General features: G+C 39.1%; 55 protein-coding genes, 1 tRNA gene and 1 rRNA gene (2 of these 57 only partly in view). 56 read left to right on the top strand and 1 reads right to left on the bottom strand.

Going from position 1 to position 57,671, the window contains the following annotated elements; genetic code table 11:
- From KHA96_RS22770 to KHA96_RS22730, 9 genes are all read left to right on the top strand, one after another.
- Positions 1 to 671: the 3' portion of a PSP1 domain-containing protein gene (locus KHA96_RS22770; protein ID WP_213131632.1), read on the top strand. Its footprint begins 157 nt before the window's first position; only the last 671 of its 828 coding nucleotides appear in the window; its start codon lies beyond the left edge, outside the window; the stop codon is at positions 669 to 671.
- A 13-nt stretch (positions 672 to 684) separates the two neighbouring features.
- Positions 685 to 1,050, top strand: coding sequence for a DNA replication initiation control protein YabA (yabA, locus tag KHA96_RS22765; RefSeq protein ID WP_213131631.1), 366 nt, complete (start codon positions 685 to 687; stop codon positions 1,048 to 1,050).
- A gap of 135 nt (positions 1,051 to 1,185) precedes the next feature.
- A complete protein-coding gene (locus KHA96_RS22760) occupies positions 1,186 to 1,926 on the top strand; it encodes a tRNA1(Val) (adenine(37)-N6)-methyltransferase (RefSeq protein ID WP_213131660.1) in 741 nt (246 codons plus the stop codon).
- A complete protein-coding gene (locus KHA96_RS22755; protein ID WP_213131630.1) occupies positions 1,913 to 2,197 on the top strand; it encodes a GIY-YIG nuclease family protein in 285 nt (94 codons plus the stop codon). The genes KHA96_RS22760 and KHA96_RS22755 overlap by 14 nt, the downstream gene beginning before the upstream one ends.
- On the top strand, positions 2,175 to 3,044 hold the full coding sequence (rsmI, locus tag KHA96_RS22750; RefSeq protein WP_213131629.1) for a 16S rRNA (cytidine(1402)-2'-O)-methyltransferase: 870 nt from the start codon (positions 2,175 to 2,177) through the stop codon (positions 3,042 to 3,044). The genes KHA96_RS22755 and rsmI overlap by 23 nt, the downstream gene beginning before the upstream one ends.
- A gap of 1,053 nt (positions 3,045 to 4,097) precedes the next feature.
- The gene (locus KHA96_RS22745; RefSeq protein WP_213131628.1) at positions 4,098 to 4,745 is read left to right on the top strand and encodes a class I SAM-dependent DNA methyltransferase; all 648 of its coding nucleotides are present in this window, start codon (positions 4,098 to 4,100) and stop codon (positions 4,743 to 4,745) included.
- 2 nt (positions 4,746 to 4,747) lie between these two features.
- Positions 4,748 to 5,215, top strand: a complete 468-nt coding sequence (locus KHA96_RS22740) for an S-ribosylhomocysteine lyase (RefSeq protein ID WP_213131627.1) — start codon at positions 4,748 to 4,750, stop codon at positions 5,213 to 5,215.
- Positions 5,216 to 6,145 carry a PLP-dependent cysteine synthase family protein gene (locus tag KHA96_RS22735; RefSeq protein WP_213131626.1) on the top strand — a complete coding sequence of 310 codons (930 nt, stop codon included), beginning with the start codon at positions 5,216 to 5,218 and terminating at the stop codon, positions 6,143 to 6,145.
- Positions 6,142 to 7,272 (top strand): bifunctional cystathionine gamma-lyase/homocysteine desulfhydrase, encoded by a 1,131-nt coding sequence (locus KHA96_RS22730; RefSeq protein ID WP_213131625.1) that lies wholly within the window; start codon positions 6,142 to 6,144, stop codon positions 7,270 to 7,272. Before KHA96_RS22735 ends, KHA96_RS22730 begins: the two co-directional genes overlap by 4 nt.
- Positions 7,273 to 7,334: 62 nt before the next feature.
- On the opposite strand, the gene KHA96_RS22725 is transcribed toward KHA96_RS22730, so the two are convergent.
- Positions 7,335 to 7,613 carry an AbrB/MazE/SpoVT family DNA-binding domain-containing protein gene (locus KHA96_RS22725; RefSeq protein ID WP_213131624.1) on the bottom strand — a complete coding sequence of 93 codons (279 nt, stop codon included), beginning with the start codon at positions 7,611 to 7,613 and terminating at the stop codon, positions 7,335 to 7,337.
- 660 nt (positions 7,614 to 8,273) lie between these two features.
- On the opposite strand from KHA96_RS22725, the gene metG reads away from it, so the two are divergent.
- From metG to KHA96_RS22490, 47 genes are all read left to right on the top strand, one after another.
- Complete coding sequence (metG, locus tag KHA96_RS22720; protein ID WP_213131659.1) at positions 8,274 to 10,238, top strand: methionine--tRNA ligase; 1,965 nt, start codon at positions 8,274 to 8,276, stop codon at positions 10,236 to 10,238.
- A 177-nt stretch (positions 10,239 to 10,415) separates the two neighbouring features.
- Complete coding sequence (locus KHA96_RS22715; RefSeq protein WP_213131623.1) at positions 10,416 to 11,183, top strand: TatD family hydrolase; 768 nt, start codon at positions 10,416 to 10,418, stop codon at positions 11,181 to 11,183.
- 226 nt (positions 11,184 to 11,409) lie between these two features.
- Positions 11,410 to 12,630, top strand: a complete 1,221-nt coding sequence (locus tag KHA96_RS22710) for a G5 and 3D domain-containing protein (protein ID WP_213131622.1) — start codon at positions 11,410 to 11,412, stop codon at positions 12,628 to 12,630.
- Between the two features lie 198 nt (positions 12,631 to 12,828).
- The gene (rnmV, locus tag KHA96_RS22705; RefSeq protein WP_213131621.1) at positions 12,829 to 13,386 is read left to right on the top strand and encodes a ribonuclease M5; all 558 of its coding nucleotides are present in this window, start codon (positions 12,829 to 12,831) and stop codon (positions 13,384 to 13,386) included.
- The gene (rsmA, locus tag KHA96_RS22700; RefSeq protein WP_213131620.1) at positions 13,386 to 14,267 is read left to right on the top strand and encodes a 16S rRNA (adenine(1518)-N(6)/adenine(1519)-N(6))-dimethyltransferase RsmA; all 882 of its coding nucleotides are present in this window, start codon (positions 13,386 to 13,388) and stop codon (positions 14,265 to 14,267) included. Before rnmV ends, rsmA begins: the two co-directional genes overlap by 1 nt.
- Positions 14,268 to 14,919: 652 nt before the next feature.
- Entirely contained in the window at positions 14,920 to 15,780 is an 861-nt protein-coding gene (gene yabG / locus KHA96_RS22695) for a sporulation peptidase YabG (RefSeq protein WP_213131658.1), read from the top strand.
- Positions 15,781 to 15,995: 215 nt separating this feature from the next.
- Positions 15,996 to 16,265 (top strand): biofilm formation stimulator Veg, encoded by a 270-nt coding sequence (veg, locus tag KHA96_RS22690; protein WP_213131619.1) that lies wholly within the window; start codon positions 15,996 to 15,998, stop codon positions 16,263 to 16,265.
- Positions 16,266 to 16,375: 110 nt separating this feature from the next.
- Positions 16,376 to 16,552 carry a small, acid-soluble spore protein, alpha/beta type gene (locus tag KHA96_RS22685; RefSeq protein WP_213131618.1) on the top strand — a complete coding sequence of 59 codons (177 nt, stop codon included), beginning with the start codon at positions 16,376 to 16,378 and terminating at the stop codon, positions 16,550 to 16,552.
- 276 nt (positions 16,553 to 16,828) lie between these two features.
- Positions 16,829 to 18,373: a spore germination protein gene (locus tag KHA96_RS22680; protein ID WP_213131617.1), complete on the top strand. Its 1,545-nt coding sequence runs from the start codon at positions 16,829 to 16,831 to the stop codon at positions 18,371 to 18,373.
- Positions 18,370 to 19,461 carry a GerAB/ArcD/ProY family transporter gene (locus KHA96_RS22675; RefSeq protein ID WP_213131616.1) on the top strand — a complete coding sequence of 364 codons (1,092 nt, stop codon included), beginning with the start codon at positions 18,370 to 18,372 and terminating at the stop codon, positions 19,459 to 19,461. Before KHA96_RS22680 ends, KHA96_RS22675 begins: the two co-directional genes overlap by 4 nt.
- Positions 19,458 to 20,690: a Ger(x)C family spore germination protein gene (locus KHA96_RS22670; RefSeq protein ID WP_213131615.1), complete on the top strand. Its 1,233-nt coding sequence runs from the start codon at positions 19,458 to 19,460 to the stop codon at positions 20,688 to 20,690. Before KHA96_RS22675 ends, KHA96_RS22670 begins: the two co-directional genes overlap by 4 nt.
- Before the next feature lie 5 nt (positions 20,691 to 20,695).
- Positions 20,696 to 20,857: a hypothetical protein gene (locus tag KHA96_RS22665; RefSeq protein WP_213131614.1), complete on the top strand. Its 162-nt coding sequence runs from the start codon at positions 20,696 to 20,698 to the stop codon at positions 20,855 to 20,857.
- A 215-nt stretch (positions 20,858 to 21,072) separates the two neighbouring features.
- Entirely contained in the window at positions 21,073 to 21,927 is an 855-nt protein-coding gene (gene ispE, locus KHA96_RS22660; RefSeq protein ID WP_213131613.1) for a 4-(cytidine 5'-diphospho)-2-C-methyl-D-erythritol kinase, read from the top strand.
- A 104-nt stretch (positions 21,928 to 22,031) separates the two neighbouring features.
- Positions 22,032 to 22,865, top strand: a complete 834-nt coding sequence (gene purR / locus KHA96_RS22655) for a pur operon repressor (protein ID WP_213131612.1) — start codon at positions 22,032 to 22,034, stop codon at positions 22,863 to 22,865.
- A 31-nt stretch (positions 22,866 to 22,896) separates the two neighbouring features.
- Entirely contained in the window at positions 22,897 to 23,271 is a 375-nt protein-coding gene (gene ridA / locus KHA96_RS22650) for a 2-iminobutanoate/2-iminopropanoate deaminase (protein WP_213131611.1), read from the top strand.
- 186 nt (positions 23,272 to 23,457) lie between these two features.
- On the top strand, positions 23,458 to 23,751 hold the full coding sequence (gene spoVG / locus KHA96_RS22645; protein ID WP_213100123.1) for a septation regulator SpoVG: 294 nt from the start codon (positions 23,458 to 23,460) through the stop codon (positions 23,749 to 23,751).
- Between the two features lie 932 nt (positions 23,752 to 24,683).
- Positions 24,684 to 26,057 carry a bifunctional UDP-N-acetylglucosamine diphosphorylase/glucosamine-1-phosphate N-acetyltransferase GlmU gene (gene glmU / locus KHA96_RS22640; protein WP_213131610.1) on the top strand — a complete coding sequence of 458 codons (1,374 nt, stop codon included), beginning with the start codon at positions 24,684 to 24,686 and terminating at the stop codon, positions 26,055 to 26,057.
- Positions 26,058 to 26,071: 14 nt separating this feature from the next.
- The gene (locus KHA96_RS22635; protein ID WP_213131609.1) at positions 26,072 to 27,031 is read left to right on the top strand and encodes a ribose-phosphate diphosphokinase; all 960 of its coding nucleotides are present in this window, start codon (positions 26,072 to 26,074) and stop codon (positions 27,029 to 27,031) included.
- A 721-nt stretch (positions 27,032 to 27,752) separates the two neighbouring features.
- Positions 27,753 to 28,388, top strand: coding sequence for a 50S ribosomal protein L25/general stress protein Ctc (locus KHA96_RS22630; RefSeq protein WP_213131608.1), 636 nt, complete (start codon positions 27,753 to 27,755; stop codon positions 28,386 to 28,388).
- A 102-nt stretch (positions 28,389 to 28,490) separates the two neighbouring features.
- A complete protein-coding gene (pth, locus tag KHA96_RS22625) occupies positions 28,491 to 29,051 on the top strand; it encodes an aminoacyl-tRNA hydrolase (RefSeq protein WP_213131607.1) in 561 nt (186 codons plus the stop codon).
- A 63-nt stretch (positions 29,052 to 29,114) separates the two neighbouring features.
- On the top strand, positions 29,115 to 29,351 hold the full coding sequence (gene fin / locus KHA96_RS22620; RefSeq protein ID WP_481748264.1) for an anti-sigma-F factor Fin: 237 nt from the start codon (positions 29,115 to 29,117) through the stop codon (positions 29,349 to 29,351).
- A 136-nt stretch (positions 29,352 to 29,487) separates the two neighbouring features.
- Positions 29,488 to 33,000, top strand: coding sequence for a transcription-repair coupling factor (gene mfd / locus KHA96_RS22615; protein WP_213131606.1), 3,513 nt, complete (start codon positions 29,488 to 29,490; stop codon positions 32,998 to 33,000).
- Positions 33,001 to 33,180: 180 nt separating this feature from the next.
- Positions 33,181 to 33,717, top strand: coding sequence for a stage V sporulation protein T (spoVT, locus tag KHA96_RS22610; protein ID WP_213131605.1), 537 nt, complete (start codon positions 33,181 to 33,183; stop codon positions 33,715 to 33,717).
- Between the two features lie 323 nt (positions 33,718 to 34,040).
- Positions 34,041 to 35,627 (top strand): putative polysaccharide biosynthesis protein, encoded by a 1,587-nt coding sequence (locus KHA96_RS22605; RefSeq protein ID WP_213131604.1) that lies wholly within the window; start codon positions 34,041 to 34,043, stop codon positions 35,625 to 35,627.
- Between the two features lie 2 nt (positions 35,628 to 35,629).
- A complete protein-coding gene (gene yabN, locus KHA96_RS22600; RefSeq protein WP_213131603.1) occupies positions 35,630 to 37,096 on the top strand; it encodes a bifunctional methyltransferase/pyrophosphohydrolase YabN in 1,467 nt (488 codons plus the stop codon).
- A 22-nt stretch (positions 37,097 to 37,118) separates the two neighbouring features.
- A complete protein-coding gene (locus KHA96_RS22595) occupies positions 37,119 to 37,388 on the top strand; it encodes an RNA-binding S4 domain-containing protein (protein ID WP_213131656.1) in 270 nt (89 codons plus the stop codon).
- 246 nt (positions 37,389 to 37,634) lie between these two features.
- A complete protein-coding gene (yabP, locus tag KHA96_RS22590) occupies positions 37,635 to 37,937 on the top strand; it encodes a sporulation protein YabP (RefSeq protein ID WP_213131602.1) in 303 nt (100 codons plus the stop codon).
- The gene (gene yabQ / locus KHA96_RS22585; protein WP_213131601.1) at positions 37,934 to 38,569 is read left to right on the top strand and encodes a spore cortex biosynthesis protein YabQ; all 636 of its coding nucleotides are present in this window, start codon (positions 37,934 to 37,936) and stop codon (positions 38,567 to 38,569) included. Before yabP ends, yabQ begins: the two co-directional genes overlap by 4 nt.
- A gap of 72 nt (positions 38,570 to 38,641) precedes the next feature.
- Positions 38,642 to 39,052: an FtsB family cell division protein gene (locus tag KHA96_RS22580; RefSeq protein ID WP_213131600.1), complete on the top strand. Its 411-nt coding sequence runs from the start codon at positions 38,642 to 38,644 to the stop codon at positions 39,050 to 39,052.
- Positions 39,053 to 39,125: 73 nt separating this feature from the next.
- Entirely contained in the window at positions 39,126 to 39,542 is a 417-nt protein-coding gene (locus KHA96_RS22575; protein WP_213131599.1) for a S1 domain-containing RNA-binding protein, read from the top strand.
- Between the two features lie 192 nt (positions 39,543 to 39,734).
- Positions 39,735 to 39,808: transfer RNA gene (locus tag KHA96_RS22570), tRNA-Met, on the top strand.
- Positions 39,809 to 40,515: 707 nt separating this feature from the next.
- Positions 40,516 to 42,996, top strand: a complete 2,481-nt coding sequence (spoIIE, locus tag KHA96_RS22565; RefSeq protein WP_349305834.1) for a stage II sporulation protein E — start codon at positions 40,516 to 40,518, stop codon at positions 42,994 to 42,996.
- A 271-nt stretch (positions 42,997 to 43,267) separates the two neighbouring features.
- The gene (locus tag KHA96_RS22560) at positions 43,268 to 44,047 is read left to right on the top strand and encodes a VWA domain-containing protein (protein WP_213131598.1); all 780 of its coding nucleotides are present in this window, start codon (positions 43,268 to 43,270) and stop codon (positions 44,045 to 44,047) included.
- Positions 44,016 to 44,960: a protein kinase domain-containing protein gene (locus KHA96_RS22555; protein WP_213131597.1), complete on the top strand. Its 945-nt coding sequence runs from the start codon at positions 44,016 to 44,018 to the stop codon at positions 44,958 to 44,960. Before KHA96_RS22560 ends, KHA96_RS22555 begins: the two co-directional genes overlap by 32 nt.
- A 210-nt stretch (positions 44,961 to 45,170) precedes the next feature.
- Entirely contained in the window at positions 45,171 to 46,565 is a 1,395-nt protein-coding gene (tilS, locus tag KHA96_RS22550) for a tRNA lysidine(34) synthetase TilS (RefSeq protein WP_213131596.1), read from the top strand.
- Positions 46,566 to 46,590: 25 nt separating this feature from the next.
- Complete coding sequence (gene hpt, locus KHA96_RS22545; protein ID WP_213131595.1) at positions 46,591 to 47,136, top strand: hypoxanthine phosphoribosyltransferase; 546 nt, start codon at positions 46,591 to 46,593, stop codon at positions 47,134 to 47,136.
- Between the two features lie 171 nt (positions 47,137 to 47,307).
- Entirely contained in the window at positions 47,308 to 49,314 is a 2,007-nt protein-coding gene (ftsH, locus tag KHA96_RS22540; protein WP_213131594.1) for an ATP-dependent zinc metalloprotease FtsH, read from the top strand.
- A 489-nt stretch (positions 49,315 to 49,803) separates the two neighbouring features.
- Entirely contained in the window at positions 49,804 to 50,574 is a 771-nt protein-coding gene (locus KHA96_RS22535; RefSeq protein ID WP_481748263.1) for a type III pantothenate kinase, read from the top strand.
- Between the two features lie 14 nt (positions 50,575 to 50,588).
- Positions 50,589 to 51,470: an Hsp33 family molecular chaperone HslO gene (gene hslO / locus KHA96_RS22530; RefSeq protein ID WP_213131592.1), complete on the top strand. Its 882-nt coding sequence runs from the start codon at positions 50,589 to 50,591 to the stop codon at positions 51,468 to 51,470.
- Between the two features lie 187 nt (positions 51,471 to 51,657).
- Positions 51,658 to 52,584, top strand: a complete 927-nt coding sequence (gene cysK, locus KHA96_RS22525; RefSeq protein ID WP_213131591.1) for a cysteine synthase A — start codon at positions 51,658 to 51,660, stop codon at positions 52,582 to 52,584.
- 101 nt (positions 52,585 to 52,685) lie between these two features.
- A complete protein-coding gene (gene folP, locus KHA96_RS22520) occupies positions 52,686 to 53,504 on the top strand; it encodes a dihydropteroate synthase (protein ID WP_213131590.1) in 819 nt (272 codons plus the stop codon).
- The gene (folB, locus tag KHA96_RS22515) at positions 53,497 to 53,859 is read left to right on the top strand and encodes a dihydroneopterin aldolase (protein WP_213131589.1); all 363 of its coding nucleotides are present in this window, start codon (positions 53,497 to 53,499) and stop codon (positions 53,857 to 53,859) included. The genes folP and folB overlap by 8 nt, the downstream gene beginning before the upstream one ends.
- Positions 53,856 to 54,383, top strand: coding sequence for a 2-amino-4-hydroxy-6-hydroxymethyldihydropteridine diphosphokinase (gene folK / locus KHA96_RS22510; protein WP_213131588.1), 528 nt, complete (start codon positions 53,856 to 53,858; stop codon positions 54,381 to 54,383). The genes folB and folK overlap by 4 nt, the downstream gene beginning before the upstream one ends.
- Entirely contained in the window at positions 54,335 to 54,553 is a 219-nt protein-coding gene (locus KHA96_RS22505; protein WP_213131587.1) for a helix-turn-helix domain-containing protein, read from the top strand. The genes folK and KHA96_RS22505 overlap by 49 nt, the downstream gene beginning before the upstream one ends.
- A 32-nt stretch (positions 54,554 to 54,585) precedes the next feature.
- The gene (gene dusB, locus KHA96_RS22500; protein WP_213131586.1) at positions 54,586 to 55,578 is read left to right on the top strand and encodes a tRNA dihydrouridine synthase DusB; all 993 of its coding nucleotides are present in this window, start codon (positions 54,586 to 54,588) and stop codon (positions 55,576 to 55,578) included.
- An 84-nt stretch (positions 55,579 to 55,662) separates the two neighbouring features.
- Complete coding sequence (lysS, locus tag KHA96_RS22495; protein WP_213131654.1) at positions 55,663 to 57,150, top strand: lysine--tRNA ligase; 1,488 nt, start codon at positions 55,663 to 55,665, stop codon at positions 57,148 to 57,150.
- A gap of 293 nt (positions 57,151 to 57,443) precedes the next feature.
- Positions 57,444 to 57,671, top strand: a 16S ribosomal RNA gene (locus tag KHA96_RS22490); it runs 1,468 nt beyond the window's last position.

Below are 57,671 nucleotides of genomic sequence, written 5' to 3'. Positions count from 1 at the left end.
ATCATGATGTTGTTCTTCCATTAAAAAAAGTGGTGCGGATGGCGGATCAGAAGGATCAATTAAACGTTGAAGAAAATAAAACAGCTGCTGCAGAAGCATATCAAGTTTGTAATGAAAAAATTATTGAACATAGTCTTGATATGAAGCTTGTAGATGTTGAATATACATTTGATCGCAATAAAGTTATTTTTTATTTTACAGCTGATGGACGAATCGATTTTCGCGATCTCGTAAAGGACTTAGCGGCTATTTTTAGAACGAGAATTGAGCTAAGACAAATTGGCGTAAGAGATGAAGCGAAAATGTTGGGTGGAATTGGTCCTTGTGGCCGTATGCTTTGCTGTTCTACTTTTTTAGGTGATTTTGAGCCAGTCTCAATCAAAATGGCTAAGGATCAAAATTTGTCTTTAAATCCGACCAAAATCTCAGGACTTTGCGGAAGGCTCATGTGCTGTTTAAAATATGAAAATGATGAATATGAGGCAGCCAAGGCAGAATTGCCGGATGTTGGTGATGCCATTAAAACGCCTGATGGATCAGGGAAGGTCATTGGGTTAAATATATTAGAGCGTCTTATCCAAGTAGAATTAACGGAGCAAGAGCGCACATTGGAATATACGCTTGAGGAAATTGCCAGTGAAAGTGCAACATCTGTCCCGGCTAGGGAATAATGAGGTGTAAGTCATGGATAAAAAGGAGTTCTTCGATTCAGTCAGTAGCATGGAAATGCAAATAGGCCAGCTGTATCAACAGCTTGGAGAACTTAAACAATATCTCGCTGAATTAATTGAAGAAAACCATGTTTTAAAACTTGAAAATGACCATTTACGCAAGGTTATGGAAACAGAAACTCCAGAATCAGATGCCTCATCTGACCAAGGGAATAGTCAGGGAAAAAGTGTGTACGAAAAAATTTCTGAAATTGGCGAAGGCTACGATAATTTGGCCAGACTGTATCAAGAAGGCTTCCATATTTGCAATGTCCATTTTGGCAGCCCCCGCCGTGATGAAGACTGCTTGTTTTGCTTATCTTTTTTGAATAAAAAATAGTGCCAAGCCTTCCTCTTTTTTATGAGGAGGGTTCTTTTATTTAAAAATAGGAAATCAATTGTATTAGTTACGAAAAGCATATGTGAAGCCCTTCTCCAAGGTGTTTCTGCTTTTCTTATTGGAGAGTGCGTGATGATAAATCTTTATGAAGATGAACGTTTAGATTATTTATTGGCAGAAAATTTACGGATCATTCAAAGTCCGTCTGTTTTTTCTTTTTCGTTGGATGCTGTTTTATTGGCGCGTTTTACGTATTTGCCTATTCAAAAAGGGAATATTATTGACCTGTGCAGCGGGAATGGTGTTATTCCTCTTCTTCTTAGCCCAAGAACGAAAGCGAAGATTATTGGAGTTGAGATCCAAGAGAGGCTATATGATATGGCAAAGCGAAGCATTTCTTATAATCATTTAGAAAACAGAATTGAAATGATCCATGGCGATATAAAAGATATGCCAAAAAGATTAGGACATGATCGCTTCGATGTCGTAACTTGTAATCCCCCGTATTTTTTATCTCCATCTACTGACGTCATTAATGCAAATGAACATTTAGCGATTGCCCGCCATGAAATTCTTTGTACACTTGAGGATGCTGTGAAAACGAGCAGCCAGCTTCTTAGGCAAGGTGGAAAGGCGGCGTTTGTACATAGACCGGAGCGTTTAATGGACATTTTAACACTTATGAGAGAATACCGCTTAGAGCCGAAAAGACTTCGATTCGTCTATCCGAAGGCAGGAAAAGAAGCAAATACCATTCTAATTGAAGGAATTAAGGATGGAAGTGCAGGATTAAAGGTACTGTCACCACTTTTCGTCTATAATGAAGAAAATGAATATACGGATGAAGTGAGAGAAATCTTATATGGAAACGAATGACCATTATTTTTATGTGTTGGAATGTAAAGACGGCTCTTATTATGGCGGCTATACAATAGATCCTTCCCGAAGATTGGGCGAGCATAATAGTGGAAAAGGGGCCAAATATACGAGAGTGCGGAAGCCTGTGAAGATGATTTATGCTGAAAAATATGCAAGTAAAGGTGAAGCGCTTCGAGCAGAATATGCCTTTAAACAATTGACTCGAAGTAAAAAAGAACAATTTCTTAGTGAAGCAGGTGAGTGGGATGCAAATTCAGAAGAGTTTTAGCCAATCGGAGAAAGGAATTCTGTATTTGGTGCCGACTCCGATTGGAAATCTTGAGGATATGACATTCAGAGCGATTCGGATGATGAAAGAAGCGGATGTCATTGCGGCGGAGGATACGAGGAATACAAAAAAACTTTGCAATTATTTTGAGATTACGACTCCTTTAATCAGTTACCATGAACATAATAAAGAAAGCAGCGGAAAGGAAATCGTAAGACGATTAGAAGCAGGTGAAACGATTGCGTTAGTGAGCGACGCTGGAATGCCTTGTATTTCTGATCCAGGTTACGAACTTGCCGCTGAAGCGATTAGAGCGGGAATATCAGTTGTCCCTTTACCAGGGGCGAATGCTGCCTTGACGGCTTTAATTGCTTCTGGGATTAAGACGCAGCCTTTTTATTTTTACGGTTTTTTATCGAGGGGAAAAAAAGAGAAAAAGCAAGAGTTAGAAGAATTAAAAAAACAACAGGCAGCCCTCATTTTTTATGAAGCACCTCATCGTTTAAAGGAAACACTGAAATTAATGCGCGATATTTTAGGAAATCGAAACATTGTCCTTTGCCGAGAACTAACCAAAAAGTTCGAAGAGTTTATACGAGGCACAATGGAAGAAGCTATAACGTGGGCAGACGAAGAGGAAGTTCGCGGAGAATTTTGTTTAATCATAGAGGGAAGCACCGAAAGCGCGGAGGAAGAGTCACTCTGGTGGCTCTCCATGGATATAAAGGAGCATGTTCAGCATTATATCGACGAAAAAAACCTTTCTTCAAAAGAAGCGATTAAAGAAACGGCAAAGAATCGTAATCTGCCAAAACGGGAAGTTTATCAAGCATACCATTTGGAATAATTTTATTAATAATCCGATTATCCTATTTATCACAGTCCTTTGAAAAAAGTGAACAGGATTTGATAAGAATATTTAAGTGTAATTCTTGTATAGGAAATAGGACTTTTATTTTGTAATGCATAATTCCTACATCTTACGAAATAAAAATAACTAGGGGAAATTTGACCTAGCTATTTGAAAACTTATTAGTTTGTGGGTATATTTTTTCAATAATCTTTTGGAACCCATAGTTAAGTAACGCGTCTGTAAAGATTAACAGAAAGAAATTAATGGATTTCACCTTAATTTGAAACACATTAAGCTTTTTAAATAGAGCCTTTATCGGAAAAGCATATATTAAATCTATTACTAAATTGATTAACGAGTATAAAAGAAACCTTCCTTTCGATAAGTGAAAAACCCATATTGTCAAAACGATGTAAGGTCCAAATAACAGTAAGAAAGCAGTATGGGTCAGAGCTTTTCGTCCCCCTTTTACTTTCCATAATTTATTAGTTGTAAAATAAAATATTTCACACATTACGACCGTGGAAGAAAACAAGGTAACTGGAAGGTATTTAACAAACATATTTTTTTTATCAGGAAGAAAAAAAACAGATAGCCAAGGGATTACAAACAGGGAAATTCTAATGACAACTCTTAACACTTTATCACTCCTTGTGCTTTGCTTTTTATATAGTTTGTTAAAAAACTGGAATTTATACTCAAAAGGTCACCTACTGCATTTCTAATATAAATGTAGTAGGTTATACAAAAATTTGGCGCATTTCTGGAATAGAAATGCGCCTTATTTAATAATAAATATTAGAATCTCTACAACATAAGTACGCTTTGCGAAGGTTTTATTATTCTTAAGGATAACCCTTAATCCTTTTTATTTTACTTTCCTTTTAAACGTAAGTTTCCGAACGAAAGCAACGGGGTATTTCTCTTTCTCTTACTTCTTATATCGCCTTCGGATAAGTCTTTTTTACGATTGTCATTTTAGGCAACAAATGATACATTAAATAATATAATAATTCCGAGTAAATTTATCTGAAAAGGGGGATAAAAATGTCCACTGACTTTACTGCATTGTTTGATGAATGGTCTGATTCTTATGATGAAGCCGTTTCGGGGCATGACCCAGAATATAATGAAGTTTTTCGTAACTATCTTCATATATTAGAAGAGGTCGTGAAAAAAGCAGAAGGAAATACAATCGAATTTGGGGTTGGAACTGGTAATTTAACGGAATTGTTATTGAAAAGTGGAAAAAAGGTATGCGGTATTGAACCTTCAGCGGGCATGAGAAAAGTGGCAAAGCAAAAGTTGCCGGAAGTAAAGATTTTACAAGGTGACTTCCTAACATTTACACACCCTTTTCAATCTGTTGACACAATCGTTAGTACGTACGCTTTTCATCATTTAACGGATGATGAAAAAGAAATTGCGATACGAAAGTATAGTTCCATTCTTAAAGACGGTGGTAAAATTGTATTTGCCGATACATTGTTTGAAGATGAAAACGCTAAACATAATATGATTCAAAAAGCCGAAGATAAAGGCTTTCAGCGATTGGCTAATGATTTGCGTACAGAATACTATACAACGATGCCGATTATGAAAGGTCTTTTCGAACAACATGATTTTACGGTTATTTTTACACAAAAAAATGAATTCGTATGGTTAATCGAAGCAACGAAACAAAGGAGAGAATAAAGATGACTGTAGAAAAAAAGATGAACGTGGAAAGTTTTAATTTAGATCATACAAAGGTAAAAGCTCCTTACATCCGACTTGCTGGTGTAAAGACTGGATATAATGGTGATGAAATTCGAAAATATGATATCCGTTTTTGTCAGCCAAATAAAGAGCATATGGAAATGCCTGCTTTACATTCATTGGAACATATGATGGCGGAATTCAGCAGAAATTACTCGGATAAAATTGTTGATATTAGCCCAATGGGGTGTCAAACAGGCTATTACTTATCGGTAGTTAACCATGATGATTATGAAGATATTTTAACGATTGTTGAGAATACGCTGAAAGATGTCCTGACCGCTACAGAAGTTCCTGCTTGCAATGAAGTTCAATGCGGTTGGGCAGCAAGCCATAGCCTTGAAGGGGCTAAAGAAATCGCTGAAAAAATGCTCTCACGTCGAGACGAGTGGACGGAAGTTTTTTAAATGAATTATGCGAGGAGTATTCATGAATTAGTCGGGAATACACCGCTATTGGAAATTACTCGCTTTCCTCTCCCTGATGGAGTGAAGCTGTTTGCAAAATTAGAGTATTTCAACCCAGGGGGAAGTGTAAAGGATCGACTCGGACAATATTTGCTTGAGAAAGCCATTCAGGATGGCAGCCTTCAAACAGGCGGCTCCATTATCGAGCCGACTGCGGGGAATACTGGAATTGGACTCGCGCTAGCCGCCCTTCGATATGGTGTAAAAGCGATTTTTGTAACACCTGAAAAATTTAGCCGTGAAAAACAAATGTTAATGCGCGCACTCGGAGCGGAAGTAATCAATACCCCTACTAAACTTGGGATGGAAGGGGCGATTCAAAAAACGAAGGAACTTCTAACGGAGATTCCAGGTGCTTTTTATCCGGGGCAATTTCAAAATCCTAATAACCCAGCTGCGTATTATGAAACGATGGGCCCTGAATTGTATAAAGCATTGGAAGGAAACATTGATATTTTTGTCGCTGGTGCGGGATCTGGTGGAACCTTTATGGGGACTGCTACATATTTAAAAGAGCGGATTAGCGAAATAAAATGTGTGGTCGTTGAACCTGAAGGATCAATACTAAATGGAGGGGAGCCTGGCTCTCATCGAACAGAAGGAATCGGTTTGGAGTTTATTCCGCCTTTTATGGATACATCTTTATTTGACGAAATCTATACAATATCCGACCGTGAAGCCTTCGATGCTCTTAAAGAAGCAGCAAAACTGGAAGGGTTATTAATAGGAAGTTCATCCGGAGCGGCACTTGCTGCCTCATTGAAAGAAGCGAGAAAAGCACAACCAGGAACGAATATTGTAACGATTTTTCCAGATAGTAGTGAACGATATATAAGCAGCCATATTTATGATGGAGGAGAAGTGAGTTGAAAAAGAAAACGAAATTGATTCACGGCGGCGTTGGCAGAGACCCATATACGGGAGCTGTTTCAATTCCAATCTATCAAGCTAGTACATTCAAGCAAGATGGGGTTGGGAATTTTAAATACGAATATGCGAGGACAGGCAATCCGACAAGGGAAGCTTTGGAAAAGTTAGTGGCTGATATTGAAGGTGGAGCTAGAGGATTTGCATTTGCTTCAGGTATGGCCGCCATTACAGCAGTTGTCCAGCTTTTCTCGAAAGGCGATCATCTCATTTTAACGGATGATGTGTATGGCGGGACGTTTAGAGTGATGACAAAAGTGTTCAACCGTTTCGGAATTGACGTTTCATTTGTTGATACTACCGATATAGATAAAGTAAAAAAGGCGATTCAATCAAATACTAAAGCAATTTATATCGAAACACCGACAAACCCTTTATTAAAAATTACCGATTTACAAGAGATGAGTACAATCGCAAAAGAACGAGAACTTTTAGTCATTGTCGACAATACGTTCAGTACTCCTTATTGGCAAACGCCCATTACACTTGGTGCGGATATTGTTCTTCATAGTGCTACAAAATATCTTGGGGGACATAGTGATGTAGTAGCAGGCCTCGTGATTGCAGCCGATGAAAAATTGGGTGAAGAACTGCATTTTATTCAAAATTCGACAGGCGGTGTTCTCGGACCGCAAGATAGTTGGCTGTTAATGCGTGGAATTAAAACGCTGGGAATAAGAATGGAAGAAATCGAAGCGAATACTAGGATCATTGCAGCTTTTTTAGTAGAACATCCTTCAGTTGGAAAAGTTTATTATCCGGGATTGGACAATCATCCAGGGCATGAGGTTCACAAAAAGCAAGCGGGTGGCTTTGGCGGCATGATATCCTTCACAGTGGAAAGTGAAGCAAAAGCCTTGGATTTATTAAAAAAAGTCCAATATTTTACCCTCGCTGAAAGTTTAGGAGCAGTGGAAAGTTTAATTTCCATTCCTGCTTTGATGACGCATGCTTCTATCCCGCGAGACAGAAGGTTGGAGCTGGGGATAGAGGATGGCTTAGTGCGGATTTCTGTCGGACTAGAGGATGTGGAGGATTTATTAGAGGATCTTGGAGCAGCATTGAAGTAAGATAACATAAATTCTAGTAAAATACTAAAAAGCCAGCTCACAATTGAGCTGGCTTTGCTAATTTATTTATTAAAAGCATTTTGAATTTCATTAATAAGCTCATCGGCGCCTTCGCGGCTAAGAACTAATTTTCCACCAGCTAATACGACATTATCCTCTGATACATTACCTGTAATATGGCATGTCATGCTAGGCTTATATTTTTTTAAGATGATTTTATCATCATCAACATATATTTCTAACGCATCTTTTTCCCCTATTCCTAAAGTGCGTCGTAGTTCAATTGGAATAACTACACGACCGAGCTCATCAACTTTACGAACAATACCTGTGGACTTCATATTCTTACTTCCTCCCCATTATGTAGATGTCTATTTTTAGTTTCATCGCCATTTTTCGACAAAGTTCTCCTTTCATAAGGATAACAGTTCTTCCAATTAAAGTCAATTAGAAAAGCGGAAGCGCCTTGCTCATCGACGTACAGGCCCACAGGATGTGGGTCCGTCGACGTCGCCACAGGACGAATCGATGTTGACTTATCGTAGAGAGAAGGAAAAGAAGTTTGCTAGTAGGAGAAACATCTTGGTAGGGGATGGTATAGTGATAGACAAACAAATAAGGTGCTTTTTAAAGACTAACAATCTTACACTTAATATGCATAACCCACCAACTGGAGAAAATGATATGCTTAAGTTGCGTAAATGCTATTTTTCACGTATATTTTGATGATATAAGAGGTAATCATGCGTAGTAATAGGAAAAGCGGAAGCGCCTTGCTCATCGACGTACAGGCCCACAGGATGTGGGTCCGTCGACGTCGCCACAGGACGTGGCGATTTTAGTCGACGTTCCTTTATAGTCCTTCGACTGAGATAAAGGAAACACGACGAGGGACGAGTCGATGTTGACTTATCGTAGGGAGAAGGAAAAGAAGTGTGCTAGTCGAAAGGCGCTGGAGAGCTGGACAATCTCAAGTAAAATTATAATGGAGGGGAACTTTGGTGAAGGAAAAATTAAAAACATTTTATATAACAACCCCGATCTATTATCCAAGCGGGAATTTACATATAGGTCATGCCTATACATCGGTAGCGGGAGATGCAATGGCACGATATAAGAGAATGCGTGGATACGATGTCATGTATTTAACAGGCACAGATGAACATGGGCAAAAAATTCAACAAAAGGCGGAAGAAAGCGGCTTGACTCCTCAAGCATATGTCGATGAAATTGTCAGTGGAATTCAAGATCTATGGAAAAAACTTGATATTTCTTACGATGATTTCATCCGGACAACTGAAACGCGCCATAAACAAGTGGTTGAGAAAATTTTTAAACAGCTCTTGGACCAAGGGGACATTTATCTCGATGTATATGAAGGTTGGTATTGTACGCCGTGTGAATCATTCTTTACAGAACGCCAACTAGAAAATGGGAATTGTCCTGATTGTGGGCGTCCAGTAGAAAAGGTAAAGGAAGAATCGTATTTCTTCAAGATGAGTAAATATGTTGATCGATTGCTGCAGTATTATGAGGAAAATCCAGGTTTCATCCAGCCTGAATCTCGTAAAAATGAAATGATCAACAATTTCATTAAACCAGGACTAGAGGACCTAGCTGTATCGAGAACAACCTTTGATTGGGGAATTAAAGTACCTGGGAATCCGAAGCATGTCATTTATGTTTGGATTGACGCGTTAACAAACTATATTACAGCGCTCGGATACGGAACAGATGATGATTCTAAATACGTTAAATATTGGCCAGCGGATGTCCATCTTGTCGGAAAAGAAATAGTTCGCTTCCATACGATTTATTGGCCAATTATGTTAATGGCCCTTGATTTGCCATTGCCTAAAAAAGTATTTGCTCATGGCTGGCTGCTCATGAAAGACGGAAAAATGTCTAAATCAAAAGGAAATGTGGTCGATCCTGTCACATTAATTGATCGTTATGGACTCGACGCTCTTCGCTACTATTTACTTCGCGAGGTTCCATTTGGAGCTGACGGAGTGTTTACACCAGAAGGCTTTGTCGAAAGAATCAATTTTGACTTAGCGAATGATTTAGGAAATCTGTTAAACCGAACTGTTGCAATGATCAATAAATACTTTGATGGACATATACCTTCATTCAATGGTTCTATTACAGCCTTCGATGATGAATTACAAAAGGTAAATGAGGATACTATCAAGCAATATGAAGATGCAATGGAAAACATGGAGTATTCAGTCGCCCTCTCATCTGTTTGGCAGCTGATCAGCAGAACAAATAAATATATTGATGAAACACAGCCTTGGGTGTTGGCGAAAGAGGAAGAAAAACGTCAGGAACTAGGCAGTGTCATGTTCCACTTGGCAGAATCATTAAGAAGAGTTTCGATTTTATTGAAGCCATTTTTAACAGAAACTCCAAATAAAATTCTTAGTCAGTTAAATATTACGAATGAACAATTTTCATCTTGGGAAAGTTTAGAGAAATTTGGATCCATCCCAGAAGGTACATCTGTTGTTGAAAAAGGAGAACCTATTTTCCCACGTCTCGATATGGAAGAAGAAATAAACTACATCAAAGATCAAATGCAAGGCGGATCTGCACCTGCAGAGGAAAAGAAGGTTGAGGAAGTGGAAGAAGAACGCCTTCCAGAAATTACAATTGATGATTTTAGGAAGGTAGAATTACGGGTTGCAGAGGTTATTCATTGTGAGCCTGTTAAAAAAGCGGATAAGTTATTAAAGCTTCAGTTAGATCTTGGGTTCGAAAAACGCCAAGTTATTTCGGGGATTGCACAATTTTACAAGCCGGAAGATTTGATTGGAAAAAAGGTCATTGTCGTTGCTAATTTGAAGCCAGTGAAGCTTCGCGGAGAACTATCGCAAGGAATGATTCTTGCGGGAGAGAAAAATGGGGTTCTTTCTGTCGCTAGCGTCGATCAAACTCTGGAAAATGGTGCAATTGTAAACTAAATTTAATATTTCTGTTCATTCAGAACATTGAATGAAAGCAAATAACATAGAGAGATAACAGCAATAATGCGGTTTTTTATATGCTCTCTATGTTATTTCGTTTTGTAATACAAATGTTAGTCAGCTGTGATAAATGATAAAGAAGAAAAGAGTATAATCATTAAAGGAGTCTAAATTATGTTATTTGATACACACGTTCACCTAAATGATGATCAATATGCTGAGGACCTGGATGAAGTCATCGCCCGCGCGAAAAATGCGGGAGTTGAATATATGGTTGTAGTGGGGTTTGACCGAAAAACAATCCAAAAAGCATTAGAGATCATCGACGAGCACAAATTTTTATATGCTAGTGTTGGATGGCATCCTGTTGACGCAATTGATATGACAGAAGAAGATCTTATATGGCTTGAAGAGGTAGCAGCACATCCAAAGGTGGTAGCCTTAGGGGAAATGGGTCTTGATTATCATTGGGACAAATCGCCAAAGGAAATCCAAAAGGATGTGTTTCGTAAACAAATCAGGCTTGCTAAAAAAATAAATATGCCAATTATTATACATAATCGAGATGCTACGCAAGACATTATCGAAATTTTAAAGGAAGAACATGCAGAAGAAGTCGGGGGCATCATGCATTGTTTCAGTGGAAGTGCTGAGGTGGCGAAGCAATGCTTGGACTTAAACTTCTATATCTCCCTTGGTGGTCCTGTAACATTTAAAAATGCAAAAAAACCAAAGGAAGTTGCCATTCAAGTCCCACTGGACCGTCTATTAATTGAGACGGATTGTCCGTATTTGGCGCCGCATCCTTACAGAGGCAAGAGAAACGAGCCTAGTTATGTAAGGCTTGTAGCAGAACAAATTGCCGATTTAAAAAGCTTAAGTTTGGAAGAAGTAGCACAGATTACAACAGCAAATGCAAAAAAAGTGTTCGGCATCGATTGACAAAATCTAGTAACGGCAAATACTAGAGTACATCAAGTTTTTAATAGGGATTCCAGTAAATTCTACAAAACTTTACTTCTTCCTAGGCAGGGGTTGTCGATAACTCATCCTTTTCTTTTCAAGCTAGTCTATGCATAATAGAGCTTACCTTACGAAAAGGGATGTGAGTTGACAATTTGCAAACGTTGTTTGTATAATCTCTCGGAGAAGAAGGAGGCGTGTTTGTATGAACACAAAACCCGCAATATTTTCATATTTTTCTTCAATTACCCGAAAGAAATTAGGCCTTTTCATTGCTAGTTTTCTAGTATTTATGGCCACTTTAACAATACTTGTTTACGAAGGAACGAAACATACAGTAGCACTTTCGGTTGATGGAGAAAAAATGATTGTGAAGACCCACGCTGAAACAATAGGGGAAATGCTGAAAGATTTGAATGTGGTAGTAGAAGATGATGACTATATATCGCATTCTTTGAATACCGCTGTGCAAAACAAACTAAGCGTGGTGTGGGAGCCGGCCAAGAAAGTTGCCATACAGGACGGCGAGCATACGGAATATGTGTACACGACAGCGAAGACAGTAAAAGAATTTATGGAAAGTCAGAGATTGGACATTAACGATCACGATAAACTTAACTATTCTTTGGAAGATTCAATATATGAAAATCTGAAACTCGTAATTGATCGAGCTTTTCCACTTGTATTAAAAAATGGGAAACAAGAGGAAGAAGTATGGAGCACTTCGACTACGGTCGCTGACTTTTTATTGCAACAAGGGATCACACTAGGGAAATTTGACCGTGTGGAGCCAGACTTAAATAAAAACGTAGAACCAAACGGTAAAGTAAAAATTGTCCGCGTTGAAAAGGTCACCGATGTAGTGGAAGAACCAATTGATTATGCAGTTATTACTAAAAAAGACTCCTCTATGGCAAAAGGTACTGAAAAAGTGGTACAGAATGGCCAGGAAGGTTTATTGAAAAAAGAATATGAAGTGACCAAGGAAAACGGTAAAGAAGTTAAAAGAAAGTTAATGACGGAAAATAAAGTAAGAAATAGCGTTAACAAAATTGTTACTGTTGGAACGAAAGTAATGGTTGCTCAAGTTTCACGCGGAAAATCAACATCTGCAAATTCAAATGCTCCGAGCGGCGGAAAAGAAATGTATGTGAACGCAACGGCGTATACGGCATATTGCAATGGATGTTCAGGTGTAACAGCTACTGGCATTAATTTACGCTCCAACCCTAATGTAAAGGTGATTGCTGTTGATCCTAATGTGATTCCACTTGGATCTAAAGTGTGGGTTGAAGGGTATGGCTATGCAGTGGCAGGAGATACTGGAGGCGCAATAAAAGGCAATCGCATTGATATTTTTGTTGCCTCTAAAGAAGAGGCCTATCGATTCGGGAGAAGACAAGTAAAGATTCGAGTTTTAAATTAACGACATCATTCATGCAGGGGAAAAATCCTCTGCTTTTTTCTTTTTATAAATTAAAGTTATAATGATTTAAAAGGGTCGATCATCTCCTGAACCGTTTGTAATGATGCAAAAGATAATCGACAAAGAAGATAGGGGAAAACTATCTTACTGTATTAGACGTTCTTATTACAAAAATGTTTCAATTTTTTTGGAGGAAAAATGAAAATAAAAGAAATAATCGTTGTTGAAGGAAAAGATGATACACGAGCTATACAAAAGTCTGTAGATGCAGACACGATTGAAACGAATGGATCTGCGGTTACGATGGAAACAATTGAAAAAATAAAGCTAGCTCAACAAGTAAGAGGCGTTATTATTTTTACTGATCCTGATTACCCAGGTGAAAAAATCCGTAAAATAATTTCGGAGCATGTTCCTGGATGCAAACACGCTTTTATAGATAAAAAATTCGCTAAGCGTAAATACGGGCATGGGCTTGGAGTCGAGCATGCTTCAAGGGAAGTCATACAAGAGGCTTTAAAGGAAGCTCAAACAATGACGGAAGCAGCCGAAGAATTAATATCGAAAGACGATTTAATCGACGCAGGATTAATCGGAGGGCCAAAAGCGAAGGAGCGCAGGGAAAGGATAGGAGAACTGCTTAAAATCGGCTATACGAATGGTAAGCAGCTGCATAAGCGGTTAATGATGTTCCAAATATCGAGAGAAGACTTTATTATGGCACTAAAAAGGGTCTTACAGGAGGAAATGCAATAGTGGAAAAAGATATTGCCACACCAATACGTACGAAAGAAATTTTAAAAAAATATGGATTTTCATTTAAAAAAAGTCTCGGTCAAAACTTTTTAATTGATCCTAATATATTACGTAATATTACTAAATTTGCTGGCTTAACAAAGGAAACTGGAGCAATTGAAATTGGTCCGGGGATTGGCGCATTAACTGAGCATTTAGCAAGGGAGAGTAAAAAGGTTGTTGCATTCGAAATCGATGGTAGGTTATTTCCTATTCTAGAAGACACGCTTTCTTCATATGATAATATTGAAATTCTCCACCAAGATATTTTAGATGCAAATTTGCAAGAAATGATTGAAAAGAAGTTCTCAGATATTCAAGATGTAATGGTCGTAGCCAACCTTCCTTATTACGTTACGACACCAATTATACTAAAATTGCTGGAAAATAATCTTCCAATCCGCGGAATAGTCGTTATGCTGCAAAAAGAGGTGGCAGATCGGATTTCTGCCAAACCTGGTACAAAGAATTATGGATCATTATCGATTGCTATCCAATATTATACAACGGCTGAAACGGTTATGATCGTACCGAAAACTGTTTTTATGCCACAGCCGAACGTCGACTCGGCGGTCATTCGTCTAATCAAAAGAGAAAAGCCAGCAGTGGAGGTTTTAGATGAGCCTTTTTTCTTTAATATCATTCGTACTTCATTCGCCCAGCGTAGAAAAACCATACTGAATAACTTAACAAATGGACTTGAAAAAGGAAAAGAAAAAAAGGAAGATATTTTGAAGGCCTTAACCTCTGTAGGAATCGACCCTTCAAGAAGAGGGGAAACTCTTTCAATTCAAGAATTTGGATTGTTGAGTGACGCCTTACTACCTTTATTTCGCACATAGTACAGAAGGTAAAAGCTTTTACGGGGCTTCCTGAAATGTGGTAGTTGACTTTCGTGTAGGTATGAGCATAAATAGTCGGAGAATTTTCGGTTAATGTATATAAACCAGCTGTAGAAGCAGAAATAAGCGGAGGCATTCCGGTTAACTGCTCTACATATAACAAAATCCAAAGATTTGGACCATATAAACGGAAAATCTCCCTTTAATATTAAGGAAATATCGGTATTTCCCAAAATAAACGGAGTTTTTCCGTTTATTTTTCAATCATCTTGAAATCAACATCCAGTTAGAGTAGAGCCTTAAAAAAGAATAGGGAGTTTTTTTATTGCCAACTTTCAATAGAAAACCTAGTTGATTGGAGGGGAAGGCGACTCCTGGCCGTCCTGTCCATCGGGAGATTAGCGTGGCAGTGAGAACCCCACAGGGCGCAAAGCGAGCGAGGAGGCTCACCTCAAGCCCCTGTACAACGGAAATCACCGACAGCTAGTACTCAAATTATATTGACATGATTACCTCATTCTATAAGAAACAGGATTTTATTGATGAAAAGCAATCTAATTCACATAGTTCAAGTCGTCTGCATAGCCTAAATCCATGAGGAACATAATTTATTCGTTGTTCATTGGAGTTGACGACCGTGATTGAAATCAATATGATTGTCGGCCGCTTGTCCTATAAATGTGACATTTTATTTAGAGTCATCGATATCATGGAGATTGACGGTCAAAGGACTGCTATTTTATACGGGGAAGATTACCGGCTTGCAGCAGACTCGCCTATTGATGACTTAATCCCTATAAGTGAAGCTGAACGTTTTAAGAGGACGTCGGAAGTCCGTTCACTTGAAGAGCAATCATTTGAATTATTTAGGCAAGATATCGACCTCATTCGGCTAGAACAAGAGTATAAAGTAACTTCAGGCTATAAACGAGATTTTAATTATTTTCAAATGCCAGGGAGAGTCCTCCATCTTGACGGAGACCCTAACTATTTGCAAAAATGCTTAGATTTATATGAAAAACTTGGTGTCGCTGTAATTGGCATCCATTGTGATGAAAAAGAAATGCATCTGCGTGTCGGACAGTTGATTGAACAATATCGTCCGGATATTCTTGTAATCACTGGACATGATGCTTATTCAAAATCAAAAGGAAAAAAAGTTGATCTAAATGCATATCGACATTCCAAGTTTTTTGTAGAAACTGTAAAAGAAGCTCGAAAAAAAATACCAAACCTTGATCAACTCGTCATTTTTGCAGGTGCCTGTCAATCGCATTTCGAATCACTCATTTTCGCAGGTGCCAACTTCGCAAGTTCCCCGCAACGTGTTAATATTCATGCACTTGACCCTGTCTATATCGTTGCAAAAATCAGTTTTACCCCCTTTATGGAAAGGATTAATGTGTGGGATGTCTTGCGGAACACACTTACTGGGGAAAAAGGTCTTGGAGGAGTGGAAACAAAAGGTGTGTTGCGAACTGGCATGCCTTTTAAACCCCCGATTGACGATTAAAGCATTGGAGAACTTATCCAGTGCTTTTTCCATGAGGAAATTTCTCATCTATACATAATAATTATAGATGAGTACATAATAAAAATTGTTGGAAATGAGAAAAAATTGTAGATAAAAAAGTATTGACAATAGGCAGGAATGATTGATAAAATAAATATTTTATTTGACTATAATTGTTCGCCGTGCTATAATTAAAATCAGTGAGGTGGAGCGAAATGCCAAAAACATTAGCAAGCATTAAAAAATCCCTTGATTCAAACTTGGGTAAAAGATTAATGTTAAAAGCCAATGGAGGCCGCAGGAAAACCATTGAACGTTCTGGGGTTTTGGCAGAAACTTATCCATCGGTTTTTGTCATCGAATTAGACCAAGAGGAAAATGCATTTGAGCGTGTTTCCTACAGCTATGCAGATGTACTTACTGAAACGGTTGAACTTACATTTTTTGAAGATACAGCAGGAAGTCTAGCGCTGGGACAGCAGTAAACATAAATTGTTTACTGCTGTTTTTTTTGGAAATTATTAAGGTAAGATTTAACTTTATAAATAATGCCCTTTTGCCCACACTATAAAAGCGGGTATAAGGGGGAATTTTCTTGGGTCGAAGAAGAGGAATCATGTCAGATCAGTTGAAAGTGGAACTAGCAAAAGAGCTAGGATTCTATGATGTTGTCCAGGAAGAGGGATGGGGCGGCATAAAAGCCCGAGACGCAGGAAATATGGTTAAACGTGCCATCGAAATAGCTGAGCAGCAGCTTGCCAATAAACAATGACAATGAGATATTCAACAGCCTATAGATATTCGATTACCCGCAGCCGAAGCATTTGCTTCGGTTTTTTTGTATTTTGAATTTATATTTTAGCTGTCCAGCTTTATCCACCTATCGCCTCGAAAACTTACTCCTAAGAAAGCCAGATTCTCCTTACAGACCCACTATATGTGTTATAACGGATGTTGTGCGCTCTCAACTCACCATTTCTTATTAAAGAGTGTATGAATTTAGTATTAAAGCAAAAAATGACAATAGATGTAGATGGAGGTTGTCATCATGGCTTTTTTCAAAAAAACAACAAGTCCTATTCAGGATAAGCAAAATAAAAAGGAATTTTTCACAAATGATTTGCTTATGAACGTAGACAAGTTAAAAATGGAGTTTTCTTATCCTATCAATCATGCATTGAAGCTGCGGAATCTTCACTTACCTTTTTACAAAAAGGATGCAACGATTCTTTTTGTTGAAGGTACGGTGGATATAAATCTTATCGATACACATATTGTAAAACCGTTGCTGGAGGAAAGAGCCGATGATCCTATACAAGAGGCAGAATTCATCACGGTTATATTAAAAAGCATTTTAACCATTACAAGTGCCAAAATAATTAAATTCAAACAAGATGCTGTAAAAGACTTGGTAGACGGCAATACGGTGATTCTCATTGAAGGATTAGATGCAGTCATATCAGTTGAAACCACGGGCTTTGAAAAACGGTCTATTACAGAGGCAAATGCTGAGACTGTTATAAAGGGACCGAAGCTATCATTCATTGAATCGGCTGCGACAAACCGTTCCCTCATCAGAAACTTGATTAGAGATCCGAAATTAATGACGGAGACCGTTTCAATTGGCGAAAGAGCTCGCCAAGAAGTATCGGTTATGTATTTGCAAGAGCTGGCTGACTCTGAGACCGTGGAGAAAGTAAAAAGCAGGATCCAGGAGATCAAAGTTGATACCGTTTTGACACTTTCCAGGCTTGAGCAGCATATAGAGGAAAGACCGTCCTCCCTTCTTCCATCTACGCTGACGACAGAACGGCCTGATAGGGCCGCATCATTTCTTATGGAGGGCCACATCATTTTAGTAATGGAGAACTCTCCTGATGTTCTAATTGTGCCTGTTACTTTTTGGTCATTGTTTCATACTGTGGAAGACCAATATTTACGCATGCCCTATGGGAACTTTATCCGAATTATTCGGTTAATTTCGTTATTAATTGCTTTGTTTACTCCCGCTTTTTATATTGCTATAACTACTTTTCACGCCGAGATGCTGCCCACGGATTTGATGCTTGCCATCGCAGCGACAAGAGAAAAGATGCCTTTTCCAGTCATGATGGAGATTTTGATTATGGAAATTACTTTTGAAATTTTGCGCGAGGCCGGGGTGCGTGTTCCCAATACACTTGGACCTACTATCGGTATTGTAGGTGCTTTAATTCTTGGACAAGCTGCGGTTGAGGCAAATATTGTCAGCCCATCTCTTGTCATTGTAGTAGCAGTGACTGGACTAGCCTCCTTTACGATTCCGGACGTAAGCTTAAACATTGCTGTGAGGATACTGCGCTTTGTTTTATTAATAACTGCGAACTTTTTAGGATTTTTCGGTATGTCGATCTTTTTAGGGTTTTTTATCGCTTATTTCGTTTCAATTAAATCATTCGGAGTTCCATTTTTTGCACCGCTGTCGCCGCATTTTCCATCATCAAAAGATATGCTTGTAAGACCGCCTGTGTGGAAACAATGGCTGCGTCCATATTCAATGTCACCGAAGGACCGAGCAAGGGCACCTAAACCGGAGGGGAATGCTGAGTCATGATGAAAGCGGCCGATGGAAAAGTAGGCACAAGAGAGTTTTTTTCAATTGTTGTTTTCTCAATTGCAATCAAGGCGACAGATACCGCGCCGAGTATTCTTTTCGATACGGGGGGAAATGCCGCATGGATGATGCCAATTTTCTCCCTTTTTGTAATCGCAGGCCCTTTTTCTCTCTTATTATGGTTAATGAAAAAACATGGAAAAGGATTAATAGAGCTTTTATCCCAGTTATTTGGAAAGTATATTGGAGGATTTTTCTGCTTTCTCTTGTTTTTGATTGCGTTTGGCGGCACGTCTACTAACAGCCGAAGTTATATCGATATTGTTAACGTAATGTTTTATCCAAAGGCGCCTGTTCTTCTACTTTTGTTCCTCTTGCTTGTCATAAGCAGTTATTTAATTGCCAAACGTGGATTGGAGGCAATAGGAAGGGCAGCTTGGTTTATCGTTCCTACCATATACATTATATTAATTTTTCTCATTCTCTCTGTTTTGCAAGAAGTGGAATGGCTTCGGATATTTCCGATAGCAGGGTCAGGCTTTCAGGAAGTGATCAAAGGAAGCATTAGTCAAAGTTCTATTTATGGAAACATGATTCTATTAACCGCTTTATTTCCTTTTGTTCGCTCTTATGAATCATTTCGGCGAGCTTCTTTTTTAGGTCTAGCGACTTGCTGTGTAACACTCGCCGGATTCCTTGCTATTTATGTCATGGTGTTTGATTATCCCGAAATCGTCAATATCGCATACCCTTATCAGCAATTGACTCGAATGGCATCCATAGGAGAAATTATCACGCATATTGAAGCATTATATTTAGGAATGTGGGTCATTTCTGCCAATATTCACTTTGCTCTTTCGTTATATATATCAGCCTACTTTTTTTCTAGGGCCCTACAATTGGAGAAATTTGAACCGCTTTTATTACCTTTTGCCGGACTTGCTCTGTTGCTAGGTATGCAGGAGGATAATATTTTTCACGTTACAAAGTATAGAGAAATATTAATTGTCTACAGTTCATGGTTATTGATTTCACTTCCCATCTGTTTATGGATGGCAGACTGGTGCAGAGGGCGGCTGAAAAAATGAAGGCTTTCAAACTTATGTTATTATGCTTAATTCCATATTTATTTCTTTCCGGATGTTTTGGGAAAGCTGAATTGGAACAGCAGGCTTATGTGGTTGTCCTTGGCCTGGATAAAGCCGATGATCATCTCGTTGAAGTCACTTTTCAAATTGCCAATCCCGAGGTTGGCACAACGACAAACAGCACAACCCCAAACGAACCTGCAAGTGACATTATTTCGTTTACGGCATCAGATATTTTATCAGCTAAAGAGCTGGCAAACAGTGTTGTTCCAAGGAACCTAAACTTTGGACATTTACGAACTATTATCATCGGTGAAGAGTTAGCGAAGACAAATCTATTTCATCATATTATCGCCTCTTCTATTGTGGACCCTGAAATAAGAAGAGAGACAAACTTAATCATTAGCAAAGAAAGGGCGAGTGAATTTATCCACTCTAATAAGCCAAAGTTAGAGACGCGTCCACATAAATTTTATGCATTTATGCAACAGCGTTGGCAGGACACCGGCTTTGCACCTTATTCCAATTTAAATCGTTATTTTCAACGCTTGTCAGGAGAACTTTTTTTATCCATCTACGCAACCGCAGAAAAAAGCGAAGTCATAAGAAAAAATGAATTAGACTATGAGGCAGGACAAGTTCCCCAGAACTCTGGAGACCCCGTTCAGATGATTGGATCTGCTGTTTTTAAAAACGGGAAAATGATTGGTTCCTTAACAGGTTTGGAAACAAGACTCGCCTTGCTTCTTAGAAATAAAGCTTCGGGTCATATATTTATTGAATCCTTTCCTGATCCTGTAGATGATCAGTATCGAATTACATTGCGTATGACAAAACCAAGGAATACGAAAGTGAAAATAAATACAAAAAAATCGCCCGCGGAAGTTAAAGTGATCGTCCCGATAAGACTTCAAGTTTTTTCAAACCCTAGTTTGACAAATTACGCAACGAACTTAACAAATCAAGAGAAGCTTAACAAATCAATAAAAGAAAGTTTAGAAAAAGAAACGACGGACTTTATTAAAAGAACACAAAGTGAGTTTAAAGGTGAACCTTTTTTATGGTATCTGGAGGCGCGGCGAACATTTTGGACCATGAAGGATTATCAAAATTACAATTGGGAAAAAAAGTATCAAACTGCCGATGTAGAAGTAAATTATGATGTGATTATTGAGAGCTTCGGTGAACAATTAAAGCCTGCTGACATTATTAAGTCAAAGAAGGAGTGAGTGGGTTGGGGTTTCTTTTAATCGGATTTTCACTTTACTTATCTTTCCATACGATTAAGTATGCCCGATTAGTATGGAAAGATGAGAATAATAAATTTGCAGGTGCTGTCATTGTATTGATGGCGATGTGTTTCCCTGTCTTGTCTATTATGTTTTATTTAAAGTGATCAATTTGGGAGAGTAGTTCCAGAGATTTGAAATAAAGAAGGCCACAATATGGGAAAGTATCTTCAATCATCGATCTGCGAATTTCCTTTTCATCTATGTCTTTCCCTGGCTTCAGCACCTATCTACTGGGAAACTTCAGCTTTTCTTATGTGTTTATTCCATTTCATGTTAAAATGAAAAAAGTGAAAAAACGGAGAGACAAGCAGGTGATGACATGAGACTGTTAATGAAAGCCCCAGCCAAAATTAATTTAACACTGGATGTACTTGGCAAAAGAACGGATGGCTATCATGAAGTGGAAATGGTCATGACGACTATCGATTTAGCTGACAGAATCGAACTTGAAAATAGGGATGATAGTCAAATCGTTATTATATCGCATAGCCGTTTTGTACCCGATGATCAGCGAAACCTCGCTTTTCAAGCGGCGAGGCTTTTGAAAGAAAAATTTAATATCCACCAAGGGGTTACGATTTCTATCGATAAAATTATCCCAGTTGCGGCAGGGCTTGCTGGTGGAAGCAGTGATGCAGCTGCCACTTTACGGGGACTAAATATTTTGTGGAAGCTAAACTTATCTATGGCTGAATTGGCTGAAATTGGATCGGAAATTGGCTCTGATGTTGCCTTTTGTGTCTATGGGGGGACAGCTTTGGCTCGTGGAAGAGGAGAAAAAATTACGAAACTGCCGGCACCTCCGAATTCTTGGGTCATTTTAGCAAAACCAACTATAGGTGTTTCGACAGCAGATGTATATCGAAATGTTAAATTAGATAATATTGATCATCCAAATACAGAAGCAATGGTGAGTGCTATAAAAAACGGCCAATATGAAGAAGTATGCCGCCATTTAGGAAATGCCCTAGAAGACGTTACATTGCAGATGTATCCTGAGGTGCTTCATATTAAGGAACAGATGGAGAAGTTTGGTGCAGATGCTGTATTAATGAGTGGCAGCGGGCCGACAGTATTTGGGCTCGTCCAACATGATTCTCGTTTGCAAAGAATTTATAATGGGCTCCGAGGATTTTGCGATCAAGTATTTGCTGTAAGAATGTTGGGCGATTAAGGGGTTTTTCATCTGGAAATCCTCCTGAACCTTGCTAATATACGTACAATCATGTATATTTACAATAATAATATTCGCATTTAGGTTATTTAGGAGGTAAAAAGATGAAATTTCGCCGTAGCGAGCGTCTCGTAGATATGACTCATTATTTAATGAATCATCCGCGGGAGCTTGTTTCGTTGACTTATTTTTCACAATGCTATCATTCAGCCAAATCGTCAATTAGTGAGGATTTAGTCATCATAAAAGATACATTTGAAAGTCAAGGGATTGGCACTTTGCAAACCCTTCCAGGGGCTGCCGGAGGAGTAAAATATATTCCAAAGGTAAAAAAAGATCATGCAGAAGAATTTATTAATCGTTTATGCCAATTAATTGCAGACCCAGATCGTTTACTTCCGGGTGGTTACCTATTCATGACGGATTTGTTGGGAGACTCGCAAATATTAAATGAAGTAGGCAAGCATCTAGCTTCTGCCGTTTCTGATCGGGATATTGATGTGATTATGACTGTAGCAACGAAAGGAATTCCCATTGCGCAAACAGTTGCCCATCATTTGAATGTTCCTTTTATCGTCGTTAGGCGTGATAGTATCGTAACAGAAGGATCAACGGTAAGCATTAATTATGTGTCTGGTTCATCCAAACGCCTACAAATGATGTCTCTTTCTAAACGAAGTCTAAAAGAAGGAGCGAAAGTGTTGATTGTGGACGATTTTATGAAAGCAGGAGGCACAATCAATGGAATGGTAAACCTTCTAGCAGAATTTAATGCGATTGTTGCTGGGACTGCGGTATTAGTGGAATCGGAGTTTGAGGAAGAACGATTAGTGGACGACTATATTTCTCTTATTAAACTGACGGATGTAAATGTGAAAGAAAGACAGATCAACGTTTCACCCGGAAATTATTTTACTGTTCAGGCAGATTTTTTGTAAGAAATCAAAATTGAAAAAAGGAGAGATTGATATGCATTATGTATCGACAGACAAAGCACCAGCTGCAATTGGTCCATACTCACAAGGAATCATTGTTAACAATATGTTTTATAGTTCTGGACAAATTCCTTTAACGCCAGAAGGAACCATTGTTTCAGGAGGCGTTGTCGAACAAACTCATCAAGTTTTTCAAAACCTTCAAGCAGTGTTGGAAGAAGCAGAGGCTTCCTTTGAGACTGTTGTAAAAGCAACGGTTTTTATAAAAAATATGGATGACTTTGCCACAATTAATGAAGTGTATGGTGAATATTTTTCCGTTCACAAACCTGCACGTTCATGCGTGGAAGTTGCACGATTGCCAAAAGATGTATTACTTGAAATTGAAGTCATTGCACTTGTAAAGTAACTTAATTTAAGTTTTGGCCAATAATGGCCAAAAACGCGTAGAAACTAAAACGCTTACAAATATTATGAATATTGAAACTGCATATTATAAATATTTAAAAAAATTTTACAATTAAAGAAGGAAAATTCCAATCTGTGTTGAATACATAATTATGGTTCTATCTAGCAGGAGAAGGTGGTGAGCACAATGGAAGTAACAGATGTGAGACTACGCCGCGTCAACACAGAGGGTAGAATGAGAGCGATTGCTTCAATTACCCTAGATAATGAATTTGTCGTCCACGATATTCGTGTTATAGACGGTAACAACGGTCTATTCGTGGCGATGCCAAGCAAACGCACTCCGGACGGAGAATTTCGCGATATTGCTCATCCAATAAACTCCAACACAAGGAGCAAAATCCAGGATGTCGTATTGGCAGAATACCATCGTTTGGGAGAAGTCGAAGAACCGGAATTAGAAGAAGCCGGTGCTTCATGAAATAGAAATACAACGAGAGCCTGCTGCATAAGTAAGGCTCTTTTTATTTGCCTTTTTCCTCAAATATTATTTCCACTTTTGGAAAAAATCACTTTCCCTAGCAAGTTTCTTATTCTTAGTCTAGATCTATTAGTCCTATCCAATTCACAGTGTTCTTTATATAGAAATTCGGGTCTTGGACTTTTTAATTTAATAAACAGGCGCTTGCGCTTTTCTAATGTCTAGCTGCAGCGCCTATCGCCTAGCGAACTACATAATTTCTCCCTACGATAAGTCAACATCGATTCGCCTATCGGCTCATCGTGTTTCCTTTATCTTGTTCGAAGTTATTGTAGTTCGTACGTCGATAAACAGGCGCTTGCGCTTTTCTAATGTCTAGCTCCAGCGCCTATCGCCTAGCGAACTACATAATTTCTCCTTACGATAAGTCAACATCGATTCGCCTATCGGCTTATCGTGTTTCCTTTATCTTGTTCGAAGTTATTGTAGTTCGTACGTCGATAAACAGGCGCTTGCGCTTTTCTAATGTCTAGCTGCAGCGCCTATCGACTAGCGAACTACATAATTTCTCCTTACGATAAGTCAACATCGATTCGCCTATCGGCTTATCGTGTTTCTTTTATCTTGTTCGAAGTTATTGTAGTTCGTACGTCGATAAACAGACGCTTCCGCTTTTCTAATGTCTAGCTGCAGCGCCTATCGACTAGCGAACTACATAATTTCTCCTTACGATAAGTCAACATCGATTCGCCTATCGGCTTATCGTGTTTCCTTTATCTTGTTCGAAGTTATTGTAGTTCGTACGTCGATAAACAGGCGCTTGCGCTTTTCTATTTTATGAACACTTTTTATACATTCCTATCGTTTTCTTGAAAAAAAACAGTAATTAAGATATATTCATTATGGAAAAAAAGGTTATTGGGGGCCCGTTTATGACAAACCGATTCGCTGTAATATTGGCTGCTGGCCAAGGAACACGAATGAAGTCAAAACTTTATAAAGTACTTCATCCTATCTGTGGGAAGCCAATGGTAGAGTATGTTGTCGACAATATTTCTAAGGTAAACGTTGATAAAATCGTTACTGTTGTTGGACATGGAGCGGAGCTTGTGCAGACTAAATTGGAAGGGAAAAGTGATTTTGTTCTTCAGGAGGAACAGCTTGGAACTGCCCATGCGGTCATGCAGGCAAAAGAAGTGCTGAGTAATAAGGATGGTACAACTCTCGTCATATGCGGTGATACACCTCTTATTAAAGCTGAAACGATGGAAGCATTGATTAAGCAACACGAAATGCAGAAAGCGAAAGCAACGATTTTAACAGCTTTAACAGAAAGACCAGACGGCTATGGCAGGGTCATTCGCAATGCTAATGGAACTGTAGAAAGAATAGTTGAACATAAAGATGCAAATGAACAAGAACGTAAAGTGAACGAAATTAATACAGGAACGTATTGCTTTAACAATCAGGCTTTGTTTGAAGCCCTAGAAGAGGTTTCAAATGATAATGCCCAAGGTGAGTACTACCTTCCAGATGTAATTGAAATATTAAAGGCCAAAAACATGAACGTATCTGCTTTTCAAACGGCTGACTTTGATGAAACAATGGGTATTAACGATCGAGTTGCCTTAGCCGAAGCAGAAAGACTTATGAGAAAAAGAATTAATATCACCCATATGCAGAGTGGTGTTACGATTATTGATCCTGAAAATACGTATATTGATGCGGATGTAAATATCGGCATGGACACGATCATTTATCCTGGGACAATCCTTAAAGGACAAACAGTGATTGGGGAAGATTGTCAAATTGGTCCAAACAGCGAATTGGTAAATGCTCAAATAGGATCTGATACAGTGATTAGACAATCTGTCATACACGATAGCTCGGTTGGATCAAATGTTCAAATTGGTCCATTTGCACATATTCGTCCAGAATCAACCATTCATGATGAGGTTAAAGTTGGAAACTTCGTTGAGATAAAAAAAGCTGAAATCGGAAAAGGAAGTAAAGCTTCCCATTTAAGCTATATTGGTGATGCTGAAGTTGGTTCGAATGTGAATCTCGGCTGTGGTTCTATCACGGTTAATTATAATGGCAAGAGCAAATTTTTAACGAAAATAGAAGATAATGTGTTTGTTGGCTGTAACTCTAACCTTGTTGCGCCTGTAACGATTAAGGAAGGTGCATATATCGCTGCGGGTTCCACCATTACTAAAGATGTGCCGGAGGAAGCTCTGTCCATCGCGCGCGCCAGGCAGGTTAATAAAGAAAATTACGTCAAGAAACTAAATTTGAAAAACTAAAACGGAGGTTCAGCATGTCAAATCAATATCTTGACCCTAGCTTGAAAATATTCTCATTAAGTTCTAATCGTGCTTTGGCGCAAGAAATTGCTAAATTTATCGGTCTTGAACTTGGTAAATGTTCAGTCAATCGATTTAGCGATGGAGAAATTCAAATTAATATTGAGGAAAGTATCCGTGGCTGCGATGTATATGTAGTTCAGTCAACAAGCGATCCTGTCAATGATCATTTGATGGAACTTCTCATCATGATTGATGCGTTAAAGCGTGCTTCAGCAAAAACGATTAATTTAGTTGTGCCTTATTATGGATACGCTCGTCAAGATCGCAAAGCGAGAGCGCGTGAGCCAATCACTGCGAAACTCGTTGCCAATCTTATTGAAACAGCTGGGGCTACACGGATGATCAATCTTGACCTCCACGCACCACAGATCCAAGGTTTTTTTGATATCCCTAACGACCATTTAATGGGTGTTCCTATTTTAGGTGAATATTTTAAATCAAAAAATTTATATAAAGACGATATCGTCATTGTTTCTCCTGATCACGGTGGTGTTACACGTGCTAGAAGGCTGGCGGATCGTTTAAAAGCACCAATTGCAATTATTGATAAACGCCGTCCTCGTCCGAACGTAGCAGAAGTAATGAATATCGTAGGTAATGTTGAAGGAAAAATTGCGATCCTGATTGATGATATTATCGATACAGCTGGAACGATTACACTCGCAGCTAATGCCATTACTGAAAGTGGTGCGAAGGAAGTGTATGCATGTTGTACACATCCAGTTTTATCTGGGCCTGCTATTGAAAGGATCCACAATTCCAATATAAAAGAGTTAGTTGTAACAAATTCAATTGTACTGCCAGAAGAAAAGAAAATTCCTAAAATTAAGGAACTATCCGTAGCACCATTGCTGGGAGAAGCGATCATTCGCGTACATGAGAACCAATCCGTAAGTACATTGTTTGATTGAAATAATAGAAATTAAACACTAAAAAAGAGCGATCATTCGCTTCTCAAATTGCCGAGAAAAGGGTATTTTCTCGGCAATTTTTATTGAAAATCTATTTCTACAAACGTTCGTTGATTTCCGCTTCAGGCGGACGCTTTTCGGGGGGCGTGAGGTGAGCTAATCCCCCGACGGACAGGACGTCCTAGTGTCGGCGTTGGCCATAGGGCGTGTATGTATTTAGCCGACTAGGAGTCGCCGCCGTCCGCTCCAATCAACTTTGTGGAAAATCAAGAATGATTTTAATCAAAGACTTTCTAAAACTTTATTCCTTTGTATCATTTCTTACCATTTAAGACTATGACAACATTTGATGTTGTTCTTAAATTCCATTTTTGAAAGATGTTATAAACATATATCCCTTCTTCGCTAAGAGATGTAAAACTATATTCCAATGTTTTTAATGTGTTAAAAGTCGTTGCTGATTTTTTTACTGTTGATTGGAGCGGGAGGGTGCGAGACTCTTGCGGGAGTACAGAACAGGGGGAGACCCACGGGCGCAAAGAGCCGAGGAGGGCTGCCCCGTACCGCCCGCGGAAAGCGAGTGCCTGGAGCGCAAATCAACTGCCACGTTTAAAATTGAGTCCTTATCTTTGTTTTTTCATATAATTAGAAGTTTATTTTTGTTTATGTTAGGGTATTAATAGAGATGCATTACATAATAGGGAGAGGGAGTGTCATACTTATGAGTACAGTACTAGTGGCAAAAAGTCGTACGAATGGGAAACGTTCACAATTAACGGATATTCGTACGCAAGGTAATTTTCCGGCAGTAGTTTACGGGTACCGGGTAGAAAATACGCCAATTTCCGTTAATAGTGCAGATTTTTTAAAAACAATGCGAGAAGTTGGACGAAATGGTGTAATTTCTTTAGATTTGGAAGGGAAAAAAGTAAGTGTAATCCTTCACGAATATCAAGAAGATCCATTGAAGAAAGACATTGTTCATGCCGATTTCTTAGCTGTTGACCTAACTCAAGAAATTGAAGCGAATGTTAGGGTTGAAGTATCGGAAGACGCGGAAGGGGTCAAAAGTGGAGGAGTTCTTCAGATTTTGCTGCATGAGCTTTCCGTCACGGCCGTTCCGGATAAAATTCCAGAAGTACTCCAAATTGATATTTCAAACTTAAACATTGGAGAGTCTGTAACAGTTGGAGATATCCGAGGTAATTTCGCATGTACCATCAATCATGAAGATGATGATCCAATCGCGAATATCCAGCCTCCACGTACAGAGGAAGAAGATCCAGATGGAGGAGTTCGAGAAGAAGATCCACCTGAAAATAGCAACGACGATAAAGCAGAAGGCGAAGATGTATAATCTTTAAAGTGAAGCGCAGCCAGCAAAGGTTGCGCTTTTGTTTCCGTTTATGTACTTTATAGCGTATAATAAATGAAATAGGTGTAAGTTGGGGTGTTTAGGATGAAGTTAATTGTTGGGTTAGGGAACCCGGGTCTTTCCTATAAAAAAACAAGACATAATATTGGATTTGTCATTGTGGACGAATTAGCAAAAAGATTCGGAACAACTTTGTCCGAGAAAAAATTCAACGGAATCTATTCTGTTATTCATAAAAATGGAGAAAAGATTATTTTACTTAAACCGTTAACATATATGAATTTATCGGGTGAAAGTATCCGGCCGTTAATGGATTACTATGATATACAGGTGGAAGATTTACTCGTGGTTTATGATGATCTAGATTTGCCAGTTGGAAAAATCCGGCTTAGACAAAAGGGAAGCGCTGGTGGGCATAATGGCATAAAGTCTACGATAGCAAGTCTTGGTACACAAGAATTCAAAAGGATACGAGTAGGCATTGATCGTCCTCCAGTTGGAATGACTGTACCGGATTATGTATTAAGTAAGTTTCGCAAAGACGAAAAAGACGAAATACAATCTGTCGTTGAAAGATGTGTAGATGCATGCGAAGAGTGGTTGAATAAGCCTTTTCTTGAAGTCATGAACCAATATAATGGTTAAATGCGAATAACTCCCCGCAAAAATGTTCATACTATGTGAACGGATTGTTTTTTGTGAGGAGGGATTACAATACCAATTCATTATTATTGCCGGCATTGTTCTTCAAAAATGGCCACCATTGAAGATGCAGCTTTTCAAGAAGAACAACTTGGCATTCATACATTAACCGATAGCGAAAGACAGGAAATGGTTACGTACGGATCGAATGGAGATATTCATATTCAAGCAATATGCGATGATTGCCATGAAGCATTCAAAAAAAATCCCGATTTGCATCAGTATGATTATCTTATTCATTAAAAGCTTTGGAGGGAAATCCAAAGCATTTTTCCGTTGCGTATATTCATAACGTTTTTAAATTTGGAAAATAAGAAAATAAATAGATTCAAGCTAGCCTCTTAAATTCCTGCCATCTTTCTATGAAGAGGAGATAAACATGCAAGGCATTAAAAACTTAATTATTCAGCAAAATGAAATACAAACGATTCTTTCTGGAATTGAGGGAAATCTGCGTGAGCAATTAATAGCCGGACTTTCGGGATCGGCGAGGTCAGCATTCATTGCGTCGGCGGCTGAGAAATCTGGAAAATCAGTTATGGTCATCACCCATAACCTTTTGCAAGCGCAAAAGATTTATGAGGATCTCGCTCAATTTATGGACGAAGATGAGCTTTTTCTTTATCCTGCCAATGAATTAATAGCAGCCGAACTTAGTGTTGCAAGCCCAGAACTGCGCGCCCAGCGAATTGAAACGCTAAATTATATGGCATCGGGCCGTCGCGGTGTATTTGTCGTTCCAATTGCTAGTATACGAAAAATATTGCCGCCCCCTTCTGTTTGGCAAAAATATCAACTCGTAATTGAAGTGGGACAAGATTTAGACCTTGAGAATGATTTGTTGAAGTTTGTTCAAATGGGATACAGCCGCACGGACATGGTTAGTGCACCGGGTGAATTTAGTGTACGTGGAGGAATATTAGATATATATCCTTTGACAGAAACAGATCCGATACGAATAGAGCTGTTTGATACAGAAGTGGATTCGATTCGATCTTTTTCTCTTGATGATCAACGGTCTAAAGAAAAAAGGGAAAGCGTATTAATTGGTCCTGCTTCGGAAACGCCAGTGAACCATGATCAATTGGCAATAACTGTAGATCAACTTGAAGCGGGCCTTTCGCGTTCTTTGAAGAAATTCAGAAATGAAAAAGCGAAAGAACTTTTATCAGAAAACATTGGATATGATTTAGAGCAGCTCCGAAACGGTCAAAAACCAGAGCAATTTTATAAATATATATCATACGCCTATGAGCCTGCTGCAAGTTTGCTAGATTACCTATCTACGAACGGGTTATTAATCTTTGATGAATTAAGCCGTATTCAGGAAATGAATGAAAGACTCGAAAAGGAAGAAGCAGAGTGGCATACATCCCTACTGGAACAAGGTGAAATCATTCATGATCTCGCCGTGTCAAATCAGTTTTCTCAATTAATATCTAAACATCCACTACCTAAAGTCTATTTGTCTTTATTTATGAGGCATGTTCCTAACACGAGCCCACAAAACATATCTAATATCCCTTGTAAACTCATGCAAAACTTCCATGGTCAGATGCATGTTCTGAAAGGTGAAGTAGATCGCTGGCAAAAAAATCGTTATTCCGTTATTTTTCTTGCTCCAAATGCTGAAAGGGCAAAGAAAATACAATCTGTTTTATATGACTATGAAATTGAGGCATCTATCGTAAAAAGTCCAGATCATGCAGTATCTGGAATTCAAATTATTGAAGGTGCTTTGAATACAGGCTTTGAGCTGCCAGCAGCCAAAATAGCTGTGATTACAGAAGAAGAAATCTTTAATAAAAAAACTCGCAAATCAAAACGAAGACAAAAGCTTTCAAATGCTGAACGTATAAAAAGTTATTCAGAATTGAAAGTTGGAGATTATGTTGTCCATGTCAATCATGGGATAGGAAGATACTTAGGGATTGAAACCCTTCTAATCAACGGAGTTCATAAGGATTATTTGCATCTTAAATATCAAGCTAGTGATAAGCTCTATGTACCAGTTGAACAAATTGATCTCGTTCAAAAATATGTAGGCTCTGAAGGAAAGGAGCCAAAAGTATATAAATTAGGTGGCAGCGACTGGAAGCGTGTAAAGAAAAAAGTAGAGTCTTCAGTCAAAGACATTGCGGATGACTTAATCAAATTATACGCTGAGAGGGAAGCCGCCAAAGGATATGCATTTTCTCCAGATAGCGATTTACAACGGGAGCTTGAAGCTTCTTTCCCATATCAAGAAACAGAAGACCAACTGCGTTCAATCATAGAAATTAAACGAGATATGGAAAAAGAAAGACCGATGGATCGCCTATTATGTGGTGATGTTGGTTACGGGAAAACAGAAGTGGCTATCCGCGCTGCGTTTAAAGCAATTATGGATGGGAAGCAGGTCGCTATTTTAGTGCCGACTACGATCCTTGCCCAGCAGCATTTTGAAACTATTAAGGAGAGATTTCAAGAATACCCAATTAATATTGGCTTGCTAAGCAGATTCCGTTCTAAAAAACAGCAAACTGAAACGGCAAAAGGATTAAAAAATGGTACAGTTGATATCGTCGTCGGCACCCATCGTCTTTTATCAAAAGATATTCATTATGCTGATCTCGGACTTTTAATCGTGGATGAAGAGCAGCGTTTTGGAGTGACACATAAAGAAAAAATCAAGCAGTTAAAATCAAATATTGATGTGTTGACATTGACTGCGACTCCTATCCCTAGGACGCTTCACATGTCAATGTTAGGTGTACGAGATTTATCTGTTATTGAAACACCCCCAGAAAATCGATTCCCAGTGCAGACGTATGTGATGGAATATAACGGTGCGCTTGTCAAAGAGTCAATTGAGCGAGAGTTGGCGAGGGGTGGTCAAGTTTATTTCTTATATAACCGTGTTGAAGATATTGAAAGAAAAACAGAGGAAATTTCCATGCTTGTTCCAGATGCACGGGTGGCATATGCGCATGGGCAAATGACTGAAACGGAACTTGAATCTGTCATTCTCAGTTTTCTTGACGGGGAATTTGATGTCCTTGTTACGACGACGATTATTGAAACGGGTGTGGATATCCCAAATGTAAATACATTGATCGTACATGACGCTGATCGAATGGGACTTTCCCAGCTCTATCAATTAAGAGGCCGGGTTGGCCGCTCCAACCGTATTGCGTATGCGTATTTTACGTATAGACGTAATAAAGTTTTAACGGAAGTAGCCGAAAAAAGATTGCAAGCTATTAAAGAATTTACGGAATTAGGGTCAGGCTTTAAAATTGCGATGCGCGATTTATCTATTAGGGGCGCTGGTAATTTACTAGGTGCCCAGCAGCATGGGTTTATCGATTCTGTTGGATTTGATTTGTATTCTCAAATGCTTAAGGATGCTATTGATGAACGAAAAGGAATGATTGATCAGCAGAACGTACCTTCGTTTGAAGTAGAGCTTGAGCTGGATGCTTATATTCCGGACTCTTACATTAACGATGGTTATCAAAAAATAGAAATGTACAAACGTTTTAGAAATATTGACTCTTTTGAAGAAATGGAAGAATTGCAAGAAGAGATGATCGATCGTTTTGGCGACTATCCGGAACAAGTCGGTTATTTATTTACAGTAGCTGAAATGAAAGTGTACGCCCGTCAAGCGAAGCTGGAACTCATTAAGCAATCTAAAACGGAAATATCCATTTTTATGTCAGAAGAAGGAACGAAAGAAATAGATGGCACAAAGGTCTTTGCTATTTGCAACCAACATGGAAGAATAGTTGGCCTTGGAATGGATGGGTCCCGTTTGAAAATTACAATTCAAACAAATCGACTACAAACAGATGAATGGTTAAAGATTTCAACAGATATTATGAAGGAACTGAATAAGGCTAAAAAGTAAAAGTTGCTTTCATCTACCAAAAAAATGAATAAAAATGTATAGAACTCTCTAACTGAAAGATACTAAATTCAACAACCGATGGTAATGAATTGTAAAAACGGAAGCTTTTCTTTAAATCAAAGAGCTTCATTATTCGGAAAGCTTTTGTAAAATCATCTGATGAAAGAGAGGCAACTTAGGATGAAGGCAACTGGTATTGTTCGTCGAATTGATGATTTAGGCAGGGTCGTAATCCCGAAAGAAATTCGGAGGACTCTTAGAATTCGTGAAGGCGACCCATTGGAGATTTTTGTTGATCGTGAGGGTGAAGTAATATTAAAAAAATATTCTCCAATCAATGAATTAGGGGATTTTGCAAAAGAATATGGAGAAGCCTTATATGAAAGCTTAGGCAGTTCAATTTTAATTTGTGATAGAGACGCTGTTATCGCAGTCAGCGGCAGCTCAAAGAAAGAATATCTGAATAAAAGCAATGGTGAAGTTATAGAAAAAGCAATGTCTGAGCGCTCCTCCCATCTTGAAAAAAACCCTAGCAAAATTGCGCTTATAGAAGGACATGAGGAAGAACTGTCCTCGTATACGATATCCCCAATCATCGCAAGCGGGGATCCTATCGGTGCCGTTGTTATATTCTCAAAAGATCAAACCATCGGTGAAATAGAAAAAAAATCTGCGGAAACCGCGGCAAGTTTTTTAGCAAGGCAAATGGAATCATAATAGTAATACGGAAAACCTGGAGAATCATATCGCTCCGGGTTTTTGTATTTTTAAGGAAGTTAAAAAGTGCAGTTTCATGGAACAATTTCTCTAGGAAAAAGTTTTCTTCTAGTGTGCAGGCAGCAAACTTACTGTCCTTCTCTTTTACGCCTCCATCTTGCCTTGCTGCAATCGCCAGCCTCTGGAGGCGGGACATGAATGCTTTACAACCTCGAACATTCATACCCCATAGCTTGTACGTCTGTGAATACGCGCCTTGTGCTTTTGTGTTTATGTTATAATAATTTTCATGAAGATTTTACCACGGAAAGGCGAGAGCGGGTTTGCCTAAAGAACAATCGAATCAGTTTATGCATGGAGCACTCATTTTAACGATGGCCGCTTTGATAGTAAAAATATTGAGTGCGGTATATCGGGTGCCCTTTCAAAATATCGTAGGGGACGTTGGCTTTTACATATATCAACAGGTTTATCCAATTTATGGAATAGCGGCTGTTTTGGCTAGTTCCGGTTTTCCAGTTATTATTTCGAAATTGGCGGCGGAAAGTGACCTAGGGAAACGAAATCATCTTGCACATGGCTTGCAGGCTGCTTTCCTTACTCTTCTGATTGTGGGAGCTTTATTGTTCTCTATCTTTTTTTTCGGAGCACCCTTTATATCGGTTTGGATGGGAGATGCCGCGTTAGCCCCTTTAGTAAAAATCTCCGCGTATATGTTTATATTTTTACCGTTCCTATCCATATGGAGGGGTTATTTTCAAAGCGTCGGAAAAATGACGCCGACGGCTATTAGCCAAGTGACTGAACAGTTAGCAAGGGTTACCGCTATCCTTCTCATCGCTTTCCTGTTTGTTTCAAAAGGTTGTTCCTTATATGAGGTTGGGAGCGGTGCTGTAACAGGCTCTATACTTGGTACGGCGTTTGGTCTTTTAATTCTTACTTTTTTTGTTTGGAAATATAATGCACTCCGACTTCTTTTTATAAAAGGGTTGTCTTTTCGTAAATTTTATAAAACAGCTCAAATCGTGCTTGTTCATGGTACAGCTATTTGTTTAAGCGGAATGCTCCTTATTCTTTTTCAAATGATTGATTCATTCAGTCTATATTCTTTGCTTGTTCAATCAGGTGTCAGTGTGGATGATGCAAAAGTATTGAAAGGGGTATTTGATCGCGGCCAGCCTTTACTGCAGCTCGGGACAGTTGCGGCTTCATCATTTTCTTTAGCGTTAGTTCCACTTATAGCATCGGCTTGGTTAAGAGATGAAGAAGACTTTATACAGCAGAAAGCGATCAGCGCTATTAAAATTACGACTGTTATTGGTTTTGGTGCCGCTATAGGACTTGCAAATATTATGAAGCCGACTAATACGATGCTGTTCGCTAATGGGGAAGGATCCTTCGTTCTTTCCGTTTTAGCTATTTCCATATTTTTCAGCTCTATCATTTTGATATGCTCTGGAATTTTACAAGGCTTGGGTCATGTCTTTGCTCCTGGCAAGTATATAATCGTGGGTCTAATAACGAAAGTTGTTTTAAACATTATATTCATACCGCTATTAAGTACGATGGGTTCTGCTATTGCTACGGTCATAGGGCTAGCGGTCGTATCAATCCTGATGATCAAAAAGTTAAATAAAAAAGTGGCTGTTCTAGCAATTTTGAAAAAAATGGCGAACAGGCTTGTTGTTGCTGGCCTTGCCATGACAGTCGCTTTGCAATTATGGCTGTATGCAACGTCTTTAATCGGTGATGGCCGCTTGATTTATACTTTTATAGCATTAAGTAGTGTGATGATAGGAGCGGCTGTATTTTTGATTATGATAGTGAAAAGTCATATATTAACATCTGAGGAAATGACGCTAATTCCTTTTGGAGAGCGGCTCGTTAGTAGAGAGCGGGAAAGGAAGTAATTATGAAAAAAGAAATCATCATAATCGGACTTGGATCAGGAGATTTAGATCAGCTGCCACTAGGGGTATATAAATTAATGAAGCATGGTGATCGCCTAATTTTAAGAACGAAAGAGCACCCTGTAGTGGATGAATTGATTCGCGAGGACATTGATTTTAAGTCGTTCGATGAAGTGTATGAAAAACATGATCAGTTCGATGCGGTTTATGAGGAAATTACCGAAACTCTTTTAAAAACGGCAGAAACTGAGAAGGTTATATATGCTGTTCCCGGACACCCAATGGTAGCGGAGAGGACGGTTCAATTGCTCTTAGAACAAGGTCCTCTGCGTGGAATCAATATAAAAGTAGCCGGTGGCCAAAGTTTTTTAGATAGTTTATTTACTGCTGTGAACGTGGATCCAGTGGAAGGCTTTCAATTGCTTGACGGGACAATGCTGCACAAAGAACAAATCCGGATTGACCAACATGTCATTATTGCTCAAGTTTACGATGCCTTTGTTGCATCAGATGTAAAATTGACGCTAATGGAAAAATATCCAGATGATTATGAGGTGGTGATGGTCACTGCCGCGGGCAGTACGTTGGAGCGAATCACTAGAATTCCATTGTATGAATTAGATCGGCAAATGAAGCTTGATAATTTAACGAGTCTTTACGTGCCGCCCATTTCTTCACGGGAACTTGCGTATAAGGAATTTTCGACATTGAGGAAAATTATCGCAGATTTAAGAGGGCCTAATGGTTGTCCGTGGGATAAAGAACAGACACACGAATCATTAAAAAAGTATTTAATAGAAGAGGCCTACGAACTACTCGATGCGATTGATCGCGACGATATAGATAATATGATTGAAGAACTTGGCGATGTTTTGTTGCAAATCATGCTTCATGCGCAAATTGGTGAGGATGAAGGGATGTTTTCGATTGAAGATGTCGTCTTAGGGCTTAATGAAAAAATGGTTCGTCGCCATCCACATGTGTTTAGTGATGTTCAAGCGGAAGATTCCGAGCAAGTTGTAGAGAATTGGGAGAAAATTAAAGCTGAAGAAAAAAGTAATACAGGCATTAGAAAATCACTGCTAGAGGGAACGAGTAAGGGATTGCCAGCCTTGCTTCTGTCGTATGAGTACCAAAAAAAAGCTGGGAAAGTCGGTTTCGATTGGGGAGCTCCTGAAGAGGCTTGGGAAAAAGTTAAAGAGGAAATGCAGGAATTTGAGGATGAATTGACGAATGGGAAGAAGCATGATCAGCTTTTAGAATTCGGTGATTTACTATTTGCATTAGTGAATGTAGCAAGGCTCCTCAAAATTCATCCGGAAGAGGCTTTGCAAACCTCGAATGAAAAGTTTTTACGCCGATTTTCTTTCATAGAATTAAAAGTTCATGAGAGTGGGAGAACATTTGAGGAATTTAGTCTGGAAGAGCTAGATCAATTTTGGAATGATGCTAAAAAAGCAGGTTTATAGAGGGGTGAACTAAATGGCAACAATGCGTTTGGATAAATTTTTAAAAGTTTCACGATTAATTAAAAGGCGTACTCTCGCAAAAGAAGTAGCGGATAAAGGTAGAATTGCTATCAATGGACAAATGGCGAAGGCTAGCTCCAACGTAAAAGTTGGGGATGAGCTTGAGATTCGGTTCGGGCAAAAAACCGTAACCGTCAAAATTGACATGCTTCAGGAATCTTCCCGAAAAGAAGAAGCTGCTAGTATGTATACCGTATTAAAAGAAGAAAAGGCTGCAAGGGAAGAACTTTAGTATGGTCTAGCTGAAGCGTCTAGCGAACTTCTTGCCCTTTTCCCTACGATAAGTCAATATCAGGTGAAATTTGAAGTGCCAATTTCACTAACTCGTTCCTCGTCGTGTTTCCTTTATCGCAAATCTTGGGCCCTGAAGTTCGTACGCCACTGGACAAGGCGCTTTCGCTTTTCTTATAGCTTGTTCTATATTTTCATTCTCTCTCATATGTATTAAACAAAATTAGTACGAAAATGAGGGATGAAAATGAACCAATATTACGAAACTATGCCTTCAAAAGGGACAATGCCTGAACACGATGTTGTGATGAGAGGAAGAAAAATCCTTGATATAACAGGTGTAAAGCAAGTAGAAAGCTTTGATAATGAAGAATTTTTATTGGAAACTTCAATGGGCTTTTTGGCAATCCGCGGTCAAAATTTACAAATGAAAAATCTAGATGTTGATAAAGGGATCGTCTCGATAAAAGGGAAAATCTTTGACCTTGTTTACCTGGATGATCACCATGCGGAAAAAGCAAAAGGATTCTTCGGGAAGTTGTTTCGATGAGTTTATCTACTCAGTTTTATACAATGCTTTCCATGATCGCGATGGGAAGCTTTTTTGGCGCATCCCTCGATACGTATCAGCGGTTTTTAAATCGTAATAGTCGAAAAAGGCTACTTGTTTTTATAAATGATATTTTGTTTTGGATCATCCATGGGCTGATTGCTTTCTATATATTGTATCTCGTCAATTATGGTGAGCTTCGCTTTTACCTTATTTTAGCGCTTCTTTGCGGTTTTTCAGCGTATCAAGCATTATTAAAAAAATTTTATTTAAAAGTCCTCGAATTAGTCATTCAATTCACGAAAAGAGCCATTCTTTTTATACGCAAGTTATTGATTACACTTGTCTATATTCCGATCAAATGGCTCGTTTTACTTTTAGTAGGGGTTCTGCTGTTTATGGGGAGAATCCTTTTGACACTTGTAAAATTTGTGGGAAAAGTGTTAGTATGGGTTTTAAAGGTAGTCCTATACCCGTTTAAATTAATAGGAAAAGGACTTCTTCGCTTTGTTCCAAAACAAGTGAAAGAGACCTCTCAAAAATCTTATATCGTTTTGGCAGGATATTTTAAATTCATCAAGAATGTATTTATTAAAGCGTTTCAGTTTGTGAAAAACTTATTTCGAACATAATAGAAAAGCGGAATGCCTTGCACTTCGATAGGCGTTGGAGCTAGACATCAAAAAATAAAAGGAGGCCACAGGATGGGTGAAAGAAAAATCAATCCGATCACTTCACTAGAAACAAACTATATGAAGCAGCAAGAAGTCATCATGAGAAGATCAGCGAAAAGAAAAAAACTTCTTATTCGAAGATTGTCTATTTTCCTCATTCTTACCGTGGCATTATCCTACTTGATCATCTCCACTTTTATTTTTAGATCAGATGTGTTGGAAGCTAAGAAAAAGGAAGAAGCAAAACTGGAAAAAGCGCTGGCCGAATTGGAAAGAAAACAATCATCGCTTGAAAATGAAATTGTCAAATTGAATGATGATGATTATATAGCAAAGCTGGCTAGAAGTGAGTACTTTCTTTCCGAGAAAGGTGAAATCATTTTTAATATACCGGACCCAGAACCGAAAAAGAAAAAGAAAGAAGAGAAGGTGTCTTATTGACACTTTTTTTATAAGTTTTATATAATGTAGAATAAGGCTTATTTTTTATACTTTAAGGAGGATAAATTTTTTTATGTCGATCGAAGTAGGCAGCAAGTTACAAGGTAAGGTAACAGGCATCACTCATTTTGGGGCGTTCGTTGAATTGCCCGAAGGCACAACAGGTCTTGTTCACATTAGTGAAGTAGCCGACAATTATGTGAAGGACATTAATGAACATTTAAAAGTTGGCGATGAAGTCCTAGTAAAAGTGTTAAATGTTGAGAAAGACGGAAAAATCGGCTTGTCAATCCGCAAAGCGAAAGATCAGCCACCTGCTCAATCTCATTCAAATCCACGTCCACGACCAAATAGGGTCAATGATTTCCGCACGAAAGAAAGCTTTGAACAAAAAATGAACCGCTTTTTGAAAGACAGTGAAGACAGATTATCTTCATTGAAACGCAATACGGAATCGAAACGTGGCGGACGAGGAGCGAGAAGGGGTTAACTTGCTGTCTGTTTATAAAATAAACGGAACTGCCTCAGGCTAGAAATAGGCCTTTGGCAGTTTTTTCGTATGTTTTGCAGGAAAACAGATACTATGTTAACAATTAGTGAAAACCGCACTTCTTGTAAAAATATGATTGACAAGTATTTAAGACGTCTGTATTATAGACATTGTGCCTTTTATAAGGTTCATGGCGGCGTAGCTCAGCTGGCTAGAGCGTACGGTTCATACCCGTGAGGTCGTGGGTTCGATCCCCTCCGCCGCTATAAAGAAAAGCGAAAGCGCCTGCCCAGCGGCGTACAAATTTCAGGGCCTTTGACTGAGATAAAGGAAACACGACGAGGAACGAGCCGATGTTGACTTATCGTAGGGAAAAGGACAAGAAATTTGCTAGTCGCTAGACGCTGCAGCTAGACAACTCGAAAAGCGAAAGCGCCTTGCTCAGCCCCGACAAGCAAATGTTCTGGGGCAAAAAAGGCGCTTTTTTGCCTTTTATGCCCCAGGTTATTTGACCTCGAGGGGCTAGGCGCTGCAGCTAGACAACTCGAAAAGCGAAAGCGCCTTGCTCAGCCCCGACAAGCAAATGTTCTGGGGCAAAAAAGGCGCTTTTTGCCTTTTATGTCCCAGGTTATTTGACCTCGAGGGGCTAGGCGCTGCAGCTAGACAATCCGAAAAGCGAAAGCGCCTTGCTCAGCCCCGACAAGCAAATGTTCTGGGGCAAAAAAGGCGCTTTTTGCCTTTTATGTCCCAGGTTATTTGACCTCGAGGGGCTAGGCGCTGTAGCTAGACAATCCGAAAAGCGAAAGCACACAAAAAGCGTAAGACATTCTTCCCATGAGAATTAGTCTTATGCTTTTTATTTTGCCCAAATTAGTCGAACTCTTTTTTTAGTCATCTCCATCAAATTGACAAAATATTAAAACAAGCCCCTATATAATGAAAACTATCAAAAAAAGTGGGGAGTGTATATAAAGTGGAAAGAGGAGATCTAAGTATCATTGCACCAATACGGAATATGGAGCTGCAGGAAAATAAATTTGATATATCAAAGAAGCTAAAGGCAATTCAACAAAAGTTGGATTATTTGTTTTTACAAAAAGGGATTGCCCTCCTTCTTATCTCTCTACTTCTTGGCCGAGCATTAATATTATCTCATTTAACTCCATTTGCCTTACCATTCTTCGCTGTTGTCTACTTATCTAAAAGAGATAAGGCGCCAATAGTCCTTCTCGGTCTCTTGGCAGGATCTCTTACGCTTTCCATGGGAAATGCGGCATATACCTTTACCTTATGCATTTTATTCCTTTTTTCATTCAAGCTTTTGGAAAATTTATTTAAACAGGCTTATAAGATTTTGCCTTATGCCGTTTTATGTCTTTCTTTTTTTGCAAAGTGTGGATTTCAATACGTGCAAAATGGTCAAACATTGTCCCGTTATGATGGTGTAATGGCTGCAGTTGAAGCAAGTCTTGCATTTGTCCTTGTCTTTATTTTTATGCAAAGTATTCCATTTCTTTCCTACCAAAAAAGAAAAAAGTCGTTAAAGACGGAGGAAGTGATTAGCCTTATCATTCTGCTCGCGTCCGTTTTAACGGGAACCATTGGCTGGACAGTCTATGAGCTATCTATTGAGCATATTCTTTCACGCTATCTTGTCCTTCTTTTCGCTTTTACAGCCGGTGCGACAGTTGGTTCGACGGTTGGAGTCGTGACAGGTCTAATTTTTAGCCTGGCTAGTATCTCAAGTCTCTATCAGATGAGCTTGCTTGCTTTTTCAGGTTTGCTTGGTGGTCTTCTAAAAGAAGGTAAACGAATTGGTTCCGCTATTGGTCTAATGGTGGCAACCGTACTTATTGGGATGTATGGTGAATCGAATACCCCACTTGTTTTAACGGTTTATGAATCATGTGCGGCTATTATTCTTTTCTTCTTAACTCCTTCAATATTGACGGAAAAATTGGCTCGTTTTATTCCAGGTACTCCTGAACACGCTAAAGACCAGCAGCGATATGCTAGAAAAATTAGAGATATTACTGTACGTAGGGTGGAACAGTTTTCGTCTGTCTTCCAAGCATTATCCAACAGTTTTTCTCAACCGGAAAAATGGGAAGATGATAAAAATGAAGAACAAGAATTTGATCTTTTTCTTAGCCATGTGACAGAGAAAACATGCCAAAATTGCTTTAAGCGCAATCAGTGCTGGAGTGCCAACTTTGATAAAACATATGAATTAATGAGGACAGTTATGCATGATATGGATGAAAATTCTGGAACTCTATCACCAACGGTTTACCGACAGTTGGACAAGCATTGTAATAAAACAAAAAAAGTGCGCGACGCTGTGCATAAGGAACTTACAATTTTGAATGCCAATCAGCAATTGAAAGTACAATTGCAGGAAAGCAGGAAACTTGTTGCTGAACAATTACTTGGAGTATCTGAAGTAATGGGTGATTTTGCGAAGGAAATACAACGAGAACAGGAAAATCACCATCGTCAGGAGGAGATGATGCTTGATGCATTGCAAGATTTCGGAATCGAGATTGAGCAAATAGAAATTTATAATCTTGAACCTGGGAATGTAGATATTGACATCACCCTTCCTCATTCCAGCAGTTTAGGAGAGTTTGAGAAGATTATTGCCCCAATACTATCCGACATTTTAAACGAAACCATTGTCGTAAAGGGAGAAGAATATGATGATTATCGGTCAGATTTATCTTATGCCACACTCAGGTCGGCTAAGGCTTATATCGTAGAAACAGGTGTCGCACATGCGGCAAAGGGAGGAGGCTTCTTATCTGGAGACAGTTATTCCACAATAGAATTGGGGCCAGGAAAATTTGCTGTTGCGATTAGTGATGGGATGGGAAATGGAGAAAGGGCTCATCATGAAAGCAGTGAAACATTGAAACTCCTGCAAAAGATTCTCAAGTCCGGCATTGAAGAAAAGGTGGCGATTAAATCTGTCAATTCAGTATTATCACTACGAACAACGGATGAGATTTTTTCCACATTAGATCTTGCGATGATCGATTTGCACAATGCACAAGCGAAATTTCTTAAGATCGGTTCAACTCCAAGTTTTATAAAAAGGGAAAATAAAATATTAAAAGTTGAATCGGGTAATTTACCGATGGGAATCTTGCAAGAATTTGATGTAGATGTCGTTACAGAACAATTACGTGCCGGTGATTTGCTTATCATGATGAGCGATGGCATATTTGAGGGGCCAAAAAATGTAGAAAATTACGAGCTATGGATGAAACGGAAATTGAGGGAAATAGAAACAGATGAGCCACAAGCTGTCGCAGATTTAATTATGGAGGAAGTGATAAGAACACGATCTGGAGTAATTGCCGACGATATGACAATTGCGGTTGTAGCAATTAAACATAATACTCCAAAATGGGCCGCCATTCCGGTAAGGAGCAGACATATGAAAATATCATAATAAAGATTGGAAAAGCGCAAGCACCTTCGTCATAGAAGTGCAAATTTCAGAGGACAAGGCAGAGTTAAACGAAAAAATATGATAAAGCTATGAATTGCGCAAGGAATCTTCAGCTTGAACCGCAAGGCGAACGTGGAAGAAGGACAAAAAGATTGCTAGTCGAAAGGTGATGAAGCTCGATCACAAGACTGTAAATTGCAAATGATAGACAATATAAAACTTATAGTTTCTTTAAGTATAAAAAAGGTGGCTCCCGGCTAGGATGATAGCAATGAAACAGTTATTGGAAACTGTTATACCTGGAGGGGAGTACATGAAAAAGGGCAGCTTGAAGCAAATTTTATTAATTACAGATGGATGTTCCAATCAAGGTGAAAATCCAGTCGCCATGGCCGCACTTGCAAGAGAGCACGGAATTACTGTGAATGTGATTGGTGTAGTGGAAAACGATTCTATCGAAGAGAAGGGTATAAAGGAAATCGAAGGCATTGCCGCATCCGGAGGCGGTATTAGTCAAGTTGTTTTTGCTGAGCAATTATCGCAAACAGTGCAAATGGTGACAAGAAAAGCTATGACTCAGACGTTGCAAGGGGTTGTAAATAAGGAACTGCGTCAAATTCTAGGAAAGGACATGGATTTGGAGGAGCTTCCGCCTGATCAGAGAGGGGAAGTGATGGAGGTTGTCGATGAACTTGGAGAAACAAGTGATGTAGAGGTTGTTGTGCTCATTGATACGAGTGCTAGTATGAAATCTAAACTTCCCACTGTAAAAGAAGCATTATTAGACCTTTCTTTAAGTTTGAACGCAAGAATGGGCAATAACCGCTTTGCAGTGTTAATATTTCCCGGGAAAAGAAAAGATGTTGAAAAGCTGCTGGATTGGACGCCTAATTTAGAGCTTTTGACAAGTATTTTTCCTAAGCTTGCTGTTGGAGGGATTACACCGACTGGTCCTGCTATTCGTGAGGCGATGACGTATTTCAAGAAAAAGCGTTCTTTGAGAGGGTTGCTATCAGGTGATGATGAACAATACATGGAAGAATCAATGTAATTATCCTGCTGGCACTATAATCAATGGAAAGTGGCATAGACATCGCTATGAAATAGTGAGAAGGCTCGGCTCAGGTGCCAACGGAGTAGTCTATCTCGCTAGAGGCAGTATCGGCTACACAGCGATAAAAATAAGTATGGATAGTGTGTCAATCACAACGGAGGTAAATGTCCTAAAATCACTTGAGAAGGTCCAGGGCTCTGCTCTCGGGCCTTCTTTGTATGATGTTGATGACTGGGAAAACGGTTTAAGCCGAATTCACTTTTATGCGATGGAATACATTCAAGGGCGGGAGCTGCTCCCTTTTATTAGGGAAAAAGGATTGTCATGGGCAGGAGTTATGATCGTCCAACTTCTTGATGTCTTAGAAGGTCTCCATCAAAAGGGCTGGATATTTGGTGATTTAAAGCCTGAGAACTTGATTGTGGAAGGACCAACCCCGAAAATCCGCTGTATTGACGTCGGCGGGACGACGATGAAGGGGCGAGCGATTAAAGAATTTACTGAGTTTTTTGATCGAGGCTACTGGGGGCTTGGCTCAAGGAAGGCAGAACCTAGTTATGACCTTTTTTCTACCGCCATGTTGATGTTGAACTTATACTATCCAAAGCGTTTCGTTAAGAAGGAAAATAGTTTAAAACAATTAACCTCCATAATACAAGAGAATAGAGATTTAGTGAAATTCGAAGCGGTATTGCTAAATGCGCTTTCAGGGAAGTATCAATCTGCTAAAGACATGAAAAATGAACTTCTCGTGGTTCTTTCGGCAGGCGAGCAGCCAAAAGGACAACGAACAACACGCTATGCACCAAAACCTAAGAAAAAAAGAATGAGGTCCTTTATAGAAACAGTTTCAATCCTTCTTGTCACGGTGATTTTATATACCTTATACATATATGGCTATATATTATAAGTTGTTTTTAATGCTTCAGACTACTCCTTATATAAAAGTAAATGGTAACATATATAAATAAAGCGCAGAGACTTGCGGTAAAGGAAACTAGAGGAGACTGTTAGAGCAAATCTGGCTTCCTGTTGTCAGGAAATGATCAGACAGTTGCTAGTTGAAAGGCACTGGAGCTAGGCATTAATCTTGTATTAAGGTAAGGGAATGGTTATTTTGTTGGATTTTGAGAAAAAAACACATCGTTTTATTTCAAGGCATTCTCTGCTTCATCAGGGGGATTATATTGTAGTAGCTGTTTCAGGAGGTCCTGATTCTTTAGCGTTGATTGATTTTCTTTATCATCAAACAGCAAAGTATAAAATTAGGATTGCTGCTGCCCATGTTGATCATATGTTAAGAGGAGAAGAATCCAAAAAGGACCTTATTTTCGTTAAGCAGTATTGTGAAAAACGAAATATTGTCTTTAGAAGTGCCTCTATTAATATTAAGGATAGGATGGCTCTAGATAAAACAGGTATGCAAGAAACGGCGAGAGCATATCGTTATCAATTTTTCGAAAAGGTAATGGAAGAACTGCAAGCAAATAAACTAGCTGTTGGTCAACATGGTGATGACCAAATAGAGACAATCTTAATGAGGCTTGTAAGAGGAAGCTCCGGAATTTCAAGAGCTGGAATTCAAGTGAAAAGATTGTTTGGACAAGACAAAGAAATGATTCGCCCATTAATGGGAGTTTCTAAAATAGAAATTGAGGAATACTGCGAGACCCATCATTTAATACCACGTCGTGATTTAAGTAATGAGTCAAAAAACTACACAAGAAATCGGTTCAGAATCGATGTATTGCCATTTTTAAAAAAAGAAAATCGACGAATTATCGAGCATTTCCAACGTTTCAGTGAGGAAATAAGTGAGGATGAGAAATTTCTTCAGGAGTTGGCGAAGGAAGCTTTTACAAAGATGTGTCAATGGAATGGTGAAGACGAACTAACATTAGACATTCCTTCATTTTGTACAATAGCTTTGCCTTTACAAAGAAGAGTGATTCATCTAATATTAAACTATCTTTACAATCAATACATACGTGACTTAACATCTGCCCATTTAGATGCCCTTCAACATTTGCTCAAGGATGAAAATCCATCTGGAAGATTGGATTTCCCTAATGGTTTAAAGGTGATTCGATCATATGATCAATGCCTATTTACTTTTGTTGAACGAGAGTCTAACCCAAGCTTTTATTATGAAGTATATACGGATGACAAAGTCACTCTCCCTAATGGTAAAACGATCCACGTGAAAATGGCATCGGACTTTCCAATAAAAGAAAGTGCAGATATACTGATCCTTCAGCCACAAGATATTGAATTCCCTTTAATCATTCGAACTAGACAACAAGGTGACAAAATAAAACTAAAAGGAATGAATGGGACAAAGAAAATTAAGGATATTTTTATCGATATGAAAATTCCTGTAGAAGAAAGAAAGATATGGCCTATCGTGACTGATCGAACCGGTAAACTCCTTTGGATCCCCGGCTTGAAAAAGTCTTCTTATGAAACACCTCCTGTGCAGCAAAGACCTTATTTCCTTATAGATTATCGCAATTAAACATTCCTGGGAGGAAACTGAACAAATGAAACATGATATTGAGAAAGTATTGATTACAGAAGAAGAAATCAACGCAAAAATACTCGACCTTGCAAATGAATTAACAGAAGAATATGATGGACGTTTTCCACTTGCAATTGGAGTATTAAAAGGGGCGACCCCCTTTATGACGGATCTTTTAAGAAGAGTGGATACATATTTAGAAATAGATTTTATGGATGTATCAAGCTATGGAGGCTCAACTGTTTCTTCCGGAGAAGTGAAAATTCTTAAAGATTTAAACACCCCTGTTGAAGGGCGTGACATTCTCATTATTGAGGATATAATCGATAGTGGCTTAACATTAAGCTACCTTGTTGATTTATTCCGCTATCGCAAAGCAAAGTCGATTAAAATTGTGACATTATTGGACAAACCAACAGGCAGAAAAGCAGATATTCAAGCCGACTATGTAGGTTTTATTGTTCCAGATGAATTTGTGGTCGGCTATGGACTTGACTATGCTGAGAAATATCGTAACCTTCCCTATATTGGGATATTAAAACCTGAAATTTATGGCAAGAATGAATAAAAGTGAAATAAATATGAACAAGAGGTTGAATGGTTGTAAAGGCAGAAACGACTATGATACTATTGAATATAGTTTTTTACCAAAATAAGAAAGTATATGGTTATTTAGGATATAAATTTTAAAGAAAATAAAACTTTTGATTTGCTTTCTTAAAGTGGGAGGAGGTAAGGGATGAACCGGATTTTTAGAAATGTAATATTTTACGCTCTAATATTTCTCGTACTTGTGGGAATATTAAGCTGGTTTAAAAATAGCAACGAAACAATAAAACCAATGTCTTATAATGAATTTGTCTCACATTTGGAAAATAAAGAAATTGAAAAGTATTCAATGCAACCTGAACGGGGCGTTTATGAAATAAAAGGTCAGTTGAAGGATGCTGAAGAAGGTCAGTTGTTCATAACATACGTGATGAACAGTCCAGCAATGCTCGATCGCATTGATGCAGCTGGCTCTGACTTGGAAGTTAAGCCCGCAAAAGAAACAAGTGGCTGGGTATCGTTTTTTACAACGATCATACCTTTCATCATTATCTTTATTCTATTCTTCTTCCTGTTGAATCAAGCGCAAGGTGGAGGAAGCAGAGTAATGAACTTCGGAAAAAGTAAAGCAAGGCTTTATTCCGAAGAGAAGAAGAAGGTTCGTTTTAAAGATGTTGCAGGTGCTGATGAGGAAAAGCAGGAGCTCATTGAAGTTGTTGAGTTTTTAAAAGATCCAAGGAAATTCTCAGAGTTAGGTGCAAGAATACCAAAGGGAATTTTGCTTGTTGGACCTCCTGGTACGGGTAAAACGCTTTTAGCTCGCGCTGTTGCAGGCGAAGCAGGAGTACCGTTCTTCTCAATCAGTGGTTCTGACTTTGTTGAAATGTTTGTCGGTGTCGGGGCTTCCCGTGTCCGTGATTTATTTGAAAATGCTAAGAAAAATGCTCCGTGTATCATTTTTATAGATGAAATTGATGCCGTCGGTCGCCAGCGTGGTGCTGGGCTTGGTGGCGGCCACGATGAACGTGAGCAGACATTGAACCAATTGCTCGTTGAAATGGATGGATTTGGGGAAAATGAAGGGATCATCATTGTAGCAGCTACAAACCGTCCTGATATTTTAGACCCTGCCTTACTTCGTCCAGGTCGTTTTGACCGTCAAATCACGGTTGATCGTCCGGATGTGAAGGGGCGTGAAGCGGTATTGCATGTTCATGCAAGAAATAAACCGCTTGATGAGTCTGTTGATTTGAAATCAATCGCAATGAGAACACCAGGTTTTTCTGGTGCAGACTTGGAAAACTTGCTTAATGAAGCGGCATTAGTCGCAGCCAGACATAATAAGAAGAAAATTGACATGCTTGATGTGGATGAAGCAACAGACCGTGTTATTGCTGGACCCGCTAAGAAAAGTCGTGTCATATCAGAAAAAGAACGAAATATCGTGGCCTACCATGAAGGTGGACATACGGTTATTGGTTTAGTGCTAGATGAAGCGGATATCGTTCATAAAGTGACGATTGTTCCGCGTGGTCAGGCTGGCGGATATGCTGTCATGCTTCCTAAAGAAGACCGTTATTTCCAAACGAAGCCAGAATTGCTTGATAAAATTACTGGGTTGCTTGGAGGCCGCGTCGCTGAAGAGATTACCTTTAATGAAGCATCAACGGGAGCACATAATGACTTCCAGCGTGCTACAGGTATCGCTCGCCGCATGGTCACTGAATTTGGAATGAGTGAAAAGCTAGGTCCGCTTCAATTTGGTCAAGCGCAAGGCGGTCAAGTCTTCTTAGGCCGTGATTTGCACAATGAACAAAATTATTCAGATGCAATTGCTTATGAAATTGATATGGAAATTCAACGCATCATTAAAGAATGTTACGAGCGAGCTGAAAAGATTCTAAGAGAAAATCGCGATAAGCTTGAATTAATCGCTCAAACATTACTCGAAGTAGAAACTTTGGATGCCGATCAAATCAAAAATCTTTATGAAAAAGGCCACCTTCCAGATAGGCCAGTAGCTAAGACAACTTTAGATCCATTGGATCCAAAAGTAACGATTCAGCCAATGAGTGATGAAGATAAGTCTATTAAGGAAGAGCAAATCGATCCTTTAGTAGGCAAACCTGAAAAAATGGGTCCATCCAAAAAAGCTGATGATCCAACTGATTCAAATGATGAGGAAAATAAAGAATAAAAAAGAAGACATCGAATGCAAATTCGGTGTCTTTTTTCTATTGCCAAGCTTGAAGGCTTAGTACTGGCAATCTTCTTGCCATTCTCCTTTAGATAAGGGAGTTGGATTCGTCCTAAAGATCTATTTTCAGAGACAAGCACCTACAGGCCGAAAACCTGTGGCAAATAAAAGATGAAAGCATGAACCTTTTATCTTAGAATATTTGCTTCTCGGAGGCCAGTGGGATACCGGTCAGCAATGATTTGGGATGTACATGGTGACTTACTAGTGCATTTGGAGCGACAAGGATGTCAGCTGTCTAAGTCCGCAACAGGATGTCTTCCTTCCCTTTCAGGCTTCCTGGCTCGTGATGGTGTTCCTTTATTTCTAGTGCTGCTTTAAGTTCTAATTTAATGAACATGGTATTGCGCTTTTTTATTGCCACTCAATTGAGCAATTATGGTATGATGTTTGCAGTAAAAAAAGTCTCTTTAAAAAGTGGTGAAGATGTTGATTTTTGTTCTGGATGTAGGGAATACGAATATCGTTCTTGGTGTTTATCAAGGGAATGACTTAAAATATCATTGGCGGATTGAGACGAGCAGGCATAAAACGGAAGATGAGTTCGGCATGGCGATTAATGCCTTGTTTCAACATGTAGGTTTGCGTTTCGAGGATATTAATGGAATTATCATTTCTTCAGTAGTACCGCCTATCATGTTTACTTTAGAGCGAATGTGCGTAAAGTACTTTGAAGAGAAGCCATTGATTGTTGGGCCTGGAATCAAAACTGGATTAAATATAAAATATGAAAACCCTAGGGAAGTTGGGGCGGACCGAATTGTAAACGCGGTTGCGGGAATCCATGAGTATGGAAGCCCATTGGTTATCGTCGATTTTGGAACGGCTACAACGTTTTGCTATATTAATGAAAGAAGCGAATATATGGGCGGCGTGATCGCACCAGGTATTGGCATTTCTACTGAAGCGTTATATTCCAAAGCGGCAAAACTTCCGCGAATTGAAATTACGCATGTTGATGAAATCATCGGAAAAAATACGGTAGCAGCGATGCAGGCAGGTATTTTATTTGGTTTTGTTGGACAAGTAGAGGGCATAGTAAAACGTATTATAGAAAAAAGTAAGCATAAGCCTACTGTAATAGCAACTGGTGGATTAGCCAATTTGATTGCGTCCGAAACGAAGATGATTGATATTGTAGATCAAGATTTGACCCTTAAAGGACTGCAACTCATCTATAAGAGAAATGTCAGCGAATGAAAGGCGGCTAACAAATGACGGACTACTTAGTAAAAGCGCTGGCCTACAATGGCCAAGTACGTGCATACGCGGCACAAACAACTGAAACTGTCGGTGAAGCGCAGCGCCGCCATTATACATGGCCAACTGCTTCAGCTGCTCTTGGGAGAGCGATGACAGCAGGTGTGATGATGGGTGCAATGCAAAAAGGTGAAGAAAAAATAACGATTAAAGTGGAAGGTGACGGTCCACTTGGAATTATCCTCGTTGATGCTGATGCAAAAGGAAATGTTCGCGGATATGTAACGAATCCACAAACCCATTTTGATCTAAATGAACACGGGAAGTTGGATGTAAGAAGAGCGGTTGGGAATACAGGTACACTATCTGTTGTAAAGGATGTAGGACTGCGAGACCACTTTACAGGACAGGTGCCACTTGTCTCTGGGGAGTTAGGGGAAGATTTTACCTACTATTTCGCTAAATCTGAGCAAACTCCTTCTTCTGTTGGAGTAGGAGTCCTCGTTAATCCTGATAATACAATTTTAGCGGCCGGCGGTTTTATCATTCAAATCATGCCTGGAGCAAGTGATGAAGTAATTGGGGATATTGAAAATAGGTTGGGGTCTATTTCTCCTATTTCAACAATGATTCGGGAAGGACACACACCTGAAGAAATTCTTACCCAAGTTCTCGGAACTGAAAATGTAAAGATGCTAGAAAAAATGCCTGTTCAATTTCTTTGCACATGTTCAAAAGAACGCTTTGCCAATGCCATTATCAGCCTAGGTGAAAAAGAAATTCAAGATATGATTGAGGAAGACGGAGAGGCTAATGCTCAATGCCACTTTTGTAATTCCACTTATCACTATTCGAAAGAGGAATTGGAAGAATTGAAAGAGGCGTCAAGAAAATAAGATCAATCCAACGAGAAGGTTTATTATTAGACGGTCATAGAACCGTCTTTTTTTAGTGCTTTTCTTGCTACTAGGAATATTTTCTTAGAATTATACGAATAATAGGTATTTATAATTGACAGTTAACCTATTTACTGGTAATTTGTAAATAAACCAATTAAAATACTCGGATTTAGGGGTGGAGGACATGGCAAAAAGAGCTAATTCAATCGCAGATTTAGTGGGTAATACCCCAGTAGTTAAATTAAACCGCATCGTGGATGAAAACAGCGCTGATGTGTATGTAAAACTCGAATATATGAACCCTGGAAGCAGTGTAAAAGACCGAATCGCTTTATCCATGATAGAGGCGGCGGAAAGAGAAGGAAGATTAAAAGAAGGCGATACGATTGTTGAACCTACTAGTGGGAATACCGGTATCGGTCTTGCAATGATCTCTGCAGCAAAGGGATATCGCGCAATTCTTGTCATGCCTGATACGATGAGTTTAGAGCGTCGGAATTTGCTTAGGGCTTATGGAGCAGAACTTGTATTGACTCCAGGGGCTGAAGGTATGAAAGGCGCCATTCAAAAAGCGAATGAGTTGGCCGAAGAAAACGGCTATTTTATGCCTCAACAATTTGAAAACTTTGCAAATCCTGAAATTCATCGCTTAACAACAGGGAAAGAAATTGTTGAACAAATGGGTGATCAGTTAGATGCATTTATTTCAGGAATTGGAACAGGTGGAACGATCACAGGCGCCGGCGAAGTGCTAAGAGAAACATATCCTGATATTAAAATTTATGCAGTTGAACCTGAGGATTCCCCAGTTCTTTCAGGCGGAAAACCCGGGCCACATAAAATTCAAGGAATTGGAGCAGGTTTTGTTCCAACTGTATTAAATACAGAAGTTTATGATGGAGTCGTAAAAATCTCTAACGATGAAGCTTTTGCAGCTTCAAGACGCGCTGCTAAGGAAGAAGGCGTACTTGGTGGGATTTCTGCGGGAGCAGCGATTGCAGCAGCAGTAAAGGTCGCGAAAGAACTAGGAAAAGGAAAAATCGTATTAGCGGTTCTTCCTGATAATGGAGAGCGTTATTTAAGTACTGCACTCTTTCAATACGAAAGCTAATATCATATAAACAGAAAAGCAAGTCCGAATACGGGCTTGCTTTTCTATTTTTAATAAAAAGGGTATCCTAAGTAAATAAGAAATATAAAGGTGTGAACAAAATGAAATGCGGACGTTATGAGTTACATTTTAATAAAACATTGATCATGGGAATTTTAAATGCTACGCCAGATTCTTTTTCAGATGGCGGCCGCTATAACGATGTAGAGAAAGCTGTTCAACATGCTATTCAGATGATAGGAGACGGTGCGGATATTATTGATATCGGGGGCGAATCGACAAGACCAGGTCATGATCCTGTATCAGCAGAAGAGGAAATTGCGAGAGTTGTACCGTCTATTGAAGCGGTTGCCGCTAAGGCATCCGTCCCAATATCGATTGATACATATAAAGCGGAAACAGCAAAGCGGGCAGTTGAAGCAGGCGCCTCCATCATTAATGATATTTGGGGGGCAAAAAAAGACCCTGAGATTGCCAGGGTAGCAGCTGATCTAGAGGTGCCGATTATTTTGATGCATAATCGCGAGAATCGGGATTATCAATCTTTCATTCGTGATGTGTTGAATGATATGTACGAAAGCATTTCGATTGCTAAAAAAGCCGGGGTGGCCGACGATCAGATTATTCTAGATCCTGGAATTGGCTTTGCAAAAGACTATAAAGAAAATATAGAGATGATGGCTAATCTTGATAAGCTGGTAGGACTTGGGTACCCAGTTCTTCTAGCGACTTCAAGAAAACGCATGATTGGAACTGCTTTAGACTTGCCAGTGGAAGAGCGGATGGAAGGAACGGGAGCTACAGTATGTTTTGGCATTCAACAAGGATGCCACATTATGCGAGTACATGATGTAAAAGAAATAAGCAGGATGGCTGCAATGATGGATGTTTTATTAGGGAAGGGGAATGTTGATGGATAAAATCTATCTGAATGAAATGGAATTTTACGGTTATCATGGGGTTCTCCCTGAAGAAACAAAGCTGGGACAACGTTTTCGTGTTAATGTGATGGCGGAAACGGATTTTAAAGAAGCGGGTTTGAATGACGACTTAGAACTGACCGTAAGCTATGCAGATATTTATGTTCTATGTAAGAAAATAGTGGAAGGCCAGCCATTTAAATTAATTGAGGCTGTCGCAGAAAAAATTGCATCCTCGATACTTGAAGAGTTCATTAAAATTGAGTCGGTCACAGTAAAAGTGATCAAACCAGATCCCCCTATTCCAGGGCATTACCACTCGGTTGCAGTAGAAATTACGAGGGAAAGATCATGAAAAACATCGCCTATTTATCATTAGGTTCAAATATAGGAGAACGGGAAGAATTTTTAAAGCTTGCCGTACAAAAACTATCAGAGGACAAAAATGTGATAATCGAGGCGTGTTCCTCTATTTATGAGACAGACCCTGTCGGTTATACGGATCAGGATCAATTTTTAAATATAGCAGTAAAAATTGCCACTTCCTATTCAGCTTCGCAGCTTTTAGAGCTTTGCTTGAAAATTGAACAAGAATTAGGGAGAATTAGGGAATTTAGATGGGGTCCGAGGGTGATAGACCTTGACATTTTATTGTATAATAAAGAAAATATTGAGATGGAGACTTTACAAGTGCCTCATCCTCGGATGACAGAGCGTGCATTTGTGCTTATTCCACTTTTAGAAATTGATCGGAGCATTACGCTTCCGAATATAAAGACCCCTTTAGTCGAAGTTCTGGACGAAATACCTGATAAAGAAGGAGTTCGGTTATGGAAACAGATAAATGGGGAAGACGCATCCGCGCTTTTCGAAAATTAAAAGGCTATACGCAAGAAGGACTTGCGAAAGATATAGGGATATCCGTTTCGGTTCTCGGTGAAATAGAGAGAGGCACCCGTCTGCCTTCGGAAGATGTTTTATTGAATATATCAAGCGTGCTCGGTATCACAAAAGCAGAATTGACCCCTCCTGGTGAAGAATCTGTCTAGATAATGAAAATTTGGAAAAGGAGGTTAGTAGTGTGTTGAAAATCGGAAATATAAAAATGAAAAACCAGGTAGTCCTTGCACCGATGGCAGGAGTATGCAACTCTGCGTTCCGCTTAACAGTAAAAGAATTTGGCGCCGGACTAGTATGCGCTGAAATGATCAGTGATAAGGGCATTGTCCAAAAAAATGAAAAAACAATGAATATGCTTTATATCGATGAACGGGAGAAGCCACTATCCTTGCAAATTTTTGGAGGAGTAAAAGAAACACTTGTGGAAGCAGCCAGATTTGTAGATCAAAACACGAATGCAGATATAATCGATATTAATATGGGTTGTCCAGTTAATAAGATTATTAAGTGTGAAGCAGGTGCAAGATGGCTGCTTGAGCCTAATAAAATTTACGATATGGTGTCAGCTGTTGTAGAGGCGGTCGAAAAGCCAGTCACAGTGAAAATGCGTATTGGCTGGGATGCCGAGCATATTTTTGCAGTTGAAAATGCACAAGCTGTGGAGCGAGCGGGTGGTGCTGCAGTGTCCATGCATGGCAGAACGCGAGTACAAATGTATGAAGGTGAGGCAAATTGGGATATCATACGAAAAGTTAAACAATCGATCAATATCCCGCTAATTGGAAATGGAGATGTAAAAACTCCAGAGGATGCTAAGGGAATGCTGGATGAAACGGGTGTAGACGGAGTCATGATTGGACGAGCTGCACTTGGGAATCCATGGATGATATATCAAACCGTTAAGTTTTTGGAAACAGGAGAATTAACGGGTGAACCTACCGTTAAGGAAAAGATGGATGTGTGTAAGCTTCATTTAGAGCGATTGATCGCATTAAAGGGAGAATATGTTGCGGTTAGAGAAATGCGCAAACATGCCGCTTGGTACTTAAAAGGTATTCATGGAAATGGTAAGATAAGAAATGCCATTAATGAATGCCAGACGAGATCCGAACTTGTTGCTTTATTGAATTACATTACTGATGGTGCAGAAGTGAAAGAAAAGCAAGCAGTCTAACATTGCTGATTACACTGCCAGTAACCGCTGGCAGTTGTTTTATTTTTAATGGATTACGTACAAATTGAGATGGGAGTGGTATATATGAGTCAAGAAGAATTAAATGATCAGGTGCGGGTAAGACGTGACAAAATGACTTCATTGCGTGAGAGTGGAGTCGATCCTTTCGGAAAAAGATTTGAACGCACTCATGATACGAAAGAAATAAAAGAATTGTATGATCAGTTAACGAAAGAAGAATTAGACGAAAAAGCTGTTTCTGTCACAATTGCCGGTAGGATCATGACGAAGCGTGGAAAAGGTAAAGCAGGCTTTGCCCATATTCAGGACCTTCCAGGGCAAATTCAAATATATGTAAGACAAGATGGTGTAGGTGAAGAGCAATATAGTTTGTTTAACACAGTCGATCTTGGGGACCTAGTTGGAGTTACTGGGACTGTTTTTAAAACTAAAGTGGGTGAGCTATCCATCAAGGCAAAGGAATTTACTTTACTAGCAAAATCATTACGCCCGTTGCCTGAGAAGTTTCATGGCTTGAAAGATGTTGAACAGCGATATCGCCAACGCTACTTAGATTTAATTACGAACCAAGCTAGTAAAGAGACTTTTATTTCTCGTAGTTTGATTATCCAATCTATGAGGCGCTATCTTGATAAAGCAGGATTTTTAGAAGTTGAAACTCCGATGCTGCATGCCATTGCAGGAGGAGCGGCAGCCCGTCCTTTCGAAACCCATCATAATGCTTTAGACATGCCATTTTTCATGCGAATTGCTATCGAACTTCACTTAAAGCGTCTTATTGTCGGAGGCATGGAAAAAGTATATGAAATTGGACGAGTGTTCCGGAATGAAGGTGTGTCTACAAGACATAACCCTGAGTTTACAATGCTAGAGCTTTATGAAGCGTACGCGGATTACAATGATATTATGGAATTAACGGAAAACCTTATTGCACACGTAGCGGAGGAAGTGTTAGGTTCTACTACCGTCCAATATGGTGACTACGAAGTAAATTTGGAGCCGAAGTGGCAACGCCTGCACATGGTTGATGCCGTAAAAGAATATACAGGTGTCGATTTCTGGAAAGAGATGAGCGATGACGAAGCAAGACAACTCGCAAAGGATCACGGAATTGAAATTACAGAGCATATGACTTTTGGTCATATTGTCAATGAGTTTTTTGAGCAGAGAATTGAAGAGAAACTCATACAGCCAACCTTTATCTACGGGCATCCAGTTGAAATATCTCCACTTGCCAAGAAGAATGAAGAGGATCCTAGATTCACAGATCGATTTGAATTGTTTATCGTCGGTAGAGAGCATGCGAATGCATTTACGGAATTAAATGATCCAATTGACCAGCGGGAGCGTTTTGAAAACCAATTACGTGAACGTGAACAAGGTAATGATGAAGCACATGAAATGGATGAAGATTTTATTGAAGCTTTAGAATACGGAATGCCGCCTACAGGTGGATTAGGAATCGGTATCGACCGTTTAGTGATGCTATTAACAAATTCTCCATCTATTCGCGATGTATTGTTGTTCCCGTTGATGAGAAAACGTGATTAAAGGCTGGATTAGATCCCCGTATTTTAACGGGGATTTTCCTCTTAAAAAAATACTTTTAGATTTCTAATAAAAAATAGTTGCTTCAACATTAAAATGGTGTTATATTATTATTCGTGCCTCGATAGAAAGCAATTAAATACACAAAAAAAGTTGTTGACATGACTATTGGTTTTTGTTAAAATAGAAAAGTCGCTGTCAGACGGCGCGTAAGATTTTGATCTTTGAAAACTGAACGAAACAAAACGTCAAAAATTATTTTTTTGCAAGACCAGCTAATGAGCTAAATCAACTACTTATATGAGAGTTTGATCCTGGCTCAGGACGAACGCTGGCGGCGTGCCTAATACATGCAAGTCGAGCGGATCTTTAGGAGCTTGCTCCTAAAGATTAGCGGCGGACGGGTGAGTAACACGTGGGCAACCTGCCTGTAAGACTGGGATAACTTCGGGAAACCGGAGCTAATACCGGATAACTTCTTTCCCTGCATGGGGAAAGGTTGAAAGACGGTTATGCTGTCACTT

The organism is Bacillus sp. FJAT-49711 (genome assembly GCF_018343715.1).
Taxonomy (GTDB): Bacteria; Bacillota; Bacilli; order Bacillales; family Bacillaceae_C; genus Lederbergia.
Note: the sequence above shows the minus strand (reverse complement) of the source record. Positions and strands in the feature narration are given on the sequence as shown.

Excerpts from the sequence above, each read along its gene's own strand:
- KHA96_RS22505 (WP_213131587.1), top strand. The coding sequence starts at position 54,335 with ATGGAAACAGATAAATGGGGAAGACGCATCCGCGCTTTTCGAAAATTA.
- yabN (WP_213131603.1), top strand. The coding sequence starts at position 35,630 with ATGAAAAAAGAAATCATCATAATCGGACTTGGATCAGGAGATTTAGAT.
- yabP (WP_213131602.1), top strand. The coding sequence starts at position 37,635 with ATGAACCAATATTACGAAACTATGCCTTCAAAAGGGACAATGCCTGAA.
- KHA96_RS22710 (WP_213131622.1), top strand. The coding sequence starts at position 11,410 with ATGAACACAAAACCCGCAATATTTTCATATTTTTCTTCAATTACCCGA.
- ispE (WP_213131613.1), top strand. The coding sequence starts at position 21,073 with ATGAGACTGTTAATGAAAGCCCCAGCCAAAATTAATTTAACACTGGAT.
- KHA96_RS22635 (WP_213131609.1), top strand. The coding sequence starts at position 26,072 with ATGTCAAATCAATATCTTGACCCTAGCTTGAAAATATTCTCATTAAGT.
- yabQ (WP_213131601.1), top strand. The coding sequence starts at position 37,934 with ATGAGTTTATCTACTCAGTTTTATACAATGCTTTCCATGATCGCGATG.
- rnmV (WP_213131621.1), top strand. The coding sequence starts at position 12,829 with ATGAAAATAAAAGAAATAATCGTTGTTGAAGGAAAAGATGATACACGA.
- KHA96_RS22595 (WP_213131656.1), top strand. The coding sequence starts at position 37,119 with ATGCGTTTGGATAAATTTTTAAAAGTTTCACGATTAATTAAAAGGCGT.
- KHA96_RS22575 (WP_213131599.1), top strand. The coding sequence starts at position 39,126 with ATGTCGATCGAAGTAGGCAGCAAGTTACAAGGTAAGGTAACAGGCATC.
- KHA96_RS22670 (WP_213131615.1), top strand. The coding sequence starts at position 19,458 with ATGAAGGCTTTCAAACTTATGTTATTATGCTTAATTCCATATTTATTT.
- purR (WP_213131612.1), top strand. The coding sequence starts at position 22,032 with ATGAAATTTCGCCGTAGCGAGCGTCTCGTAGATATGACTCATTATTTA.
- KHA96_RS22755 (WP_213131630.1), top strand. The coding sequence starts at position 1,913 with ATGGAAACGAATGACCATTATTTTTATGTGTTGGAATGTAAAGACGGC.
- KHA96_RS22725 (WP_213131624.1), bottom strand. The coding sequence starts at position 7,613 with ATGAAGTCCACAGGTATTGTTCGTAAAGTTGATGAGCTCGGTCGTGTA.
- spoVG (WP_213100123.1), top strand. The coding sequence starts at position 23,458 with ATGGAAGTAACAGATGTGAGACTACGCCGCGTCAACACAGAGGGTAGA.
- spoVT (WP_213131605.1), top strand. The coding sequence starts at position 33,181 with ATGAAGGCAACTGGTATTGTTCGTCGAATTGATGATTTAGGCAGGGTC.
- KHA96_RS22580 (WP_213131600.1), top strand. The coding sequence starts at position 38,642 with ATGGGTGAAAGAAAAATCAATCCGATCACTTCACTAGAAACAAACTAT.
- yabG (WP_213131658.1), top strand. The coding sequence starts at position 14,920 with ATGATTGTCGGCCGCTTGTCCTATAAATGTGACATTTTATTTAGAGTC.
- KHA96_RS22675 (WP_213131616.1), top strand. The coding sequence starts at position 18,370 with ATGATGAAAGCGGCCGATGGAAAAGTAGGCACAAGAGAGTTTTTTTCA.
- mfd (WP_213131606.1), top strand. The coding sequence starts at position 29,488 with ATGCAAGGCATTAAAAACTTAATTATTCAGCAAAATGAAATACAAACG.
- glmU (WP_213131610.1), top strand. The coding sequence starts at position 24,684 with ATGACAAACCGATTCGCTGTAATATTGGCTGCTGGCCAAGGAACACGA.
- KHA96_RS22555 (WP_213131597.1), top strand. The coding sequence starts at position 44,016 with ATGATGAACAATACATGGAAGAATCAATGTAATTATCCTGCTGGCACT.
- yabA (WP_213131631.1), top strand. The coding sequence starts at position 685 with ATGGATAAAAAGGAGTTCTTCGATTCAGTCAGTAGCATGGAAATGCAA.
- rsmI (WP_213131629.1), top strand. The coding sequence starts at position 2,175 with ATGCAAATTCAGAAGAGTTTTAGCCAATCGGAGAAAGGAATTCTGTAT.
- KHA96_RS22560 (WP_213131598.1), top strand. The coding sequence starts at position 43,268 with ATGAAACAGTTATTGGAAACTGTTATACCTGGAGGGGAGTACATGAAA.
- folK (WP_213131588.1), top strand. The coding sequence starts at position 53,856 with ATGAAAAACATCGCCTATTTATCATTAGGTTCAAATATAGGAGAACGG.
- KHA96_RS22740 (WP_213131627.1), top strand. The coding sequence starts at position 4,748 with ATGACTGTAGAAAAAAAGATGAACGTGGAAAGTTTTAATTTAGATCAT.
- KHA96_RS22715 (WP_213131623.1), top strand. The coding sequence starts at position 10,416 with ATGTTATTTGATACACACGTTCACCTAAATGATGATCAATATGCTGAG.
- hpt (WP_213131595.1), top strand. The coding sequence starts at position 46,591 with ATGAAACATGATATTGAGAAAGTATTGATTACAGAAGAAGAAATCAAC.
- ftsH (WP_213131594.1), top strand. The coding sequence starts at position 47,308 with ATGAACCGGATTTTTAGAAATGTAATATTTTACGCTCTAATATTTCTC.
- lysS (WP_213131654.1), top strand. The coding sequence starts at position 55,663 with ATGAGTCAAGAAGAATTAAATGATCAGGTGCGGGTAAGACGTGACAAA.
- veg (WP_213131619.1), top strand. The coding sequence starts at position 15,996 with ATGCCAAAAACATTAGCAAGCATTAAAAAATCCCTTGATTCAAACTTG.
- folB (WP_213131589.1), top strand. The coding sequence starts at position 53,497 with ATGGATAAAATCTATCTGAATGAAATGGAATTTTACGGTTATCATGGG.
- cysK (WP_213131591.1), top strand. The coding sequence starts at position 51,658 with ATGGCAAAAAGAGCTAATTCAATCGCAGATTTAGTGGGTAATACCCCA.
- folP (WP_213131590.1), top strand. The coding sequence starts at position 52,686 with ATGAAATGCGGACGTTATGAGTTACATTTTAATAAAACATTGATCATG.
- KHA96_RS22630 (WP_213131608.1), top strand. The coding sequence starts at position 27,753 with ATGAGTACAGTACTAGTGGCAAAAAGTCGTACGAATGGGAAACGTTCA.
- pth (WP_213131607.1), top strand. The coding sequence starts at position 28,491 with ATGAAGTTAATTGTTGGGTTAGGGAACCCGGGTCTTTCCTATAAAAAA.
- hslO (WP_213131592.1), top strand. The coding sequence starts at position 50,589 with ATGACGGACTACTTAGTAAAAGCGCTGGCCTACAATGGCCAAGTACGT.
- KHA96_RS22680 (WP_213131617.1), top strand. The coding sequence starts at position 16,829 with ATGGCTTTTTTCAAAAAAACAACAAGTCCTATTCAGGATAAGCAAAAT.
- KHA96_RS22735 (WP_213131626.1), top strand. The coding sequence starts at position 5,216 with ATGAATTATGCGAGGAGTATTCATGAATTAGTCGGGAATACACCGCTA.
- KHA96_RS22745 (WP_213131628.1), top strand. The coding sequence starts at position 4,098 with ATGTCCACTGACTTTACTGCATTGTTTGATGAATGGTCTGATTCTTAT.
- ridA (WP_213131611.1), top strand. The coding sequence starts at position 22,897 with ATGCATTATGTATCGACAGACAAAGCACCAGCTGCAATTGGTCCATAC.